This window comes from Rhodopseudomonas sp. BR0M22, assembly GCF_010907035.1.
Lineage (GTDB): Bacteria > Pseudomonadota > Alphaproteobacteria > Rhizobiales > Xanthobacteraceae > Rhodopseudomonas.
Genome location: NZ_QUMK01000011.1, coordinates 1 through 55,831, shown reverse-complemented (window position 1 = coordinate 55,831; position 55,831 = coordinate 1). Strand labels below are relative to the sequence as shown.

The following is a 55,831-nucleotide window of genomic DNA, read 5'->3' as shown; positions in this document are numbered from 1 at the left end:
CGGCCGCGACCGAGCCGGCAACGAGGCCGACCGGCAGGTTGTTGCCGATGTTGCAGGCGATCGCGGTGACGATGCCGGCCATCCAGGACCCGAGCCGTGGCGCGTCCGCCACCGCTTCGCGCAGCAACCCGCCGAGCGCGCCGATCACCCCTGTGCGGCTCAGCGCCTCGACCATCACGAACAGGCCCGCGACCAGCGGCACCACGCTCCACGATACGCCCTTCAGCACCGGAACCGGCGACTGCCGGGCGACCGCCAACACCACCGCGGTGGTAACGAGGCCGCACACGAAGGTCGGCAGCCCGAGCGCGACATCGAGCGCCGAAGCCGTCAGCAGCACGATCGCGATCGCCCCGATGCCGACCGCGGCGAGCTTGCCGCCACGCGACAGATGCGGCGTCTCGACCTGCAGCTCGATCGTCTGCGCGGCCAGCGAACGGCGCAGCGCGAACCGCAGCGTCAGATAGGTGACGACGATCGCCGCCAGCGACGGCAACGTGAATTGCTGCAGCCAACCGCCGAGATGCGGCATGTGCTCGCCGAATACCACGAGATTGGCCGGGTTGGAGATCGGCAGCACGAAGCTCGCCGCATTGGCGATGAAGGCGCAGACGAACAGATACGGCAGCGGCGCAGCGCCCGCCGCGCGTGTCGCCGCATACACCGCCGGCGTCAGCACGATCGCGGTGGCGTCGTTCGAGAGCAGCGCCGTCACGAACACGCCAACGACATACACCAGCAGGAACAGACGCTGCGGCGAACCGCGCGCATGCTCGACAGCGAACGCCGCGAGATAATCGAACAGCCCCTCGCGCTGAGCCAGTTCGGCGATCAGCATCATGCCGATCAGGAACAGATACACGTCGATGCCGTTGCGCACGCCGGCGAGCGCGTCCTGCCACGACAGGAGACCGAGCACCACCAGCGCGACTGCGCCCGCGACCGCCCACACTGCTTCGGGCCAGCGCAGCGGCCGAATGATCACCCCTGCGGTGGCGAGGGCGACAATACTCCAAGTCAGAATAGGATCGTGGGAGAGCATGAAACTCGGCATCGCGAAGTGGAACATCAGGCTGAAGGAAGCGGAACTAACCGATAAGCGATGACGCTGCGATTGTCTCTATCGGTACGGTTGCAGTCCCTGCAGGCAGCGCGCGACAATATAGTCCTTGTATGACGGGGGCAGATGCTATACGGTTTGGTTATTCGATTAGCCGCTGTGCCTTTCTGAATGCGCCCGCGGGCTCCTTCCCAAAGTCATCGATTAGTTGAAACGTCACGTGCCACGTTGGCGCGGACGATGTGCTTTGGAGAATGGAAATGACGACTGGTACCGTAAAGTGGTTCAACGGCCAAAAGGGTTTTGGCTTCATCGCGCCGAACGACGGCGGCAACGACGTGTTCGTGCACATCAGCGCAGTTGAGCGCGCCGGACTGTCGGGCCTCGCCGAAGGCCAGAAGGTCTCGTTCGAAGTCAAGGTCGACAAGATGCGCGGCAAGAGCAGCGCGGAAAATCTCGCGCTGGCTTGATCCAGCGTCTCCGTTTCACGGATGTACTGAAACGGCAGATGGGCCCGTTCGATCCTCGGGATCGAGCGGGTTTTGCCGCGCGTGCCGAAAGGAAGCGGATATGAGCGATACCAAGACGACCACCCCCTCCCCGACCAGCATCGAACGGGCTCGCCGCAAGGCGCTCGAACAGCAGGAAGGCGCGCAGCGGATGGCGGAAATCGAACGCGAGGCGGTCGCTGCGCGAAAGAACATGGCGCGGCTTCGCGAACTGCGACTCGCGCACGAGGCCGAACAGGCCGCCGCGGCTGTGGCCGCCGCTCCAGCAGCGCCGAAGAAGCGAGCCCGCAAGACCTCGACAACTTGAAGCGCGCGGAGCGCTGGCTGCGCGGTCCCGGCTGGAGACGACGATGGCGACCGCCGACGATTTCAAGCTGATCCGCGACATCCATACGACCGGCGGTCGCCGCCAAGTGTTCGGCGCGCGCGAGCAGAAGCCGTTCGAGACTCTCGTCGAACTCGGCTGGCTGAAGCGATCCTCGGTGTATTCCCGAGCGACGCATTATCAGATCACCGACCGCGGCACCGCCGCTGCGCTCAGAAGCTGACACAGCTCGGCCGCACCGAGATCATCACCGCCTGCTGCTTGAAGCGTTGCTTATAGGCTTCGGCGATGGCGCTCAGCGCTGCGCGCTTGGCCGGATCCTCGGCGAACACCAGCGTCACCAGCTTCGCCTTTTCCCGAACGATGGCGCCGCGCTCGCTGTCGCGCCACTGCCCGGCGCCGTCGACCACCGTCAGCCCCTCTGGAAACCGCGGGGTGATTTCCTCGGCGGTGAAGCGCGTGAACTCCGCATCGCTGACGCCGAGCCGGTCGCCGATATTGCGGCCGAATGCCAGCTCGGCAGCCAGCATCGGCTGCGACGGCGGCAAACACGCCGGCCCCGGCAACGCGGCGCAGCCGGCGAGCGTCGCCGCGCTCACACAGGCGATCAGCAGCCGCATCATGTTGCGCTTCCTCACGATCATCCTCGCCGCAGCGTTTTCAAGTAAGCGCACAGCATATCGGCAACCGCGTCCGCATACGCCGTGATCTCAGTCGCCGTGCGCGGGCGGCTGGAGAAGTCTTTGCCGAGCGCGGCGATGGTATGGCCGATCAGCTGGGCCGCCCGCAGGCGAGCGGCATCGGAGCTGTTCGGCGCAGCCTCGCGCAAGAATGCCGCCATCGTTCCGTCCATCGCCTTCCGCGCGGCGCGAGCTTCCGGCGCATCGCGATAAAGCGGCGCGGCATCATCGAGCGCACCGCGGACTTCGGCTTCGTCGCATTCCGACCGGATGAAGACGTGCACCAGCCGGCGGAGCCGCTGCGGCGGCGGATCGCTGCGGTCCTCCAGAATATCGCACAGCATCTGCGACGTCTGCCGCCACTCGTCGCTCTGCAGCCGGAACAGGATCGCGGCCTTGTTGGGGAAGTACTGATACAGCGAGCCGACGCTGACGCCGGCTTTGTCGGCGACCCGCGCGGTGGTGAAGCGCTGCGCGCCCTCCTTCGCCAAAACCTGAACAGCCGCCTCCAGAATGGCCGCAACCAGTTCGGTCGAACGCGCCTGCTGCGGCTGTTTCCGCGAGGAAATTGAACCACTTCGGCGTTCGGCCATCGGCGCCTCGGGGAATGCGATTAGCGAATGCGAATATTTATTCGTATTTCTGAGGACGCGCAACATCGCGCTGATCACTCCCTTTGGAGTTCGCCATGACCACCCTCACCACCTCACCGCTGGCCCCGCTGCTGGCGCGGCTGTTCGACGAAGCCCAGGCCGCACAGCCGCAGCTCGATCAGCTCCCGCCGGGCACACTGCCGATGATGCGGAGCAAGACCGACTACGCGACGCTGTACGGGCGGCTGAAAGACTACGCCCTCGCCGTGTCGCCCGAGACCGGCGTACTGCTCTACATGCTGGCACGAAGCTGCCGCGCCCGGACCATCGTCGAGTTCGGCACCTCATTCGGGATTTCGACGCTGCACCTTGCCGCCGCGCTGCGCGACAATGGCGGCGGCCGGCTGATCACCACCGAGTTCGAGCACGCCAAGCTGGTCCGCGCCGAAGCCAATCTCGAAGCCGGCGATCTCGCCGATCTGGTCGAATTCCGCGAAGGCGATGCGCTGCAGACGCTCAGCAAGGATCTGCCCGACCGCATCGATCTGGTGCTGCTCGACGGCGCCAAGGCGCTGTACGCCGACATTCTCGACCGGCTCGAAAGCCGTCTGTCCCCCGGCGCGCTGATCGTCGCCGACAACGCCGATCACTGCCCGGACTATCTCGCCAGGGTGCGCGATCCGGCGAACGGCTATCTGTCGGTGCCGTTCGCCGGCGATGTCGAGCTGTCGATGCGGCTCGGCTGATACTTCCGACGGGGCGCGCGCCCCGCGGTCTGCCGCCGGCAACGCCGGCCGTAAGCGTTCAACGTCAATCAACGCACGTCCCGATCCATCGCGGTCGGCGTGCGCTGATGACGCCGCCGATCGCGGATCAGCCTGGAGACTCCCATGGCCGTCCGTTCGATCGATGCCTCGCCTGCCCCCGCCCTGTCGCTGCGCCGCCGGCTGGCGCTGCACATCTGCATCGCCTTCACCGCGATCGCGGTGCTGATCCCGCCGCACGCCTCACCGACCCACGCGCCAGTGCTGATCGGCACGCGCCTGCTGCTCGGCGTGATCAACTATGTGAGACGTCGGAGCGCGGCGCGATGCGGCTGCGGCGCGCTCAAGCGTTGCGGTCGCGGGTCGCAAGCACCACCATGCACAGCGCCAGAGCCAGTACCGCGGTGGAGACGTAGCCGTTGACGTGCAGCAGCCCGGCGGCGAACAGTGTGCCGCCGATCGCAGAGCCGACCGCCTGGCCGACATACAGGACCGACGTATTCAACGACACCGTCGCGCCGGCGAGCATCGGATCGGCCGTGACCAAGCGCACCTGCTGCATCGAGTTCGAGGCCGCAAAGCCCAGCCCCCACACCGCCACAGCAGCGGCCATCACGGCGAAATGACCGGCCGCGAACGTCCAGCCGGCGACGCCGGCGAGCATCAGCGAGGTGAACAGCGCCGAGGTGCGATACGCGCCCCAGCCGTCGACAATTCGACTCGCGACGATGTTGCCGACGAAGCCGCAGACGCCGTAGATCGCGAACACCAGCGCGATCTCTCGCGGTCCGGCGCCGGTCAGGCCGGTGAGCAGCGGCCCGAAGAAAGTGAACACCACGAACTGCCCGGAGGTCTGCAGCGACGACACCCCGAGCAGCGTCAGGATGCGGCGGTTGCGCCCCACGGCGGCCCAGGTGCGCAGGCTCACCGGCGCCGCCGTCAGACCGCCCGGCAGTCGCAGCCATAACAGGATGAAGCTGATCAGCCCGATGCCGCCGACGGTGAGATAGGCGCCGCGCCAACCGGCATGATCGGCCGCGAAGGTGACCAGCGGTACGCCGAGTGCCACCGCCAGCGACCAGCCGAGAAACACATAGGCCATGGTGCCGCCGCGGTTCTCCGGCGGCACGATCAGCGCCACCGCGCCGGCGGCCTGCGGCGTGTACAGCGCGCCGACCGACAGCATCGCCAGCCGCAGCACCAGCAGCACGGTATAGTTCGGCGCAAAGGCGGAGGCGAGATTGCCGAGCGCCAGCACCGCCAGCGTCGTCGTCAGCAGCAGCCGGCGGTCGATCCGGCTGGTCAGCCAGGCGGTGAGCGGCGAGCCGATGCACAGCACGATCGCCCCGAAGGTGATCAGCAGCCCGGCATCGCGGATCGTCACCTCGAGCCCAGCCGCCAGATCCGGCAACATGCCGGCCGGCGCCAGAACCGAGGTTCCGGTGACGAAATTGCCGAGCATCAGGGCGGTGGGGGCAAACGAGCGGGACACCACCAGAGGCTAGCAGGCTTTAAATGCAAGTGCATTAAAATTCTGAGCGACCGCGCATCCTCCGCGACACCAGCGGGCGAAATGCGCGCCGCCGCGGGGTCCGGGTTCCTTGAATCGTCCGATTCCCCTGCTATACAGCCCCTTTCCGCTTACCTGCGCTCGTACGCAGGAGTGAGCCAGAGGAGCCTTCCGATGACCGACAAGACTTCGGGCGACAAGCCTTCCGCGTCCACCTCCGGCTTCCAGTACACCCTCTCCAACCTCAAGCCGGTGGCCCCCATGGACCAGATCACCATCACCTTCCCCGACGGCAAGACCCGCGAATATCCGCGCGGCACTACCGGGCTCGATATCGCCAAGGGCATTTCGCCCTCGCTCGCCAAGCGCACCGTCGTGATGGCGCTGAACGGCACGCTGACCGATCTCGCCGATCCGATCGACGACAACGCCGCGATCGATTTCGTGGCCCGTGACGATGCGCGCGCGCTGGAATTGATCCGGCACGATTGCGCCCACGTGCTCGCCGAAGCGGTGCAGAGCCTGTGGCCGGGCACCCAGGTGACCATCGGCCCGACCATCGAGAACGGCTTCTACTACGACTTCTTCCGCAACGAGCCGTTCACCCCGGAAGACTTCGCCGCGATCGAGAAGAAGATGCGCGAGATCATCGCGCGCGACAAACCGTTCACCAAGGAAGTCTGGACCCGCGACGAAGCCAAGAAGGTGTTCGCCGACAACGGCGAAGCGTTCAAGGTCGAGCTGGTCGACGCCATTCCGGAAGACCAGACCATCAAGATCTACAAGCAGGGCGAGTGGTTCGATCTGTGCCGCGGCCCGCACATGACCTCGACCGGCAAGATCGGCACCGCCTTCAAGCTGATGAAGGTGGCCGGCGCCTATTGGCGCGGCGATTCCAACAACCCGATGCTGACCCGCATCTATGGTACCGCCTGGGCCAAGCAGGAAGACCTCGACACCTACCTGCATCAGATCGAGGAAGCCGAGAAGCGCGACCACCGCAAGCTCGGCCGTGAACTCGACCTGTTCCACTTCCAGGAGGAAGGTCCGGGCGTCGTGTTCTGGCACGCCAAGGGCTGGAGCCTGTTCCAGTCACTGGTCGGCTACATGCGCCGGCGCCTGGCCGGCGACTACGACGAGGTCAACGCGCCGCAGATCCTCGACAAGGTACTGTGGGAGACCTCGGGCCATTGGGAGTGGTACCGCGAGAACATGTTCGCGGCGCAGTCCGCCGGCGAGGACGCCGAGGACAAGCGCTGGTTCGCGTTGAAGCCGATGAACTGCCCGGGCCATGTTCAGATCTTCAAGCACGGCCTGAAGAGCTACCGCGACCTGCCGCTGCGGATGGCCGAGTTCGGCGTGGTGCATCGCTACGAGCCGTCGGGCGCGATGCACGGCCTGATGCGGGTGCGCGGCTTCACCCAGGACGACGCGCACGTGTTCTGCACCGAGGCGCAGCTCGCCGACGAGTGCATCAAGATCAACGATCTGATCCTGTCGACCTATTCCGACTTCGGCTTCGAAGGCGAGTTGACGGTAAAGCTGTCGACCCGCCCCGAAAAGCGCGTCGGCACCGACGAGATGTGGGACCACGCCGAGCGCGTGATGGCTACGGTGCTGTCCGAAATCAAGGCCAAGGGCGGCAACCGCATCAAGACCGAGATCAACCCGGGCGAAGGCGCCTTCTACGGGCCGAAGTTCGAATACGTGCTGCGCGACGCGATCGGCCGCGACTGGCAGTGCGGCACCACGCAGGTCGACTTCAACCTGCCGGAGCGGTTCGGCGCATTCTACATCGACGCCGACGGCGCCAAGAAGGCGCCGGTGATGGTGCATCGGGCGATCTGCGGCTCGATGGAGCGCTTCACCGGCATCCTGATCGAGCACTACGCCGGCAACTTCCCGCTGTGGCTGGCGCCGGTGCAGGTCGTCGTCACCACGATCACGTCGGAAGGCGACGACTACGCCAAGAAGGTGCTGGCGGCGCTGCGTAAGGCAGGCCTGCGTGCCGACATCGATCTGCGCAACGAGAAGATCAACTTCAAGGTGCGCGAGCATTCGCTCGCCAAGGTCCCCGCCCTGTTGGTGGTCGGCAAGAAGGAAGCCGAGAGCCACTCGGTCTCCGTCCGCCGCCTCGGCAGCGAGGGCCAGAAGGTGATGCCCACCGACGAAGCCATCGCCGCACTGGTCGACGAGGCGACCCCGCCCGATGTGAAGCGGATGCACGCCTCGCCTGCCGTCGCGGCCGAGTAAGCCGACAGCCTCGAGCGGGGGCGACCTGCCCTCGCTCACCCGACCGGCGGCAGCGGCATTGCAGAAGCAACCCGCGTCCCTGCAAATGCCGCCGCCTGCCGGAGCGGGTCGAAGCGACGGCCGGAGATCATCCGTCGCTTCGACCGTAACGATCATCAATGGGTCGGCGAGCTTGCCGGCGACGGCGTGGTCGCGGACGGGCTAGCCGCCGCGGGCTTGGCGCTCGCCTGGCCGCTGGTGGTCGGCGCGGCCTTCGCGGCCGGAGCCGCGGTGTTGGCCGCCGTGTGCGGCTGCGCCTTGTCCTGGATATCGACCACCGAGTAGCGGACGCCGTTCTCGACCTGCATCAGCGCGCCGTTAGCCTCGTAGTACTTGCCGGCATCGAGCAGCTTGGACGCCTGATCAACCCCCTTCAGGGTGGCGTCGACCGGAGCAACTTCGAGCGAGACCGCGACGTTGACGTCGTTCATCTTCAACGTCTCGAGCGCCTCCTTCTGCTTACCGGCCTTGAGCTGCGAATTCGCGGTCTTCATCGCGGCCACCTTGGCAGGCACGGCCGAGTAGTCTTCCTGCACCGTGATCGTGCCGTTGATCGGCAGCCACTTCACCGGCGTGGTCGAGGCCGTGCTCTGATGATCGGATTGCTGCGACTTGTCGGCGGTCGGCGGGATCAGCTTCATGTCGGCCTCGGCCTTCAGAAACACCGAGTCGTCGGTCTTGCTCTTCTCGAGCGACTCCATCGCCTTGTTGACGTCCTTGCGCGCCGCCTCGGGCTTGCCGTTGAACAGCGCCAGCCGCGCCTCGCGGATGTCCTGGAATGCGTTGAAGCCGTCCTTCGACAGCTTGGAGAAGTCCTGCGCGGCGACGTGATCCGGAGCAGGCTGGTGATCCGCCGCATAGACGGCGCCGCAGAGGGCGGTGGTTGCGAGAGCGGTGGCGATGAGCGTTGTTCTGACACGAAGCATGATCGTTTCTCCTCAAATTAGCTGTCGAACGCGGTCATCGACTTCCGGTGATCGGTCGGCAGAACCCACGATGTCGAGTTCGCCCGGACAACGGCCGGACTACCGGCCGCGTTTCATTAAACTTCTGAAATCCTTGTGCCGCAGGCACTGCCAACCACCGCGCGCGATCCGTGAAACGGCATCGCGACTTGTTGGAAGCTCTCTGAAACGCGCTCCGGCAGTCGATCGGACGCGTGTTCTCTGCTAGAAGGTCCACCGATCATCATGCGACCCGATCGCCGGAGCCACGCCATGTCGGACGTCATTTCCTTCCTCGAAACCCGCCGCTCGGTGAAACCGCGCGAGATGACTGGCCCCGGTCCCTCGCCCGACCAGCTCGAAACGATCCTGACGATCGGCGCACGGGTGCCGGACCACGGCAAGATCGCGCCGTGGCGGTTCATCGTGTTCGAAGGCGATGCCCGCGCCCGCGCCGGCGAGGTGATCGCCGACGTGTTCGCTCGCAAGAACCCTGGCGCAACCGCGGCCGAGATCGCCGCCGAGAAGGCGCGACTGTTGGAAGCTCCGCTGGTGATCGCGGTGGTGTCGTCGCCGAAGCCGCACCCCAAGGTGCCGGTCTGGGAGCAGGAACTGTCCGCCGGCGCGAGCTGCATGAACATCGTCTCGGCCGCCACCGCGCTCGGCTACGGCGCCAACTGGCTGACCGGCTGGATCGCGTTCGATCCCGAAGTGCTGAGCGGCCTCGGCCTGCGCGGCGACGAAAAGCTCGCCGGCTTCATCCACATCGGCACCCGTCCGAAAGACATCGAGGATCGGCCGCGCCCGACGCTGTCGGAGGTGGTGACGAGGTTCTGAGCCTCGACGGCGCCTCTCCCCGCGCGCAGGCAAAGAGAGCGACGGCGTCGGCTGACGGTTTGGTGAGTTCTACGCCGCCTGCGAGGCCCGTCGTCCAAACCGCATCAGCAGCCCGGCGATCTCCGCAGCCGGCCGCGCCGGACTGAACAGGAATCCTTGCACCTCGTGGCAGCCTTCAGCGCGCAGCGCATCGAGCTGCTCGATGGTCTCGACACCTTCGGCGAGCGTGGTGATGTCGAGGCTCCGCCCGAGCCCGGCAATGGCCCGGACGATCGCCAGGCAATCCGGCCGCTCGGTCAGATCCTTCACGAACGAACGGTCGATCTTGATCTTGTCGAACGGGAAACTGCGTAAGTAGCTGAGCGACGAATAGCCGGTGCCGAAATCGTCCATCGATATCCGCACCCCGAGGCTGCGGAGCTGATGCAGGGTCGCAAGGTTCGCCTCGCTGTCGGCGAGAAACAGCGACTCGGTGATCTCCAGCTCGAGCCGGTGCGGCACCAGGCTCGATTGCGCCAGCGCCGAGATCACCACCTGCACCAGGTTGCGGCTGCGGAATTGCACCGGCGACAGATTGACCGCGACCTTGACGTCGGACGGCCACGACGCGGCCTCCAGACACGCCTGCCGCAGCACCCATTCGCCGAGGCCGACGATCAGGCCGATGTCTTCGGCCACCGGGATGAAGTCGGACGGCGAGATCATGCCGCGCTCGGGATGGCGCCAGCGCAGCAGCGTCTCGAAGCCGCCGATGCGGTCTTCGGCCAGGTCGATCAGCGGTTGATAGTGCAGTTCGAACTCGCCGCGCGCGAACGCCTGCCGCAGGTCGAGCTCCATGTCGCGCCGGATCTGCGCCTGGCGGTCCATTTCCTTCTCGAAGAAATGATGGCAGCCGCCGCCCGCGGCCTTGGCCCGGTACAGCGCCATGTCGGCATTGCGCGACAGCGCCTCGCATTCGTCGCCGTCGGACGGCGCCAGCGCGATGCCGACCGATGCGCCGATCACCACTTCGAGCCCGTCCATGTCGTAAGGCGCGCTGAGGATCTCGATCAGTCGCGCCGCGAAACTGCTGGCCTCGTTCGGGGTGGCCAGCGAGGTCAACACGATCGCGAATTCGTCGCCGCCGAGCCGCGCCACCAGATCGCCGTCGCCGACCTGCTGCCGCAGCCGCTCGGCAACGCACCGCAGCAGCCGGTCGCCCATCGGATGGCCGAACGAGTCGTTGACGTTCTTGAACAGATCGAGGTCGACGCACATCACCGCGACCATCGCGCCGCTGCCGCGCGCCTGCGCCAGCGCCTGCTCCAGCCGCTGCTGATACAGCGCGCGGTTCGGCAGATTGGTGAGCCCGTCGTGATGCGCCATGTGGGCGATCTTGGCCTCGGCCTTGCGGCGCTCGGTGACGTCGACCACGGCGACCAGAAAGCCGTCGCGGCCGTCGAACATCACGGGGCGGCCGAAGGTCAGCACATGGATCTCGGAGCCGTCGGCTTTGACGTGACGCCAGTTGCCTTCGGACTGATAGCTGTCGCGCATCTCCAGCAGCGTCTGGCCATGCGCGATCCACTCCTCGCGCGGCCAGATCTCGCGCAGCGACATCCGCAGGAATCGCTCGCGCGGATAGCCGTAATGCGCCACCGCGGCGTCGTTGACGCTGAGGAATTCGAAGGTCTGGGCGTCGAACACCCACATCGGCATCGGGTTGCCGTCGAACAGCAAACGGAACGACTCCTCGCGCTTCTTCAGCGAGGTGACGTCGGAGATCGTCACCGACACCACATCGCCGAACGCGGTGGCGCTGAGGCTGAGATTGCGATCGCCGCTGTCGACCGCGAAGGTGATGCAGGCGTCGGCATCGACCAGATCGATCAGTCGGCCGGCGACGTCTGGAGCGCAGAGCAGATGATGTCCGACCGACAGCCGGCTCCAGCGCAGCTCGGCAACCGTCCGCCGCAGCAATTGCGACGCACCGTGGTTGACGTGCACAATCTGAAAATCGAACGGCCGGCGGTCGGGGCCGCGGATCGCCGTCAGCGCGACGATGCCGTCATCGGTCGAGGAGAAGATCGCATCCAAGAGATTGTAGCGCTGCGCCTCTTCGTTGACATAGACGCCGACCAGCGGGCCGCCCCAGCGCGAGGCGGTCGGCAGCGCGAGCAGCGTGTAGCGCTGCACGATGCCGTCGCGAACGCAATGCGCGGTGCCGAGATGCGGCCGCTTGTTCTGCAGCGCGCCCGAGGCGGCCTGCGCCAGCGCAGTGCCGCAATCCGGCGACAGCGCATCGAGCGGGATGTCCCAGCGCTCGTCGCCGAGCCATTGCTGCGCATAGCGGCCGGTGCGCGAGACTTCGGGTGTCTCGCCGTCGATCTCCAGCAGCACCAGATGATCGGCGAGCCGGCCGAGGCTGCCCAGCATCACCTCTTCGTAGCTCGGCAGCGACTGCCCGGGCTGAATTGCAGCGTGCCACTTGCGCTGCAGCACGGTTAAATCGGCAGCAAGCTGACTGGTCGAATTTTCGGAAAGTTGAGGAACGGCAGCCGACACGAGTAGCGCCCCGCGGATGAATACTGCGGCGCAGTCGAGCTATTCCCGATTAAGACGATGTAAACGTAGCGCCCCGCGATGCGCAAACCGCTGATTATGAAGGTTTTAAGTCGCGGAATGGTTACTTCGCGTTCACTACTGTGGTGCCGCTGCCTTCGCCGGCCGCGAGGCCTCAGCGCGCCAGCACCTCGACTTCGCCGTCGACACCGTTGACGACGTTGAAGCCTCGCTCGAACACCTTGCCCTCGTTCTTGGCGATGGCGCGGTACTCGCCTTCGGACAGCACCACGCGCGGGAAGGCGCCGATCGATTCCTTGATGACGTCGCCGCCCGGCGTCAGCACCGACCACGAGGTATTGGCGAGCGCTTCGCCGCCCTTCTCGCTCACCAGCTTCAAGGTGATCACAGCGGCGCGGTGGGTAATGGTGACGTCGGTGAGCTTGCCGGCCTGGACGCGGATGTCGGAGCGCACCACCGAGTTGGCGTCGCCGTAGTTGGAGACGATGTAATAAGTGCCTTCCGGCACCAGCGCGACATCGCCGGCCGCGACGTTCGGCAGCAGCGGCGCGCGCTGCGCGTTGTCGAACTGGCTGCCCTTGTAGATCGTGAACGAGATCTGGTTGGAGGGAATTCGCGAACCGCCGACCTTGCCTTCGATCCGAAGACCACCGGCGGGAAGCACGAAATTCTCGCGTTCGGTGTCGGCTTTCACCGTCACCGGCCGCACCGCGCTGACCAGTCCGAGCGCGACGTGCACGACATAATTGCCCGGCGGCAGCAGAATGTTCGGGGTGGCGCCATGATCCTCGCGCAACAGCTTGATCGAGCCACTTTCGTCGGGACGATCGGAGTAGACACGCCAGACCAGGCCGCTGTTGATCACCGGCTGGTCCTTGCCGTAGCGCGCGGTCAGCGCCAGCACGCCCTGCGGAGCAGCGGTCACAGGCGGCAGCGGAGACGCCGCCGGCGGTGTGACCGCGGCGACCGGCGGCTGGGTGAGTGGCGCCGGGAGATTCGGCACTGCGGCCGGGCCGCCCTGTGGCGCCAGACTGATCGCTCCACCGGCGGGCGGCTCGGGGACCGAGGCCGGCGGCACCGGTGGCGGCCGTTCGCCGAATAATTGCGCGGCCGCAGGCTGGGTGAGCGCCACCACGCACACGCCGAGCATTCCCCAACGGGCCGCCCCGCGCAGCCGGCTCCCGATGATGTTACCCCTAAAATCCATCGCGATGGTTTTCACCGAAAACGCGGCAAATTCAAGCCGGTCCGGTGCCGGGCCGGGCTGGCGCAGACCCGAGCGGTAAGGGCGTGTTGTTCGTGATTGCGTCACGATTCTCCCCTAGTCCCAGCCGCCCAAGGCATTATTCATGCTTTCAGAACGCCGTGGCACGATGAAGCGGCGCGAGTCGCGAGCTGGGCCCCCGGCCGCAAGGAACGACGAGTTCAGGAGAGAGCCGTGCTGGAAAATCTGATCGGACGCGGGCATGCCAACCCGCCGGCACAGGACAAGGTCGGCCTCGACAGCATCCGCAGGCCGGTGATCGGGCTGGCGCTGGGCGGCGGCGCGGCACGGGGCTTCGCTCATATCGGGATCCTGCGCACCCTGCTGGCCAATGGCATTACGCCCGACGTGGTGGTCGGCACGTCGATCGGCGCAGTGGTCGGTGGCGCCTATGTCGCCGGTCATCTCGACACCCTGGAAGAGTGGGCGCGACGACTGCAGCCCCGCAACATCTTCGGCTATCTCGACATCCGGCTCAATGGCTCCGGGCTGATCGGCGGCAGCAAGCTGGCGGCGCAGCTCGACGCCACGCTCGGTCAGATCCTGATCCAGGATCTCGCGCAGAAATTCGCCAGCGTCGCCACCGAAGTGGCGACCGGTCACGAAATCTGGCTGACGCGCGGCCGAATCGTCGATGCGGTGCGGGCCTCTTACGCCCTGCCCGGCATCTTCTCCCCGGTGCTGATCGGTGACCGCTGGCTGGTCGACGGCGCACTGGTCAATCCGGTGCCGGTGTCGGCCGCTCGCGCACTCGGCGCCGAAATCGTGATCGCCGCCAACGTCTCGAGCGACGTGTTCGGCCACGGCACCACGATCTTTTCGCACGGCAACGCGATGCCGGCACCGCCCGAGCCAGAGCCCGAGGAAGCTGCGCCCAAGCGCGGCTTCACGCGGTTCTTTTCGCCGGAACGCTTCGTGAAGCAGGAATTGTTCGGCAGCCCCGAACGTCCGGGCATCTCCAAGGTGATGACCGACGCATTCAACATCATGCAGGACCGCATCACCCGGGCACGGCTCGCGGGCGATCCGCCGGACCTGTTGATCTCGCCGCGGGTCGGCCGGATCGGCTGGTTCGACTTCCACCGCGCCGACGAGATCATCGCGCACGGCGCCCGCGCCGCCGAGCGGGCGATCGATTCGATCCGCGAGACGATCGAGGAAGCCGTTCCGCAGCCCAAGGCGACGGTGCCGGTGGAAACCTGAGCGGGCGATCAGATCAAAGACCGCTGCTGGGACGGCGCCTGACGACGCACAGCGCGATCGTCACCAGCGGCGTCGCCAGCGCGACCCAGCACAGCAGCCACCACAGGCCGCCCTCGCCGATCAATGCGGTCAGCAATCCGAACACGGTCGAAGCCGCGAGCGCGACAGGCCACAGCCATTGGCGCCGGAATGCGCTCATGATGCGGCGCTCCCGGCGGACTCGGCATCGCCGCGGCGCGGGCGCTTCGCCCACCACAGATACAGGCCGCTGAGCAGGACCACGATGGTGGCGACGTCGAACAGCGCCCAGATGATCTTCAGCGGCAGCCCGCCATAATCGCCGAAATGCAGCGGCTGCGACATGAACAGTGCGGTTGCGTACCACGGCATGTCGCGCACCGAGACCACCTGCCCGGTCGACGCATCGGCGAGCGCCGGCTTGAGGATGCGGCTGGTGATCGGCGTATTGCCGGTGAGGAAGATCGCGATGTGCGACGGCGTCGCGAACGGCGTCCCCGGAAACGCCACCGTCATCACGTTCATGCCGGGCACCGCGGCGCGGACGTCGCGCAGCACGGCATCGGTCGACGCACGTTGTCCCTCGATCTCGGCAGGCTTCGCCTGCGCCGCCATCTCGACGAGCTGATTGGCCTGCCAGGCGAGTTCGATCGGCGCTGCCAGCGTGTTGATGACGCCGGTGAAGCTGACGACACCGAACCAGGCCAGCGTCACGATGCCGAGCAGATTGTGCAGGTCGAGCCAACTGCGCCAGCGGCTGCCGTCGGTCCGGATGACGCCGAACGCAAGACGCCGTGTGAACGGACCGTACAGCACCACGCCGGACACGATCGCGAGGACCAGGAGAAGTCCCATGCAGCCGAGAAACAGCGTGCCCGGCACACCGCCGAACAGGTCGAGATGCAGCCGGGTCATCACATACAGGAAGCCCTCATTGGGCTGCGGGATTGCAATCTGCTGCCCGGTGCGGGTGTCGAACACCTGATAGTGAAATGTCGCCGGATCGGCCGTCATCGAGGCTGCGGTCGGCACCTTCAGAATCGGATGATCCCGATCGTAGAACAGATACGGCACCACCTCACCCGGCCGCGCCGCGAGCGCGCGCGCGACCATCGAGTCCACCGATGCACGGCCCGGCGGCGCCGTCGTCGCCGCGAGCTGCAGGTCGGGACCAAGCTCGTCCTTGAAGATCAGCGGCAGCCCGGTGAGGCAGAGCAGCAGCGCGAACAGCGTGCAGATCAGGCTGCTCCAGCGATGCAGCCAAACCCAGGCCCGAACAGCGCGCCGCGTCATCGGCGGCGCGCCCCTCTGGCGTCGATCCTCACCACCGGTACCTGATCCCCGCCAGAACCGTGCGGCGATTGCCGAACTGGCAGTAGAATCCCGACGAGCAGCTCGAATAGTATTCATTGTCGAACAGGTTGTTGACGTTGAGCGTCAGGGTCGTGCCCTTCAGACTCGGCGCGACGTTCGCGAGGTCGTATTTCAACGCCGCATCCACCACCGTATAGGCCGGCGTGCGCAGCGTGTTGGCATCGTCGCCGTAGCTGGCGCCGACATGGCGGATACCGCCGCCGAAGGTCAGCCCGGTGACCGGGCCTGACCGGAACGTGTAGTTCGCCCACATCGAGCCGAAGAAGTCCGGCACGGCCTGCGGCCGGTTGCCGATGATCGACACAGTCGTGGATTTCGCCACACGGGTATCGAGGAAGGTCAAGGCGCCGATCAGCTCGAGGCTGTCGGTGACGTTGCCGCGGGCTTCGAGTTCAACGCCCTTCGAGCGGATCTCGCCCTGCTGCACATTGAAGCCCGGCACCGATGACGGCGTCAGCACGTTCTGCTGGCGAATGTCGAACACCGACGCGGTGAACAGCATCGGCAGGAAAGTCGGCTGATATTTGATGCCGCCTTCGTATTGCTCGGCGGTTGTCGGGATGAACGGCTGCCCGTCGGCACCGACGCCGGTGACCGGCTCGAACGACGTCGAATAGCTGACATAGGGCGCGACGCCGCTGTCGAATAGATACAGCAGGCCGGCCCGATAGGTGGTCTTGTCGTCCGACTGATTGGAGCGCGATCCGGCAAGACGGCTCTCGGTGCTCTGCTCGGCCCAATCGTGGCGGACACCGAGCGTGGCGCGCCAGCCGCCCAGGCTGATCTGGTCCTGCGCATACAGCCCGGTCTGCGTGAGCTTCTGACCGCTGTCGATCAACGACGCGAGCGGACCGACCGGCTGATTGTACTGCGGATTGACAACGTCGAGCGAAGTCGCGCCACCGAGCTGGTAGGTCCAGTTGCTGAGCGTGTTCTGATAATCGACACCGGTGATGACCTTGTGCTGCAGGGCGCCGGTGGCGAAATCGAACTGGACGCGATTGTCGGTGGAGAGGCCGCCGACGTCCTCGATCGAGCGCAGCGCCCAGCGCGGGATCGTGCCGGTGGCGGTGAGCGGTCCGCTCATCTGCAGCGACTTGAAATCGATGTCGACGTGGGAATAGCGCAGGCTCGACTTGACGCTGACGACCTCGTTGAGCCGTTTGTCGAACTGATAACCGATGCCGTACTGCTCGCGCTCGAACGAGTCGAAGCCGGGATCGCCGACATTGAGCTTGGAGTTCAGGTATGGCCGGTACTGCAGCGGCGCCAGCGAGGTCGGATACAGCGAGTTGAAGTAGCCGCCCTTCGGGTCCTTTTGATAATAGCTCTGGATGGTGAAGCGCGTGTCCATGTCCGGCGCCCAGGTCAGCGCCGGCGCGACGGCGAAACGCTGCTCGTCGACATTGTCGTAGCGCGTGCCAGAGGTTAGGCCGATCGCGCTCAGGCTGTACAGCCAATGCCCATCCTTATCGAGCGCGCCCTGGCTGGTGATGCCGGACTGGAAGCGGCCATAGCTGCCGCCTTCGACGCGAACTTCATTGTACGGGACTGCGCTCGGCATCCGGCTGATCTGATTGACGAGACCGCCCGGGCTGGTCTGCCCATACAGCACCGCCGACGGCCCTTTCAGCACCTCGACGCGGTCGAGCAGGAACGGATCGATCGCGGTGTTGGCGAAGGCCTGGCCGCGCGGCAGCTTCAGCCCGTCGAGGAAGCTGACGTAGTTGGTCGCGGTGCCGAACGCGCCGAAGCCGCGGATGAAGACGCTGTCGTAGCGGGAATTGGTGTCGGCATCCGACAGCACCCCGGCGCTGTAGCGCAGGGCGTTGGCCACTGTCTGAACGTTCTGGTCGTCCATCTGGCGGCGGGTGACGGTCGAGATCGACTGCGGGGTTTCGAGAACCGGCGTGTCGGTCTTGGTGGCGGTCGCCGAGGTCCGGGCGGCATAGCGATCGGACGTGTTGCTCGCGTTGACCGGCCGCGCCGCGGGCGCCGCAGGTTCTCGCGCCGATGTCCGCGCCGACACCGCACGCGGAGCCGCGGGAGTCGGCTGCGCCCGGCGTACCGCGCGACGTTCGGAGGGCTGCACGGTGACCGGCGGCAACGCCACCGACGTCTCCCGGGCGCTCTGCGCCATCGCCTCCGGTCCGCCCGCCAGCGATAGCGCAACTGCGACTCCGGCGACGATCTTGTTTTCGTGTCCCATCCGCTCTCCCCCAGAACCCTCGCCTTCACAGGCGGGCGGGGAAATAAACGGGACGGGACCGTCCTGTCCAGATCGATTGCCAAGCGATTGCAAATCTGGGATTGGAATTGCTCGAAAGACTCGCCGCGTCGCACCGACGATCAAGGACCTCGATGCCGACTTCCACGACCACTTCCAAAGGCGGCCGCCCGCGCAAAAGCGACGTCGAAGCCAAGTCGCTTCACATCCTCGAGACGGCATCGCGGCTGTTCGCGCAGCAGGGTTTCGCCGCAACCTCGGTCGAGCAGGTCGTGGCCGCATGCGGCGTCGGCAAGGACACGGTGTATCGGCGCTTCCCGTCGAAACTGGCGTTGTTCGAAGGCGTGGTCGAGCATGCCCGCGTGCAGACGCTGGCGCATTTCCAGACCGCGATGGCGACACAGACCGGCGACGCGCTGACGCAGCTCCGCGCCGCGGCGCGCTGGCTGCTGGCCGTCAACCTCGATCCGACGCTGATCGCGTTCAAGCGGATCGCGTTCAGCGAGGCACTGGTGGTCGGACAGGCTGTCGCAAACCGGACCGACGATCCGATCATGGACCGGTTGCTGTCGCTGATCGGCGACGCGCAGAAGGCCGGCGCCCTCGCCCGCAGCGACGCGCGCTTTCTCGCAGCACAGCTCATCAACTGCATCGCGGTCGGGCCGATGCTCGACGCCATGCTGGGCGGCACGACCTATGCGTCGTCCCGCGCCCAGAACGCTTATTTCGACAAGGCCTGGACGCTGTTTCTCGACGGCGCGCGCGCCTGAGCCACGGTCAGGCCGATTTGATGTAGTCGTGCAGCGCCCGCTGCTCGTGCTCGTATTCGGTCAGTCGCGATTTGACGATGTCGCCGATCGAGATCAGTCCGACGACGCGGTCTTGCTCCATCACCGGCAGATGCCGGAACTTGCCCGCCGTCATCCGCTCCATGATCTGACCGACGGTGTCGTCCTGGCGGCAGGTCATCACGTCCCGCGTCATCACCACGCCGACCGGCGCATCCAGCATCGCAGCGCCGCGGTCGGCGAGTACGCGAACCACGTCGCGCTCCGACAGTATGCCTTCGAGCCGGGCGCCGTTCATGACCAACACCGCGCCGATCCGGCGCTCGGCCAAAGTTTTCACCGCCACCGCGAGCCGGGCATCGGCCTCGACGGTGTGGATGTAGCGGCCCTTCGATTCCAGAATTGCACGCACGGTCATGGTCGCCTCCCATAGGCCGCCGGACGAGCCGAGCGGCTCTCGTTGTGACACTTGCAGCGGATCAGTCACGGCGATGGGGCGGAATGGGTACTCGACCAGATCGGCGCAACACGACACCGCGCCAATCCCATTCCGAGCCCGGCGCAAAGCGGCGCCGGGTGCAATGACACCGCAAGATTGCGGCGTTTCGGCGATGAATCACAACTCTCGCAACTGCGAGCGATGACCGCAGTGCATCACGATGTGGCGCTATCGGGCGCGCGCGGCACCGGGTCGAACAGCGAGAACAACAACAGCCCGGCGAAGAAGCCGCCAATATGCGCCTGCCATGCGACGCTGGCACCTTCGTTGCCGATCGCGATCGAACCAATGCCGAAGATGATATTGATGCCGAACCAGATGCCGAGAAACGCCAGCACCCGCGGATCGCGCAGCGCGCGGGTCAGCGGCTGCGCCGGCACCCGCGCCGCGGCATCGGCATCCCCACGCCGCAGCGACAGGAAGCTGCCACGGACGAAGGCGAAGCGAATCGCCGCCGCCATCGCGCCCGACACGGAGGCGGAAGCTCCGATCATCGGCGCCATCTCGTGGGCGTGGGTGACAAGATGCGCGAGCGCACCGGCGGCGGCAGTCACCGCCATGAATACGAAGAACCGCACCGCACCGAATCGTCGCGCCAACGCGCTGCCGAACGGCAGCAGCCACAGCACGTTGAACAGGATGTGGCTGAGATTGGCGTGCAGCAGCGAATAGGTGACGAAGGTCCAGATCTTGGCGCCGGTGCCGCCGGGGAATGGCGCCTCCAGCAGCGTCTGATCGTAGCGCATCGGGATGAAGCCGAAGATCTCGATGGTCCAATACTGGAATTCGGTAGACAGCAGCGTGCGGAGATGGATCACCGCCAGCAATGCGATATAGGCGGTGACCGCCCCCGGCAGGGTCAGGATGGGCTCGCGCGGCGGCTGCGACGGCGACAACGGGTTCTGTTCGAGCGGAGCTTCCAAAGCGGACGACCTGATAGGAGACGCGGGACGGAGGCGCCGGTCCCTTAGAGCACTTTTCGCAACTACGGAAAACCGGCACCGCCGCCGAGAAGCCGAGGCTCGATCATCACCCAGCGCTGAGGTGATTGACCAGAATCGACAGCCCGAGGCCGACCAGCGCCAAGCCCCCGGCCCGCTCGGCCCAGCGTCCGAACGATCCGCCGATCAGCTTGCCCGCCAACATCCCGCCGGTCGACATCACGAAGGTGGCACAGCCGATCGCCGCGGCGATCACCAGGATATTCACGTCCAGGAACGCAAGCGACACGCCCACCGCCATCGCGTCGATGCTGGTTCCGACGGCTGTGGCCATCAGCACCCACAGCGAGCCGCCGACCGCCGCGGCCGCGCGCTCCTCCGCCGGCTTGAACGAATGCAACATCATGCGGCCGCCGACGATCGCCAGCAGGCCGAACGCGATCCAGTGATCGACCGCGGCGACATACTGGCTGGCGGCGAAACCTGCAGCCCAGCCGATCAGCGGGGTGATCGCTTCGACGATGCCGAACACCACACCGGTGCGCAGCGCTTCAAGCAATCGCGCCTGTCGCATCGCGGCGCCACGGCCGAGCGACGCCAGCAAGGCGTCGACCGACATGCCCACAGCGAGCACGGCAATAGATACGGGTGACATTGGGGAACCCATCAGCGGACGTCGTGACCGGACGGAACTGGGGCCTTGTCCGGAACAGGCGCCTGCCGTCACGGTCTCGCTGCGCCGGACTTATCCGGCTGATCGTACCACGCGAACCATGCCGCGAGTCTGTTGATACGACCGCGCGCCTGAGCGCGCCGCTACTCCCCGATGCCGAAACGGTAGTTCATCCGCCTGCCCGGGTCAATAATCACGCAATATCATACACTTGAAGATGGGAAGCAATCTCATCAACGAAAAAGGGAGGGCTCTTGGAAAGCCCTCCCTTGGTCCGTGCCGACATCATTCGCACCCAGCGACGTCGCCTCTCAGGTGCGTTGGCCGGCCTGTTTTTCGGCCACCCTGTCATCACCCGCGCCGACGGTCTGGAGTCGTTCGGTGCAGGAATGACGACACCCTAACGGTCGCCCTGCGCGGGGCAATGCCATAGTTAATTTAACCTTAACGACGTAAAGCCGGGCATGACGCCGCCGTTCGCGCTGGCCGGCATGGACGCTGCAACACGCCTCCTGCACAACATTCCAGGAGCGTTGCGCCGGGCGAATTCGGGACAGTCCTGTCTCAAAGTCGTCAGGCCGCGACAGCCGCGAACCAAGGTCGTCCATGAAGCATCCGTCGAGCCAAGCGTTCTTCGCCTATTGGGACAAGCAACGCGATGGTGCCCCCGCCCCGGATCGCAGCGCGGTCGAGCCCGACGCCCTGCGCAGCCTGCTCGGAGACATGTTCGTCGTGTCCTGCGACGCCACCGGCTATCCGTTCCGATTCGCCGGCACCCGGCTGAATGCCCTGCTCGGCCAGGACCTCAAGGGCGAGAAGCTGACGACCCAGTTCGTGCTCGAGCAACGGCTCGCGGTGCAGGAGCTGCTGGATATCGTCGCGGGCGACAGCATCGCCGTGGTGGCCGGGGTCACCGCAACAGCGTCCAACGCCACCCCGGTCGCGTTGGAGCTTCTGCTGCTGCCGTTCGCGCCGCGTGCCCATACCCCGCTGAGCATGACCGGATTGCTGGCACCGCTCGGCAGCCGGGTGATCGGGCCGCTGACCGGCCTGCGGTTGAACTCATGGCGAACCGCCAGCGAGCAGCCGCGCCGCTTCGCGCCGCGCCGATTGCGCAAGCTGCAGGTGGTGCGCGGCCTGACGGTTTACGAAGGCAGCCGCTGAGGCTCGGCGCAATCCGCCCCAATCCGGTGGATCATGACGCTCGATCGACGTTCGACCGGCGAGGCTGCGAACCCGCCGCGATCGGCCCGGTAGCACTCGCAGGAGCGCTGGATCAGTCCATTGACGTCAGTGATCGCCAGTCGGCCACGGCTGTAGCGGATCAGCCCCTGTTGCTGCAGGGCGTGGGCAATCAGCGAGATGGTGTTTCGTTTCACGCCGAGCATCTGCGCCATCAGGTCCTGGCCGAGCTGCATACAGTCGCTGCCGGCGAGATCGCGTGATTGCAGCAGGCGGCGGCACAGCCGCGACTCGGCGGAATGGGCAGCATTGCATCCTGCGATCTGTTCGGCTCTGACCGATCGCACCCAGTGGTAGCGAAGTAACAAATTGCTGAGTGTCGGGCTGAGGTCGACGGCATTCCGGAAATGCGCACAGTCGATTACCGATGCCGTCGCCGGATATCGAACCACCGCCGTGGCCACCGCCACCGTTTCGTTGACCGCCTCGGCGCCGATGACGCCGTCCCGACCGATCGCCGCGACCTCGATGTCCTGCCCCTTGCTCAGGTGAATCATGCTCGACACGATGCCGCCGTGAGGGAAAATCACCCGCTCCAGCGGCGCGCCGGCTTCGACCAGGATCTGACCGAACTTCAGATCGATCGTCCGCAAATGCGGCCGTAGCAGATCCAGGTCCGCGCCCTGCAATGCCGCAAGCAATTCGTTGGCTGGTTGACTGATCGCCATGATCCCCGCCCCCGGGACTACGCACGACACCGCGCGACGCCCTACGCCCCGTTTCCCCGAGTCTGCCGCTGCAATTGCGGCACCCGATGCACCTTAATCGGTTGAGACACGAGCAAAGTCCACTTCGTACAACTACGCGCTGAGTTCCGCCGGGCGCGATCGGCAGCGGAACTGCTCCCGCACTGCATCAATCGCCGACGCGCGACCGGCGCCGAGTCTGCAACCACTGCGGCAGTGAGCTAACGGGCCGTTAACCGTGACGGCCGTAGGCTGCGCGTGACGGCAGCGCGACCGGCTATCGGAATTTCAGTTTTGTTGTTGCAGAAACCAACGGTTCAGCCGGCCTCGCTCGAGCGGCGCCGCTTCCAGCGGGTGAAAGTTCACCTGCTCGGCCGCTACATGCTGCCTGATCGCCGTGAGTTTCCGTGTCAGGTCGTCAACATGTCGCCCGGCGGACTGGCGCTGCTGGCGCCGGGGATCGGCAATATCGGCGACCGGGTGATCGCTTATCTCGACCACATCGGTCGCGTCGAAGGCAAAATCACACGCATCATCGACAACGGCTTCGCGATGACGTTGGCGGCGACCCCGCGCAAACGCGACAAGCTCGCCGCGCAACTGACCTGGCTCGCCAATCGCGACATTCTCAATCTGCCGGAAGACCGCCGTCACGACCGCATCGTGCCGCGCAACCCGATTGCCGTCCTCACGCTCGACGACGGCAGCCGGATGAGCTGCCGCATCATCGACATGTCGCGCTCCGGCGCGGCGATCGCCGCCGAACAACGCCCGGCGCTGAACTCACAAGTCCTGCTCGGCCGTGTCGCCGCTCACGTCGTCCGTCATCTCGACGACGGCTTCGCGCTGGAGTTCACTCACGAGCAGCTCGAGGAAACTCTCGAAGACAACGTTACCGCGCGGTGAACGAAATCACCCGCGGCGAACGCCGTTTCGGCGCTCCAGCAGCGCGATAATTCCCCCTCCACACCATCATCGGACCCGTGTGCGCCCTTAGCGGCAGGGTTAACGCACGCACTTGCGCGTGTGACCAAACCGCGTCCCGCGGCAATTTTCGCGTTAATTCCTCAAATTTGAATCAATTCCCGATCGTTCGAATTTTAGTTAAATTCGATTCAAGTATAAATCGAATTCGCGGCTAGTTTTATGAGTATTCGCCTCGACTTTACTTAGTCGACTTAGCGGCCCTGCAAATCGTCTGTGCAAATCATGGTCCCAACAAGAAAACGGGGGCCACAATGTCGGGCAACAGGGGATTTCGGGGGCTGGCGGTGATCGCCGCCGTCGTCGCGCTGACCGCGACGGCGCAAGCTGAAAACAGAGTTCGCTACGCCAGCGTCGGCGACGAGGCGCGCGCGCCGATCGGTTGGGTCGATTTCTGCGCGGACAATCCTGCGGAATGCCGGGGCGGTCGCAGCCAGGCTCGCGATATCGTTCTCACGCAGACCGCTTGGCAGGATCTGCTGAAGGTCAATCGCTGGGTCAACGACAACGTCAAACCGCTGACCGACATGGACCATTGGGGCGTGATCGAAAAGTGGTCGTTGCCGACCGACGGTTACGGCGATTGCGAAGACTACGTGCTGTTGAAGCGCAAGATGCTGATCGACGCCGGATGGCCGCGCGAAGCGCTGCTGATCACCGTGGTCCGCGACAAGAAGAACGAAGGCCACGCGGTGCTGACAGTGAAGACCGACAAAGGCGAATTCATCCTCGACAACCAGAACGAGGACGTCGTCGCCTGGACCGAGACCGGCTACCGCTTCGTCAAGCGTCAGTCTCAGAGCGATCCGAACACCTGGGTCGCACTCGGCGACGGCCGTCCGGCAGTGGCCACCGCCAGCGCCAGACAGCGCTGACCACGATCGACACATCAGGAGAAACGCGACCCGGTCGAATCCCCACCCCTCCCCGTCCCAGACCGGATCGTGCGTGGCCAGCCTCCCCCAAGGCTGGCCACAACTTTTTGCGGGAACCGAAAAGCGCGAAAGGCTGGCTCAGGACTCGTCGACGACGCGCTGCATCGCCTGCTTGGTGCGGTGCTTCAGCCGCTCGAGCTTGGCTTTGACGTCGTTGAGCGCTTCGGCGTCGAAGTCGCTGAAGATGTATTCGTGCAACGCTTCCCAGCGCGGCGAAAGACGTTCGATCTTGGCCCGCGCCTCACCGGACAGCGACATCAGCACGACGCGGGCATCCGCGGTCGAAGGCACGCGATTGAGCAGCCCGAGCCGTTCCAGGATCTTGGTTTGGGTGGTCACGAAGGTCGAGACCGCGTGGATCTTCTGCGACACCTCCCCGACCGAAACGCCATTGCCCTGATCGAGATCGGCGATCGCCATCAGAATCAGCCATTGCGAGCCGCTGATGCCGAACAGCTTGGCCCACGCCCGTCGCATGTCCTCGAGGTTGTTGCTGATCGAGACGAAATCCCAGATCACCTGGTAGGACAGCCCGAAATCCCGATGCGCGCAGGCCTGCGGAGAGCCCGGCAGCTCGCCGACATCGACCACGGGGGCCGACGATTCCACCGATGTGGTCGGCCCAGCGGGCTCGCTATGATGCGATACCCTGCTCCGATGCGGCATCCCGCGCCCTCCGAATCATGCCCGAACAGTCTTTTGTTGTTTGTCGACTCGGACGAACCCGAAATCGCGGCGCAGCCGGGACCATGCTATGTACGCAATCCTGAGCTGGGACCAAAGGTACCAATTTCCGTTCCTGCCGTACCGTTGTTCGTCACACACGCCCCCTACGGATCTTGCGCTGGCTGAAAACCTTATTGGATTCAAGCCGATCGCTCCATTCGCAGCGGATCCGTCGCGGCGTCGAACAAATCCGACGGACGGAATTCGGTCGTGACAGAATCATGACGCCCTGTTGCTGCAATACCACAGCCTCGGCCGATGACGCGTCGCATCATCGCTCGATCCTTTCGTTAGCTATTTTTGTTATGTATCTAGTTCCCTGACGGAGGGGGGCAACCTCGAAGTCGTCCCGGCTCAACCTGTCCGGCGCCAAGGCAACGGACAGTCGGGTTCACGGGGGAGGCCGTTTCCGGCGCTCAGCACCGGTCGGCAAGCCCTTTAGGCAAACTTGGAGGTTTACGATGAATTTTGCGAAGAGCCTTATGCTCGGTGGTGCGGCGCTTCTCGTCGCCACCGCTGGTGCGCAGGCGGCCGATCTTCCGCTCAAGGCCAAGGCGGTCGAGTATGTGAAGGTCTGCTCGCTGTATGGCGCCGGCTTCTACTACGTCCCGGGCACCGACACCTGCATCAAGCTCGGCGGCTTCATCCGCGCCGAGTACGCGTTCAATGCCGGCGGCATGACCGAGACCCCGTCGTGGAACAGCGCCGCCGGTCAGGGCAACCGGACGGCGAACAACACCATCTATCGTTCGCGCGCCGACTTGAACATCGACACCCGCACCGCCACCGAATACGGTGTGGTTCGCACCTACTTCGACGCCGTGTTCACCTGGACCAGCGGTGCGCCGGTCGCCGGCGGTGACACCCCCGGCGTGTACTTCGCATTCGTGCAGTTCGCCGGCTTCACCTTCGGTAAGGCGGTTTCGCAGTTCTCGACCCCGTGGAACGGCGCCCCCGGCAACATCACCTCGAACCTGCTCGGCGGCGACGACACCTCGACCGGCATCAACCAGATCAGCTACACCGCCGAATTCGGCAACGGCGTGTCGGCCTCGATCAGCCTCGAAGACCAGAGCAGCTATCGCTGGGCGCAGGGCGTTTCCAACGTCATCAACGCCAACGGCGGCACCGCGGCTTCCTGGCTGCAGGGCACCGGCAACGGCACCAGCTACACTGCTGGCACCGACGTTCCGGACATCGTCGGCAAGGTCCGCGTCGATCAGGCCTGGGGCTTGTTCCAGGTGTCGGCCGCGGCTCACCAGGTCCGCGCCAGCTACTACAATCCTGCGCTGGAGACCTCTGGCCATCCGAGCGACAAGTGGGGCTTCGCGGTGCTCGCCGCCCTCTCGCTCAAGAACCTGCCGACCGGCCCTGGCGACTCGATCAACCTCGACGCCACCTATGCTGACGGCGCGACCCGTTACGTGATCGGCGGCACCAGCCCGAACGCGTTCGCGATGTACAGCAGCAGCGGCGTCGGCGCGTATCAGAGCGTCGGCTTCGGCGCTGCTCCGGACGGCGTGTTCGCCGGCACCAACAACCTCAACGGCACCGGCATCTCGACCGTTAAGGCCTGGGGCATCCGCGGTGCCTTCAACCACAACTGGAACCCCTACTGGGCGACCTCGATCTTCGGCGCGTACTCGTCGGTCGACTTCGGTGGCACCGGCGGCGCCCTGTACAACGCGGCTCTGGCTGCGGCTGTTCCGGGCTTCGGCACCACCTACACCGGCAACCCGAACTTCAACATCGCTCAGATCGGTGTCCGCACCGCCTGGACCCCGGTCAAGAACCTGACGTTCTCGGGCGAAGTGATGTGGATGCGCCTCGACCAGAACTACTCGGGCGTGACCGCTGCGGCGATCTCTCCGACCGCGACCAAGCCGACTGCGGTGTACGAGTTCAAGGATCAGGACACTGTGGTGGGCGCGGTTCGCGTCCAGCGCACCTTCTAAGTCCAAAGCAACTTGTAAACCTCCAAGGAACCTCCGGCGATGCCCCGCCGGAGGTTTTCCTTTTTGAGCACCGCTCAGCGCGTCGAGTTCTCTCCGCGCTTCTGAAGGCCGAGCAGGTCTTCCGTGACAGCCCGCCCCGCGTCGCTATTGGAACGTTTATCAAGCTCTGAACTTGACGTCGCGGAGACCACGCGATGCGCAAGCTGATCGGCTTCGACGCCGACACTCTCGACAAGCTGAAGCAGCTCGGCCGCGATCGGATGGCGACGTTACAAGAACTCGCCGACGAAGCCTTCGCCGATCTGCTCAGGAAGCACGGCGTTCCGATCGACCTGAAGGACGCGCTGCGCAAGAGCGCAGCGGACACGCCGCATCGCAAACATTGAGGAGCAGCCGATGTCAGCCGATCCGGATCCGTTCACGCTGGGCGAACGTGCGGCACGCCAGAACATCCCAGCCGAGGCAAATCCATATCACGACGGCAGCGAAGAACACGCGCTGTGGGCGGCCGGCCACGAGCGGATCGCAACCGCGATCGAGGCGAGCGAAGCGGAAGGAACCTGAGCGCGGCGGCCGCGCACATTCACCCGATCTTCTTCAGGCCCTTGGCGTAGCGCTGGCCGTTGACGACGTAAAATCCGGCTCCGGCCAGCATCGCCTGGACCTGTTCCGGCGTCAGCGTGCGCGCGACTTTGGCAGGCGCGCCGAGGATCAGCGAATTCTCCGGGAACGATTTGCCCTCGGTGACCACGGCGCCGGCACCGACCACGCAGCCGCGCGCCAGCTTGGCGCCGTTCATCACGATGGCCCCCATCCCGATCAGCACGCTGTCTTCGATCGTGCAGCCGTGCAGGATGACGTTGTGCCCGATGGTGCAGCCCTTGCCGACTTTGAGTGGAAAGCCGGGATCGGTGTGGCAGGTGGTGCCGTCCTGGACGTTGGAGCCCTCGCCGATCTCGATCCACTCGTTGTCGCCGCGCATCACGGCACCGAACCAGACCGACACCGAAGCGCCGAGCCGGACCTTGCCGATGACCGACGCACTATCGGCAATGAAGTAATTTCCATCCGCCGGAAGCTCGGGCCGCTGCCCGTCGAGTTCGTAGATCGCCATCGCAGTCTCCTGTCTTCGGCTTCGTCATGACAACGCGAAGCCGGCGACGCAATGGTTTTCAGGCGAACACGCCGAGCGACTGCAGCGTCATCAGCACCACCGTTCCGGACATCAGACTCCAGAAGCCGGCGAGCACGGTCGCGAGCATCACGAATTGCGCACGGCGGAGATCGGAGGTGCGCGGACCGGTCAGGGTGTTGCGCATGATGATGAAGGGTGCCGCGAACATCAGAAACGGCAACGCCGCGAAGCTCTGCGGCACCACGCCCTGCTGCAGCAGGCCGAACCCGGCCGGGCGCTGCGCCAGCGCCTGATAGGCGCTGGTCAATGCACCGGCGACAGCAAAGCCGATCAGAAGCGAGAACAGGTTGTTGAGGGCATCGGGCGACATCGGCGGCTTCCGGCTCGATCAGGACGGCCCCAGGTGTCGCAAAATCCAGCGCCGGCCGCCACGACAGCCTTAAGAAAAGGTTAACGCGCGACGGAAGAATTGCTGCCGTGCGCCGCACAATCCCGTTCGGTGCCGAATCGGCGCGTGGCATAGTCGAATCTGATTCGTGTGCCGGACCTCTGCGTCGTCATGACTTTGGTATCTTCGCTTCCGGGCCGCCAGCGCCGACGTCGCGCCCCGCGGACCAGTTCCCGCCTTCCTCTGATGATCGGTGGCGCCATCGGCGCGGCGTCGATCGCGGCCGTCGCATATCTGTTGTGGCCGACCTGGCAGGTGCAAAGCGTCGGCGATCCGGACCGCACCCCGGTGACGATCGGCGACACCCTGTTCAACGTGCCGACCAAGGCATTTCGGGTGAAGTACCAGCGCCGATCCGGACCGCAGGAGCGGGTCGATCTCGTGTTCCTGTATCCTTCACTGACGCCGCCGGAGCGCGCGGTGCACAAGACCGCCGAGGAGATCGCCGAGTTCCAGCCGATGGACCGGATCTTCGTCACGATCGCCGCGCACGAGGACACGCTGGCCCCAGAGACGCGGCTACGGACGATCTATCCACGCTATCTGGCTGAGGTGGCGCCGCAGACGCTGGACGGGCTGACGATGCGGCCGTTCGTCGATGGCTCGCCCTATGCGAGCGAGGATCTGTTCACCGCCGAGCAACCGGAGCTGTCGGCACGCTGCACCCGCGACCGCCAGACACCCGGAATGTGTCTCAGCGAAATGCGGATTGAAGGCGCCGACATCACCTTCCGGTTTCCGCGCCAATGGCTGAACCAGTGGCGCGATGTCGCGAGTGCGATCGCGCGGCTCGCCGCGCAGATCCATGTGCGCGGCTGAGGGCGGCGCTTCTGCTTAGTCGACGTCCGCGAGATCGTCTTCAAGGATCGCCATCTGGAATTGGAACGAGCGATCGTCGTCCTCGTCGTCGACGAACAGAACGCCGATGAACTCCTCGCCGATATAAACTTCGGCGGAGTCTTCCTTCTTCGGCCGCGGCACCACGCGGATCTTCGGATTGCCGAATACCCGCTTGAGATAGGCATCGAGTTTTCTGACTTCCTGAACGTCCACGGTGATCTCCAATTCAACTGAGCGGCAGCACAGCACCGACGACACGTCCATCGCGCGGTCGGCACCGCCGGGGTCGCCGTCAGTACTTTCTCACGGCGCCAGCCGCAACCCCTCGCGGCGAGTTGCGAACCGCAAACGCCGCGACGGTCACGCGGTCGATCAATCCCCGACCGATCAAAGCCCGATCGCGTTGAGCATTTGATCCATGGTACGCGACGGTTCGGCGCAGCCGGCCTCGCCCACCACTTTCGCCGGCACGCCGGCCACCGTCATGTTGTGCGGCACGGCCTTCAGCACCACCGAACCGGCGGCGATCCGGGCGCAATGACCGACTTCGATATTGCCGAGGATCTTGGCGCCGGCGCCGATCATCACGCCATGGCGAATCTTGGGGTGGCGATCCTCGTGTTCCTTGCCGGTGCCGCCGAGGGTGACGCCGTGAAGAATCGAAACGTCGTCCTCGATGACCGCCGTTTCACCGACCACCAGCCCGGTGGCGTGGTCGAGGAAAATGCCGCGACCGATCTTGGCGGCCGGATTGATATCGGTCTGAAATACCGCAGATGCACGGCTCTGCAGATACAGCGCAAAATCCTTGCGGCCCTTTCCGTTGAGCCAATGCGCCAGGCGATGGGTCTGAATGGCGTGGAAGCCCTTGTAGTACAGCAGCGGATCGATGAAACGCGTCGTCGCGGGATCGCGATCGAACACCGCCACCATGTCGGCGCGAAACGCGTTGCCGATGTCCGGCTGGTCGCGCAGCGCGTCCTCGTAGGTCTGGCGGATCAGATCGCCCGACAGCGCCGAATGATCGAGCCGCTCGGCCACCCGATGCACCACCGCGTCTTCGAGACGATCGTGATGCAGCACGCTGGCGAAGATGAAAGACGCCAGTTCCGGCTCGCGCCGCACGATGTCTTCGGCTTCGCTACGGACCCGCTCCCAGATCGGATCGAGCGCCGTAACATTCGCACTCTGCGGATTGATCTGATGCATCACCATGCCGGCTCTCTCGATCGGGTCACTGCAAAACTATAGCACGGCGAACACCGCGCTGTCGCGGCACCCGGCGGGCGTCACGAAAGGCACCGCGGCAGATCCTTAACCTATTGAACCTGGTCGAGATTCCTAAATCCACAAGGTTCGTCGGGTGGTGCAACCTTTCAGATCAAGTTGGGCGCAAGACGGTCGGAATCAAGAGCGCGCCGCAGCGGCGCTCACGGCCGGCGCTCCAGAAACGCGACCACGCCCTCCTTGTAGACCCTGTCTCCGACTGCACGCATGTGATCGCGCCGCGGGATATCGAGCACCTCTGAGCCCGGAATGATCGCGCCGAGTTCGTGTGCCGAGCCCGCGACATCGTCGTCGGTGCCGACCGCAATCAGCACCGGCACCGCGATCTGCGCGGCATCCTCACGGCTCATCAGTCCACGCGACCCGCGCATGCAGGCAGCGAGCGCTTTGCGATCGGAACGGGTCTGATCGGCAAAGGCGCGAAAGGTGCGGCCGACCGGATCGGTGACATCGTCGAGCGCGTCGGCCTCGAGCGCGCCCGCGACGTTTTCACCGGGACGCCCCTCGTTGCTGAGCAGGCCCATGCCGAGACCGCCGAGCACGACAGAGCGAACCCGCAGCGGCTGCCACCGCGCCAGATTGGCGCCGATCCGCGCCCCCATCGAATAGCCCATGACGTCGGCGCGCGAGATGTCCAGATGATCCAGCAGCGCCGCCGCATCGGCCGCCATCGCTTCGAGCGTGTAGTCTTCCGGATCGTACAGCTTGCTGGACTCGCCGTGGCCGCGATTGTCGATCGCGATGACGCGGCGTCCGGCGCGCTTCAATTCCGACAGCCAGGACGGATACACCCAATTGACATTCTTGTTCGAGGCGAAACCGTGAATGAGCAAAATCGGCTCGCCCTCGCCTTCGTCGAGGTAAGCGATGTTGACTCCGGCGTGATCGAAGCTCGGCATCAGATATCCGTCGTTGATGATGGGAATGAGCGTTGAAAGTTACGTCGTCGGGCCCGGACGGCGAGCGCAGCCGAGGCACACGATCCGCCGCGTCGGCGAGCGAGCAAGGCCGCAATCGGCGCAATGGTGACGAACGGGATCGAACTTTATCATTCTTGCACCGCTCGCACTATGCCTCGGCTACGGCGGATGCCGCGCCGACGGACGGCTGCGGACGTGTCGTTTCGGCAAGCGCACGTTTGGCCGCTTTGCGTTTGCGGCGGTCCAGCCAGCGCTGCGTCAGGCGTTCGGTGCCGGCCTTCAGCGAGGTGACGATGCTGAACAGCATCAGCAGTGCGCTGAATATCCACGATGCGAAATTCCACGTCCCGGTTGCGAGCAGCAGCGCGCCGCGGCCGAACAGCTTGATGATCGCGCGGGTCTGACCGCCCTTTGACTCCGCGAGCCGCGCGGCCCGCGCGACATCCTTCGGGTTTTCGGCGACTTTCAACGCATCGAACGCGCCGCGCGTGCCCGCCTTCTCTCCGATCTTGCCGACATCCTTTGCGAACCGCATCAGCCCGCCGGCTTTGTCGGTGCGAACAGCGGCCTTCACGGCCTCCAGCGTCCGCGCCGGACGTAGTAACGAGGCATCCGCGACGGCGCGTTGCAGTGCCGGCGCATCGACGATCTCCCGCGCCGACCGGCCGGCCCATCCGGCGAGGCCGGAGCTGATGCGGCCAACCTTGCGGGCATCCTTCACCAGCGTCAGCCCGACACGCGCCGGCGCAGCGGCGCCGACGCTGACATAGGTCGCCGCGGTCACCGCAATGCCGGCCGCCGCAAGCCCGAGCACCAGATGATCGGCGGCCTCGCCGGTCGCCAGATGCTTGCCCTCGCGGATCACGTCACGAATGTCGCCGAACACGAACAGATCGCCGGCCACCGTACCGGACAGCGCCGCCAGATCATCGCCCTGCCCGGTGACCAATCCGGCCGCGAACCGGCTTGCCACCTGCGCCGGCGCCCGCTCCGATTTCACGGCGTCGTCGACCCGCCGGGTCAGATCTTCGGGCAGTACGACCTGATGGGCGTTCGCCAGCTCGACGAAGCTACGCGCCAGGTCAGGATCGCCGGCGGACAAAGCGAGCTCGGTCTGCCGCGCAATCACGCCGCGATCCTGCCGCAATGCTTCGGCGGTCTGCAGATCGGATAGTTTCGCCGGGTCGTCCTGGGCGGCCATCATCGCTGCGCCGTGATGAGCACGCGGCCACACGGCCACCAGCGCCACCGCGCTGATTGCAAGACCGAGTTTCGCCACGCCGAGTTGCAGCCGCATCAGGTTCCTCGTTGTTCTCCCAAGTAGATGTGGTGCGTCATCACTTCGACACAACCGATCAGACGAAAGAAGGGCTTCTCCCACACCACGGGATTGTGTCGAATTTCAACGGGCAATCTCTGTCCGGCCGGTCTAGGAATCAGGCAGCGGCGCCGGTATGGTGCGCTGCACTGTTAGTTGCCCTCCGCTGTCAGCAAAGGTGAGCTGAATGTCCGACCATGTGGTTCCCCACTTCCAGAACGATGCCGGCGTTGCGACGATCGAAATCGGTTCGCGGGAATTTATGTGCGTGGGCGCCGCTCCTCCGTTCGACCATCCGCATGTGTTTCTCGACCTCGGCAACGACAACGAGATCATCTGCCCGTACTGCTCGACGCTGTACCGCTACGCGCCGGATTTGAAGCCGGGCGAAGCCCGCCCGCCGGAATGCGTGCTGAAGGACAAGGTCGCCTGATCGAACGCTGACCGCGAGGTGGCGGATTCGCATACGATCATCGTCGCCGGAGCCGGCATCGGCGGCCTGACCGCCGCGTTGGCGTTGGCCGCCAAGGGTTTCCGCGTCGTCGTCCTGGAGCGCACCGGACGCCTCGACGAAGTCGGCGCCGGCCTGCAACTGTCTCCCAATGCCTCCCGCGTTCTGGTCGATCTCGGCCTGAGATCCCGGCTCGAAGCCTGTGCCGTGACGCCGGACGCCGTCACGGCGATCAACGCGCGCTCCGGCCGCAGCATTTCGCGGATGCCGATCGGCGATGTCGCGACGCGCACCGGCTCGCCCTATTGGGTGGTGCACCGGGCCGATCTCCAGGCCGCTTTGGCCTTGCAGGTCGCCGCCCACCCCGCGATCGAGTTGCGGCTCGGCTGTGCCCTCGACGACGTGACCCTCCATGCCGATGGTGTCACCGTCTCCGCCGGGGGCGGACTGGAACAGGCACTGGCGCTGATCGGCGCCGACGGGATTTGGTCGGCGGTGCGCGGGCGGGTTTTTCCCAAGATCGAGCCGATGTTCTCGGGGCTGATCGCCTGGCGCGGGACGTTTGCGGCCGAGGCGATGCCCGATGGCGAGAAATTGCGCGGGGTGCAACTCTGGCTTGGACCGGACGCCCATCTGGTGGTCTATCCGATCTCCGGCGGCCGCCGGATCAATCTGGTGGCGGTGGTCGACGGCTCGTGGAACCAGCGCGGCTGGAGCGCGCGCGGCGAACCGACCGAAATCATCGGCCGCTTCGCCCATTGGGCGGGCAACGCCCGGGCATTGATCGGGGCGGTCGAGAGCTGGACGCGCTGGGCGCTGTTCGCGATGCCGGACGGCGGAGCCTGGAACCAGGGCCCGGTCGCCCTCCTGGGCGACGCCTCGCACGGCATGCTGCCGTTCGCCGCACAGGGCGCCGGCATGGCGATCGAGGATGCCGCGGTGCTTGCCGCCAGCCTCGGCGCCAGCCATGGCGAAGGCCGCGGCACCGCCGCCGAGGTCGCGGCGACACTGCAGCGCTATGCGGCGCTGCGCCGCCACCGGGTCAAGCGGGTCCAGCGGCTCGCCCGGCAGAACGGCATGATCTACCACCTGCCCGGCGCCGCGGCGCTGGCTCGCGACATCGCGATGCGGACGCTCGGGCCCGACCGGCTGCTGGCGCGGCAGAACTGGATTTACGACTGGCGCCCGTGAGGCACCCAACGGCTGCTTGCCTCGACGGACTGCGGCGGGATCAGCGCGACCCGCGCCTTGCCCGCTTGGCGGCGGCCGGCTCGGCAGCCGGCGGCGGCTCCGGCGTCGCGGTGCAGCGATTGTCGCGCCAGGTCTGTTCGGCGAGCCGCGATTGCGCTTTCAGGTTGATGTAGTCGTTGCGGTAAGCGACCTCGGCCACCACCGGCCCGGCGACGCCGGTCTGCGCCTTGCGCATCAGGCCGTCCAGCTTGGCGAGTTGGGTGTCGAGCGACTTGCGCTCCGCTTCGAGCTGCTTGCAGTCGTACAGCTCGTATCTGGCCGGATCGACGAACGCCTGCGAGAACGCGCTGTCGCCCATTCCGGCACAGCCGGACAGGCCAAGCGCGGCGGCGATCAAAGCGGCGGCGGCAGCAGCGCGGGCTGCGGCGGAATCGGACTGGCGTTGCGATGTCATGGTGACCGGCTGTGTGAACCAGGTTGAGGTTTGGGTCAAATCAGGCTGTGATGACCGCAGTGTGGCCGGCAGTACGCCCCCACCAGCAGGACGCCACCGATGCAGAAGATCCTTCTCCCCTATGACGGCTCCGCCAATGCCGGCCGCGCGCTGGACTGGGTGATCGGTCTGGTCAACGACAACGTCCCGATCGAACTGGTACTGGTGTACGCCCATCCCGAGCCGGCGCTGTACGGCGAGATCGCGGTCTACGTCTCCAAGGACAAGATGGAGGAGCTGCAGCGCGAGCATGGCGACGACATCCTGCAACCGGCGATCACCAAGCTGAACGCCGCCAACATCCGATTCACTTCCGAAGTCCTGACCGGCGACACCGCCCAGCGCATCGTCAAACGCGCCGAAGAGCTGAATTGCAACGGCATCGTGATGGGCACCCGCGGCCGTAGCGCGATCGGCAATCTGGTGCTCGGCTCGGTCGCCAACAAGGTGGTCCACCTCACCAAACTACCCGTGACGCTGGTGAAGTAACCGCGCGTTCCGCGGCGCATCGCTCGCCTTGCCAAATCCGCAGGTTTGGAACAGGGTCGCGCCGCAATCGATCTGACTTTCCAAGGAGCGACCCGTGTCGGGATTGAAGCAAATGCTGCGTGCCCCCTGGGTGTGGCGGGCGCGAGCGCGCGACCGCATCGTCGCGCAGCGCAATGTGCCGACGCTGGCCGTGGTGGCGATCTTCCGCGAAGAGGCACCGTTCCTCGACGAGTGGCTGCGCTTCCACGAGGCGGTCGGCGTCGGCCATTTCTATCTCTACAACAATTTCAGCACCGATCACTTCCGCGACGTGCTGGCGCCGTGGATCGCGCGCGGGCTGGTGACGCTCACCGACTGGCCGGTCGAAGTCGGTCAGTTGCCGGCGTATCGCCACTGCATCAAGCATCACATGCTGGACGCGAAGTGGATGGCGTTCATCGACATCGACGAATTTCTGTTCTCGCCGGTCGCCGACAAGGTCACCGACGTGCTCGGCCGGTTCGAGGGCGCGCCGGCGGTCGGCGTGTTCTCGCCGTATTTCGGCTCGGCCGGCCACGAGCAGCGGCCGCCGGTGCCGATCAGCCGCGCCTTCACCAAGCGCTCGCCGCTGTCGAAGATCTCGGCCAAGACCATCGCCAACCCGCGCTGGATCCGCGCCATCCGCAACGTGCATCTCTACAAATACTGGCAGGGCGAAACCATCGACACCATGGGCCGGCCGTTCCAGGGCGACCGCCCGGTGCTCGACCTGCTCAGGCTCAATCACTACTGGTCGCGCTCGCTGTCGGACCTGCAGACCAAGATCCAGCGCGGCGACGCCTCGACCCCGGTGCCGCGCGACAGCGACTGGCATTTCGCTGCCGAGAAAGACATGAACGCCGAAGACGACGCCTCGATCCTGCCGGTGCTCGATCGCGTGTTCGGCAAGGCGAAGGACGCAGCCACGGCTGGCTGACGCTCTGCGAAACGAAAGGCATCGCATGGCCGAATTGATCCGGCGTGGCACCCCCTCCGACGTCGCGGCAATCACCGACCTGACGATGCGCGCCTACGCCAAATGGCTGGCGCTGATCGGCTACGAACCGTTGCCGATGCTCGCCGACTACGCGGTCGCGATCCGCGAGCATCGCTTCGACCTGCTGGAAGCGGACGGCACCCTCGCCGCGCTGATCGAAACCGAACTCCGCGACGACGACCTGCTGATTGTCAACGTCGCAGTCTCGCCCGACGCCCAGAAACGCGGCCACGGCCGCCGGCTGATGGACCTCGCCGAACAAATCGCCCGCGATGTCGGCCGCAATACGCTGCGGCTCTACACCAATGAGCGCTTCGAAGAAAACATCCGCCTTTACGCCTCGCTCGGCTACGCGCAGGAACGGCTGGAGACGCGGACCAACGGCGCGCGGGTGGTGCATATGGTGAAGCGGATCGGATAGTTGTTGCCGCGCGGCAGTCGGTATGAGCAACGCCGCGCGCGCCTTGCCTGTTGTCAGCAGTGTCGTCTTTAAAGCCAAGACGATCGCATCACAAATCTGTCGGGACTGCAGGTGGCATGGATGGTGCGGGCGGCCGGGGTCGAACCGGCACAGCTCTTTCGAGCCGAGGGATTTTAAGTCCTAATGGGTATACTCTAACAATCTGATTTATTTAGTATTTTTTGGACTACAAAACGCAGCGTGCTAATGGACGTGCTAAAAAACATCAAAATCGGCCCGTTCGGCCTAGTCGAACGTGCTGAATGTCAGACAAATCAGGTTTTGTGGGAGATTCAGGGGTTTATACCTGCCCTAAACGGTAGCCCGCAGACCGTTAACGAATCCTTTCCGCCCGCTTCACACGGAGCCTGGCGACCGGTCTGTGGCGCCCTCTCGGCGCGACACTCTGCTCATGCTCTTTGGGCGATCCGATCACCCAGGGCCGATCGAACCCGGTCAGCCGAAGCACCCACCCGAAGTGTTGCCTGCCGCCAACACGCCCCAGACTTGCTTTAATACCTAACCAGGCCTCATGGAACTTAAAAATACACAATATCACAAATGGTTAGAAAGAATTTGGTGGCTGAGCGCATCACGCCTTCATGCCCGATGAGGCATAGAGTGCCTTGCTATAACTCATTTTCCTTCCAATACTGGGCTATAGAAAGGAGTTCTATAGCTCATGCCTTGGAATTGGGAGGACCCAAACTGGCCCGTATTTTCTTACGAAACCAAAGGGTTCGAGAAATTTGAAAGCGATTTTCTCTTGCGCTCCGGTGAGTTCATCGGAGCCTTCAAGCATGTCAGCCAAGATGAACAGACCAATCTCCGCATCGAGTTGATCAGTGAGGAAGCCCTCAAGACCTCAGAAATCGAGGGGGAGATCCTGAACCGCGATAGCGTGCAGTCCTCACTTCGCTATCAGTTTGGCCTCGCGAAGGATCGGCCTGGCGTGCCAGCGGCCGAACGCGGCATCGCTCAAATGATGGCCGACCTCTATCGCAGGTTTGATGAGCCTCTCACCCATGAGACGCTGTTCGAGTGGCACCAGATGCTCATGGCGGGAACGAAGTCGATTCAGACGGTGGGGGCCTATCGGACTCACGCCGACCCCATGCAGGTCGTGTCAGGCCCAATCGCACACCGCAAAGTCCACTTCGAAGCACCACCGTCAGAGCGCGTGACGGAGGAAATGACGGCTTTCATCAACTGGTTTAACGAAACCGCTCCCGGCGGCCCGCAAGCGCTCCCCGCGCTCACACGCGCCGGGCTTGCTCACCTCTACTTTGTCAGCATTCACCCATTTGAAGATGGCAACGGGCGGATCGCGCGTGCCTTGGCTGAAAAATCACTGGCACAAAACCTCAACCAGCCCACTCTCATCGCCCTCGCCTACACCATACAACACAAACGGAAAGCCTACTACGACGCCTTGGAACTCAATAACAAGTCGACAGAGGTCACCGACTGGCTCGTCTATTTCGGGAAGACGGTCCTTGAAGCTCAGGACAACACCAACAAGCGGGTCGAGTTCTCCCTTGCCAAGACCCGATTCTACGAGCGCCTGCGTGGCCAATTGAATGAAAGGCAAGAGAAGGCCATCGCGCGCATGTTCGAGGAAGGGATCGAAGGCTTCAAAGGCGGCCTGAGCGCAGAGAACTACATCACCATCACCAAGGCGACCCGCTCCACCGCCACGCGCGATCTACAAGACCTTGTTGCAAAGGACGCTCTGACCCGAACAGGTGAATTGCGCTATACTCGCTATCACCTGAAGTTGGACTAATCGCTCCCTCCGGAGCATCCAGCCCTGTTGTTGATGTGAATGATCGATATCCAAGCCAACCTGGTAGCTTTATCCACTGCATCGAACAAGATAGTCTTTATGTAATCCCCTTTGAACCCGGCGAACCGAAATGCCGCATCGAAATCTGATGTGAAGAAGAAACGAGTGCCGGCCACCTCCCCAAAAGGCAACTGGCGGCTGCTGTGCGAAGCCCTGCTCTGCCGCGAGATGATCTCGCGCGGCAAAGCTCCCGAACTGGCAGCTTATCAGGAACGCCAAGCACGAACGGTGCTCAATCCCCTTATTGAACAAAGCCTCTTGGTGTCGCTCACCTGTGCAACTCGGCTTCCCGCTCGCGGTCTTGGACCGATGGTTTCCGCGTCTGTATGTGGGGCCAAGACTCGCGGCTAGCAAGACTTGTTGAGATCCACTTAGCGCTCCGACAGTCTCTTTTCTATTTTGGGCCCACCGAAAACGCTCCAAGAAAGAGACTCTCGGAAAGCTTATGCGTCTCCAGTGCCTCTTTGATCCGCATTTCATTGCTCAGCACACTATCAATCGATATCGCCTTTACAAAACTCACGAGTGCATGCCTCAACGCTTCAAGCTTGCTCTTGCTAATCACCCTGAGACCTTTTGGAGCGCTCGCCTGCGGACCAAGGTAATTCAACGGATGGATGATTACTGGGATACGTTCTTCGTTCCCGTATCGCTCATTAAACCACGTATCTGCCTGCTCCAGCTGCCCTAGCTCAGTCTTCGAAATCCCGTTTGTCGAGGTCGATCCATTCTTACATTCAACGACCAAGAATCGACCATCTCTAAATCTCCAAAGGTTATCGGGGCCCTCTCCCAATTGCTTCTCCGGTCTCTGCGAGGTAATCCCAATTGCCAACCCCAAATCAAGTACGGCTTGCTCGAACTTGTCTGCCGCATCTGGCTCAAACACTAGGGCATCGCTAAGACTCTGCGCGAAAAGAATTCTCTCAGGAGTTTCAAGAAAGCGATCCCGAAAGAAGGCTTGAACTGCAATAGCCTGCGCGCCCTTTTGCGCCTTGAGTTTCTCATAGGAGACGCCCTCGACCGGCCGCATTGCATTTCGATTCAACCGGTATGCGGATTGCAGAATACGCTGAGCTTCCGCCCTGTCGAAAAAATTCGTCATTTCGGCAGTACGAACCTTAAGCCAAGCCTTGTATGGTTCATCATCTGTGCCGTTAGCGACATCTGCCAATGTCGCGGCTGCCTTGGTATGCTCGTTATATCTCGCTTCGTCGAATGCCCGCTTGAGTGCTATCTGCCCACTATCAAGGTTCAGACCAGGCTGCTTTACAGCCTTCAGGAGAGCCTTCTTACTCGCCGCAATCCACCCCTTATCACGCTCAAGACACTTCTTAATAACGACCTCTATGTCACCAATGGTGGCCCCACCGATTTGCTTTGCCAACTGCCTGGAAAGCGCCAATTGAGCCTGTGTGGCAGGAGTGAGCATTTCACGACCATCCTTCGAAAGGAGCCTTTCTGTTAGCTTTGCTCCGAAAAGCACAACTGCGCAGTGATCATCAGTCGATCTTACTCCACGCCCCATTCCTTGTTCGATTCTTTGAATTTGTCGGCGCAACCCGATCGCCGAACTCCCAAGAATGCTCGTGTCAACCCTATCCAGTAAAGACGCAGCCTCAGGCAGATCGACTATGGCAAGAAGGCGACAGGCCTCCTTCGGCAAATCTATTCCATCGTAACGATTTACAAGCACAGTCAAGCCGACATGCTTTTCCTTCAATTTCGCCACACCTTGTGAAACTGCGTCCCCCACAAGAGTTTGATTTGCCACATCTGCCCACTCGTCGGCCACCTTCTTAGACGGCACAATAACAACGACATTGTAATTCTTAGCTACCTTCGCCAACATACCTTTGACATCTGGTAATGTGATGTCGGGATTGATCTCCTGAGGCATTATGATCATGCGCTCACCCATCGCCTGGGATGAGGCGGCCGTGATTGCGCCAGTGAGCTTATCGGCTTGGGCGCCGAAATGGGTTACCAGGATGCTGTCATCAGACAACGTAGCGGTCATATAGATTCGCCGCTTTGCATTTCGAAACGAATTCACCAGATCCGTGGGCGGGCACATTGGCGTTATCTCTACTTCCCGCCCACTGATGACAATACGCGACAGAGGGAGCACATCCGCTATAAAGGGGAACGTAAATTTTAGTTCTTCGGTCTCGCGGCTGTCATGCATTACTTTGAGAAGAGCATCGGCCTGTTCTTGGACATTCCAAAAGGGAATCTCTTGATAGTATTGTGGATCTCCCGAAACGATTGATAAGTGGGTGTACGAACTTTGGCGCTTCATCGCAGGCCCAAAATTCTTGAGAATCCAATCGTACACTGGATGCGTATTAGGGAGTCGCACCCTAAACTGCTCTATGACCGACTGGAGGCACGCATGCGCATCGTCGATAACTAGAGCGCCGATTTCGATGCGCTCTCCTAGGGGGCCAACTCCGAAAACAGACTTTCCATTGAAGAGTTTGTATATATTTGTGACAAGAATCTTGCCTCCAGAGCGGAACGCAATGTCGTGGACGTCAGTCGTCGCATCTATGCCGAGGCGCTCGGCCTCAGCAATAACTTGTTCGACAAGGAAATTGTCGGGGCAAATGAATACGGCCGGACCCACACACGCATTGAGAGAACTCTTAAGGACGAGCAGCCCAACAAGTGTTTTGCCAGAGCCAACGTTTAGCTTTATGACCGCGTCGCGCCTATCCGGATCCTCGTACCACGAGTCCAATACATCAGCTTGAATATCGCGAAGGAATGAAAATTCCGGGCTTTTGTCGAGCGTCAGGAAAATATCGCGCGGATTTGTCGGCAAGCTCTCATCATCACCAATCAGTTTGTCGAAATCTATTTCCACTTTATAGCTCCTCATTGGTCTTCTTAACTCTATCATCAGCCGGCAAATAAAATCACTCTGGTGCCAGCGAAGGAGACTCCGGGATAGGATGCCACTCACAAGGCATTCTAGCCACCACGACTATCTTCGCCGCTTAGGGCGGCACGAAAATATTCACGCATTATCGTCTCCGATGTATATACTACCACATCGATTGAATGGTTATTCGACGAACACAGGGGCCGCAGCAACTGCCCCTGTTGCTTTATTGGCTGATACGCTGGGCAAACTTTACCGTTCAATGTCCCTGTCTTTTCCCCGATCCGCTTTGAGCCGGTCGAGGGCTGCCTTATCCTTCGAAGACGTCATTTGTTGATCTGCCAGCTTTTGTTTGAAGCTCTTTCCCGCGCGGGGCGCTGCCTCTCTGGTTTCCGGTTTGTCAGGCTGCTGTTTCTCCGCAGACAGCATATCGCCGCCTGCGGCTCGCTCGGCGTATTTCAGCCGCTCCTCCGCCCTGATCTTCTCAAGGGTCGCTTCAGGCAGATACTGCCGGGCAATATGAGAGCCTTCCCTGCGTTCACCTGCACCGGGAGCGTAGCCGTCCCGCGACGCAATGCTGCCTGGCCGACGGCCAAACGCCGTCTTGCGCGCATTGTCGGCCAATTTTTCTTGAAGAGCCTTGTCGCCGTGCTTTGCGCGATAGACCTCCATCTTCCGTTCGGCTGATTCCGGATCGAGGTAAGACCGTTCCATCAGGCTATGGTATTTGGCTCGTGCTCGCTCCGCGCTCGCCTTCGCATTGGCAAGCTCGGCCCTGCGCCGATTGGTTAGCTTCATCATCAGACCTTGAAAGGCCCTTCTCAGCTTTCCCCTGATGATTCATCATTAATCACACTATGCCGCTGACAATGGTTCGATTTCTGCCGGGACTCATTTTCAGACTTGAGTGCTGGTGCGGGCGGCCGGGGTCGAACCGGCACAGCTCTTTCGAGCCGAGGGATTTTAAGTCCCTTGCGTCTACCAATTTCGCCACGCCCGCATCCCGGACCGCGAAGGCCGCCGTTGAGGTGGCAGCTGCGGCGGTGGCCATCCGGCTCGGCGGCCGTGACGGTGCCGGTTTCCGCGCCAGTGCGCCGCATTCATAATCGACCCGGCGGCGCAACGCAAAGCGGGGTTGCAGCGATGCTGCGGCTTCGCCGGCCGCGCGCTTTGACATCGCCCCGCATTCTCGGCTGGAATGCGCTCGGCGCCTGCGGCGTCGGGCGCGGCGATCTCTCTCGAGCCGATGCCGATTCCGCGTCTCTCACCTGCCCTGCCCCGCTGTTGCCCGTTCCTTGCATGCAGGCCGCCCGAAACGTCTCACTGAGCCCGCCCACAGCCGAGGTGATCCGCGCATGCCGACTATCGACCGTATCGAAGCCTTCGCCGACGAGATGACGGCGATCCGCCGCGATCTGCACGCCCATCCCGAGATCGGCTTCGAGGAGGTTCGCACCTCCAACATCGTCGCCGAGAAGCTCGATCAATGGGGGATCGAAGTGCATCGCGGGCTCGGCGGCACCGGTGTCGTCGGCGTGCTGAAGGGCAAGGGCAACGGCGGGCGGCGCATCGGACTGCGCGCCGACATGGACGCGCTGCCGATGGAGGAGCACACCAAACTGGCGTGGCGCTCCACGATCCCCGGCCGCTTCCACGGCTGCGGCCATGACGGCCACACCACGATGTTGCTCGGCACCGCCCGCTATCTCGCCGAGACCCGCAATTTCGACGGCACCGTTCACTTCATCTTCCAGCCGGCCGAAGAAGGCCTCGGCGGCGCGCGCGCGATGTTGAAGGACGGGCTGTTTCAGAAATTCCCGTGCGACGAGCTGTACGGTCTGCACAACGCCCCCGACCTCGCCCATGGCGAAATCGCCGTGCTGCCGGGACCGGCGATGGCCGGCGCCGACTTCTTCGACATCACCATCTCCGGCTACGGCGCCCACGGCGCGATGCCCGAGCGCTCCAAGGACCCCGTGGTGATCGCGATGACGCTCGGCCAGGCGCTGCAGACCATCGTCAGCCGCAACGTCGATCCGCTGCACTCGGCGGTGCTGTCGATCACACAGATCCATTCCGGCTCGGCCTACAACGTGATCCCCGGCGAAGCCCGGCTCGCCGGCACGGTGCGCTGCTTCTCCGACGACATCCGCAAGCTGGTGCGGACGCGGATGCGGGCGCTCGCGGCCGGCATCGCGGCGGCGTTTGACGTCGAAATCCACGTCGACATCCGCGACATCTTCAGCGTGCTGGTGAATCAGCAGGAGCAGAGCGACGTCGTCGTGGAGGTGGCACGCGGTGTGGTCGGCGACGCAGGCGTCAAGCTGCGCGAACAGCCGAAAATGGGCAGCGAGGATTTCGCCGACATGCTGCAGGCGATCCCCGGCGCGTATTTCTGGGTCGGCCATGACGGCGACGTGCCGGTGCACAATCCCGGCTATGTGCTCGACGACAAGATCCTGCCGATCGGCGCCAGCATGTTCGCGCGGATCGTCGAAACCCGTCTGCCGCTGGCCGCCGAGGCGACCGCCCATGTCTGACGGCATCACCACCAAAGCGACCGCGCTGCACGATCTCTCCGCCACCGAGCTGCTCGCCGGTTACTACGGCAAGCAGTTCTCGCCCGCCGAAGTGATGGACGAGGTGATCGCCCAGGCCGAGCGCTGGGAGCCGCATTTGAATGCGCTGTACGCGTTCGATCCCGACGGCGCGCGCCGCGCCGCGCGGGCCTCGACCGAGCGCTGGGCGAAGGGCGAGCCGCAAGGCCTGCTCGACGGCGTGCCGGTGACCGTCAAGGAAAACGTGGCGACGCAAGGCACGCCGGTGCCGCTCGGCGTACCGATCACGCCGCTGACGCCCGCAGCAGCCGATGCACCGCCCGCAGCGCGGCTGCGCGAGGCCGGCGGCATTCTCTGGACCAAAACGACGATGCCGGATTTCGGCATGCTGTCGTCGGGTCTCTCCAGCTTTCACGGCGTCACCCGCAATCCGTGGGACGTGTCGCAGAACACCGGCGGCTCGTCCGCCGGTGCGGGCGCCGCGGGCGCGGCCGGCTACGGCCCTTTGCATCTCGGCACCGACATCGGCGGCTCGGTGCGACTGCCGGCGAACTGGTGCGGCATCTTCGCGCTGAAACCCTCGCTCGGCCGCATACCGATCGACCCTCCCTATGTCGGCCGCTGTGCCGGACCGATGACCCGCACCGTCGATGACGCAGCGCTGATGATGAGTGTGCTGTCGCAGCCCGACGGCCGCGACGGCATGAGCCTGCCGCCGCACGATTTCGACTGGAGCGAGCTCGACACCGAACTCCGCGGCAAGAAAATCGGCCTGCTGACCGATCTCGGCTTCGGCATGGCGCTGGAGGACGACGTCCGCCGCGTCGTCACCGACGCTGCGCGGCTGCTGGCGGCTCAGGGCGCGATCGTCGAACAGGTCGAACTCGGCTTCACCCGCGAGATGATGGACGGGCTCGACGCGTTCTGGCGAGCCCGGATGTGGGACGACGTCAGCAAGCTCAGCGAAGCTCAGCGCGCGCAGGTGCTGCCCTACATCGTGCGCTGGGCCGAAGGCGGCGCGAATCTGTCCGGCGTCGAGGTGGTGCGCGGCTTCAACCAGACCATGGCGGTGCGCGCGATGGGCGCCAAGCTGTTCGCCAACATCGACTACCTGATCTCGCCGGTGGCGCCGGTGGTGAGCTTCGCCGCCGACGTCGCATCGCCGCTCGACGATCCGGATATTCCGTTCGACCACATCCTCTATACCGTGCCCTGGAATATGGCAGAAAATCCCGCGGCCTCGATCAACGCCGGCTACAGCGCCAAGGGCTTTCCGATCGGCGTGCAGATCGTCGGCAAGCGCTTCGACGATCTCGGCGTGCTGCGCATGGCGAAGGCGTTCGAGGGACTGCGCGGCGAACAGAAGCCGTGGCCGGTGGCGCCGCGGTGACGAACGCGTAGGATGGGTTGGGCGCAGCGAAACCCATCAGCCACACGTCCGACCTCGCGATGGGTTTCGCTGCGCTCAACCCATCCTACAAGGTGTCATGCGCGGGCTCGACCCGCGCATCCATCTCCTTCATAAGGAGGGATGCGCGGGTCGAGCCCACGCATGACGTCGTACAAACAAAAAACACGCTGGAGGAAACCAGATGCCGTTCGAGACCATCAAATACGAGGTCGCCGATCAAATCCTCACCATCACGCTGAACCGGCCGGACAAGCTGAACTCGTTCACGCCGACGATGCAGCGCGAGCTGATCGAGGCGTTCGACAAGGCCGATGCCGACGACAACGTGCGCGCCATCATCGTCACCGGCGAAGGCCGTGCGTTCTGCGCCGGCGCCGATCTGTCCTCCGGCGCCGACACCTTCGACCGCGACGCCCGCCGCGGCCCGGTGCGCCGCAATGCCGACGGCTCGACCGACTACAGCGACCCGCAGGTGCGCGACGGCGGCGGCCAGGTGACGCTGCGCATCTTCAAGTGCCTGAAGCCGGTGATCGCGGCGGTGAACGGCCCGGCGGTCGGCATCGGCGTCACCATGCAGCTCGCCATGGATATCCGCATCGCATCCGAAGCCGCGCGGTTCGGCTTCGTGTTCTCGCAGCGCGGCATCGTGCCGGAAGCGGCGTCGAGCTGGTTCCTGCCGCGCATCGTCGGCATCGCCCAGGCCCTGGAGTGGTGCTACACCGGCCGCGTCTTCCCGGCGCAGGAGGCGCTCGAAGGCAAGCTGGTCAGCAAGGTGGTGCCGGCTGATCAATTGCTGGAAACCGCCCGCACGCTCGCCAAGGAAATCGCCGCCAAGACCGCACCGGTGTCGGTTGCGCTGATCCGGCAGATGATGTGGCGGATGATGGGCGCCGACGATCCGATGGAAGCCCACAAGATCGACAGCCGCGGCATCTACGAGCGCGGCCGCTCCGACGACGTCAAGGAAGGCGTCTCGTCGTTCCTGGAAAAGCGCCCGGCGCAGTTCAAGAACAAGATCACCACCGACATGCCGCCCTACTTCCCGTGGTGGGACGAACGCGACTACAAGTAAGCGCTGTCGCCAAAGCACGTCATTCCGGGGCGCGAACGAACGTTCGCGAACCCGGAATCCCGAGGTTGTTGCAAAGAGAGATTCCGGGTTCGCGCTGCGCGCGCCCCGGAATGACCAACGAGAGGACAGTGCACACCGTCCCGGCACGGCTCGTAGGATGGGTTGAGCCGGAGGCGAAACCCATCGCCGCACGCAGCCGACGCCAATGGGGTTCGCTGCGCTCAACCCATCCTACGGTCGACGGACGCCCGGGAATGACCTGTGGGGGCGCTGCGCCCTCACCCCTCCTTTGCCGGCGCGGCTTTCAGCTCCGGGAAGTCCTCTTCCGAGAAAGCAAGCCCGCGCAGACTATCGGCCTGATCGTTGTCGTGCTCGATACGGCGGAGCTGGACGCGGCGGATCTTGCCGGAGATCGTCTTCGGCAATTCGCTGACGATCTCCAGCTTGCGGATGCGCTTGAACGGCGCCAGCCGGCCCTGCATGTGCTTGAAGATCGACAGCGCGGTGTCGCGGGTTCGTTCCGCGTTCGCGGTCAGCAGCACATAGGCTTTCGGAATCGCCAGCTTGATCGGATCCGGGCTCGGCACCACCGCGGCCTCCGCGACGAGGTCGTGCTCGAGCAGCACGCTCTCCAGTTCAAACGGCGAGATCCGGTAGTCCGACGACTTGAACACATCGTCGGTGCGGCCGACGAAGGTGAGATAGCCGTCCTCGTCCGCGAACGCGACGTCGCCGGAGCGATACACCTTGCCGTCGGCGCCCGAAAGCTTGCCGCCCTCGCCCTGATAGCCCTGCATCAGCCCGGCGGGGCGCGCATCGCCGAGCGCCAGCGTGATCTCGCCTTCCTTGGCCGGATGACCGTCGGCATCGGTGATCTTGACCATGTAGCCCGGCAGCGGCCGGCCCATCGAGCCGATCTTGACCGTCTGACCCGGCGAATTGCCGACCATCGCGGTGGTCTCGGTCTGGCCGTAACCGTCGCGGATGGTGAGGCCCCACGCGGCCTTGACCTGATCGATCACTTCCGGATTGAGCGGCTCGCCGGCGCCGCAGACTTCGCGCAAGGCGACCTGATAGTCCGCCAGCTTCTCCTGGATGAACATCCGCCACACCGTCGGCGGCGCACACAGCGTGGTGACGCCGCAGCGGCCAATCGTCGCCAGGAGGCTCTTGGCGTCAAACCGCGGCTGGTTGACCACGAACACGGTGGCACCCGCGTTCCACGGCGCGAACAAGCAACTCCAGGCGTGCTTGGCCCAGCCCGGCGAGGAGATGTTGAGATGCACGTCGCCCGGCTGCAGCCCGAGCCAGAACATCGTCGACAGTGCCCCGACCGGATAGGAGCGCTGGCTGTGCCGCACCAGCTTCGGCTTCGCGGTGGTGCCGGAGGTGAAATACAGCAGCATCGGATCATCGGCCTGGGTCGGCCCGTCCGGGGTGAAGACGTCAGACTGCAGCGCGGTCCCGTCGTAATTGAGCCAGCCGTCCTGGGCGTCGCCGACCACGACGCGCAGCAGATCGTCGCCGCCGAGGCCCTTGAATTTGGCGATCTGGTCGGGCGCAGCCACCACCGCCTTGGCGCGGCCGCGGTCGAGCCGGTCGCATAATTCCTCCGGCGTCAGCAGCGTGGTGGCCGGGATGGTGACGAGGCCGAGCTTGATCGCGGCCAGCATCACCTCCCACAACGGCACGACGTTGCCGAGCAGCAGCAGCAAATGATCGCCGCGCTTCAGGCCCTTGGCGCGCAGATAGTTGGCGACCTGGTTGGAGCGCTTCGACAGATGCGCGAAGCTCGGCTTCTCCTCCCGGCCGGTGGTGCCGTCGACGATCCACAGCGCGGGACGGTTTCGGCTGTCCGGATTGCTTGCCAGCTCGGCGTCGAACCAGTCGAGCGCCCAGTTGAACGGCACGGGATCAGGCCAGCGGAAGCCGGTGACCGCGGCTGCGTAGTCGGTGCGGTGTTGAAGCAGGAACGAACGGGCTTGCTGGAACGTGGTCATGAAGCACCTCGCTTACGAGGCACAGCGGCCACCGCCAGTTCACCCGTCATTGCCGGGCTCGACCCGGCAATCCATCGGATTGCGAAGAGCGATGGATGCGCGGGTCAAGCCCGCGCATGACGGCGATTACGGAGGTGTCGCCGTGCGAAACATCAAACGCTTACTTCCGCCCCTGCTCGCGCAGGTAGTTGATGATTCCGGAAAAATCCGTGCCGCCGTGGCCGGCCTGTTCGAACGCGGCGTAGATCTCGGCGGCGTGCTGGCCGAGCGGCGTCGCGGCGCCTGCCGCCTTGGCGGCTTCCTGCGACAGCTTCAGGTCCTTCAGCATCAGCGCGGCGGCGAAGCCCGGCTTGTAGCTGTTGTTGGCGGGCGACGCCGGCACCGGGCCGGGCACCGGGCAATAGCTGGTGAGCGACCAGCACTGCCCCGACGACGTCGAGGCGACATCGAACAGCGCCTGATGCGACAGGCCGAGCTTCTCGGCCAGCGTGAACGCCTCAGACACGCCGATCATCGAAATGCCGAGGATCATGTTGTTGCAGATTTTCGCCGCCTGCCCTGCGCCGGCACCGCCGCAATGCACGATCTTCTTGCCCATCTTTTCGAGCACCGGCTTGGCCGCCGCGAAGGCCGCCTCGCTGCCGCCGGCCATGAAGGTCAGCGTCGCGCCCTTGGCACCGCCGGTGCCGCCGGAAACCGGCGCATCGACAGACGCGATGTCGTGCTTGGCGGCGAGCGCATGCGCCTGCACGGCGCTCTCGACGTCGATGGTCGAGCAATCGATGATCAGCGCGCCTTTGGCGGCGTGCGGCAGGATCTCGTTCCACACCGCCAGCACGTGCTTGCCGGCCGGCAGCATGGTGACGATGACACTCGCGCCCTTCACCGCATCGATCGCGGTCGGCGCGATGCTGACGCCCTCGGCCTTCGCCGCCTCGCACGAGGCCGCCACCAGATCGAAGCCGGCGACCTTGTGGCCGGCCTTGGCGAGATTGCCGGCCATCGGCCCGCCCATATTGCCGAGACCGATGAATGCGATATCCGTCATGTCCCCTTCCTCCCCTTGCCTGTCCCCGGTGCTTCAGCCCGGAAATTTCAGTTCGTCGTCGCCGCGATCTTCAAAGTAGCGCGCCACGATCTCCGGCGTCACCTCTGCGATCGTCGCAGGCCGCCATTTCGGCTGGCGGTCCTTGTCGATCACCGCGGCACGAACGCCCTCGACGAAATCGTCGCTGACGAACACCTGCAGCGCGGCGCGATATTCATGCACCAGACACTCTTCGAGCGTCGCCCTGTGCCGCGCGGCGCGCAGCAGCTTCAGCGTCACCTTCAGGCTGGTCGGCGATTTGATGCGCAGCGTCTTCAGCGCGGCTTGCGCAAACTCAGACGCATCGCTCTCCAGCGCGGCGAAGATCTGTTCGATCGTCTCGTGCCCGAACCAGCGGTCGATCTCGGCCTGATGCAGCTCGGCGGGGCCCTTGGCCGGCCGCTCGGAAAAGCGCGCGATGATTCCGCTGACCTGCTCGGCCGATGCGCCGCTCGGTGCTTCGGTGAGCGCCTGACGCAGCGCTGCCCAATTCGCGGTCGGCACATAGGCGTCGGCGAATTGCGCGTGGATCGCGTCGGCGCCGTTCATGATATCGCCGGTCAGCCCGAAATACGTCCCGATCTCGCCGGGCGAGCGCGTCAGCAGCCAGGTGCCGCCGACATCAGGGAAAAAGCCGATGCCGACTTCCGGCATCGCGATCTTGGTCTTGTCGGTGACGATGCGGTGACTGCCGTGGCCGGCGATGCCGACGCCGCCGCCCATCACCAAGCCGTCCATGAACGCCACATAGGGCTTCGGATACTTAGCGATCTTCGCGTTGGTGATGTATTCCTCGCGCCAGAACACCTTGCCGAGATCGCCGCCCTCGCGCGCGCTGTTGTAGAGCCCGACGATGTCGCCACCGGCGCACAGCCCGCGCTCACCGGCGCCCTCGACCAGGATCAGCGCGACCTGCGGATCGGCGGCGAAGGCGTCGAGCGCGTTATCGAGGTCACGCGCCATCTCCAGCGTCAGCGCATTGATGGCCTTCGGCCGGTTGAGACGGATCACACCGGCGGAGCCTTCGCGCCGGACGATCAGATCGGGTTCGGTCACGGCACCATTCATCGATTGGCCTCGAGCAGCTTGCGCGACACGATCAGCCGCATGATTTCGTTGGTGCCTTCGAGGATCTGGTGGACGCGCAGGTCACGCACCAGTTTCTCGATGCCGTATTCGGCGAGATAGCCGTAGCCGCCATGCAGCTGCAACGCCTCGTTGGCGACCGCAAAGCCGGCATCGGTGGCGAAGCGCTTGGCCATCGCGCACAGCTTGGTGGCGTCCGCATCCTTGCGGTCGAGCGCCGCGGCGGCGCGCCACAGCAGCGTGCGCGCAGCCTCCAATTCGGTCGCCATGTCGGCAAGCCGGAATTGCAGCGCCTGGAATTCGTCGAGCCGTTTGCCGAACGCCTTACGCTCTTTCATGTAAGCGAGCGTCTTATCGAGCGCGGCTTGCGCGCCGCCGAGCGAACAGGCGCCGATGTTGAGCCGGCCGCCGTCGAGACCGGCCATCGCGATCTTGAAGCCGATGCCTTCGTCGCCGAGTCGGTTGGCGACCGGCACCCGCGCGTTCTCGAAAATCACGGTGCGGGTCGGCTGCGCGTTCCAGCCCATCTTGCGCTCGTTGGCGCCGAACGACAGGCCGGGCGTGTCCTTCTCGACCACCAGCGTCGAGATGCCGCCGGGGCCATCGCCGCCGGTGCGCACCATTACGACGTACAGATCATTGGCGCCGGCGCCGGAGATGAACTGCTTCTGGCCATCAAGGATGTAGTGATCGCCGTCGCGCACCGCGCGGGTGCGCAGCGCCGCGGCATCCGAGCCGGAGCCGGGTTCGGTCAGGCAGTAGCTGGCGACCTGCTCCATGCTGCACAGCTTCGGCAGCCAGCGCTGACGCTGCGCGTCGGAGCCGTAGCTGTCGATCATCCACGCCGCCATGTTGTGGATGGAAATGAACGCCGACACCGACGGACAGCCGGTCGCAAGCGCCTCAAAGATCAGCGCCGCGTCGAACCGGGTCATCGCGCTACCGCCGACATCGTCGCGGATGTAGATGCCGCCGATGCCGAGCGCCGCCGCTTCGCGGATCACGTCCAGCGGCAGGTGCTTGTCTTCATCCCATTTCAGCGCATGCGGCGCGATCTTCTCGGCCGCGAAGTCGCGCGCCATGTCACGAATGGCGCGCTGGTCTTCGTTGAGGGAAAACTGGTCAATGGCTGTCAAGGCATGTCCATCTTGGCGAGGTCATGAATGGTCAGCGTCGGAATCTGTCGAGTCTTCCTGGTCAATCGGGTGTCGGCCGTGACCAGCGGGAAGCCCAGATCGAGCGCCGCTTGCAGATAGATGCAATCGTAAACAGGATGGTCGAGTTTGATCGCAAGCGCGAGGACTTTGCCCACATCGGCATCGGCAACGATCTGATCGAAAAATCCGGGAAGCTGATGCATTCGGCTGATCGCATCGTCCGGCTGCAGCAACCCGAGCCTGCATTTCTTCCAGAGAACGTTAGCCACCTCGTCGAAGATAAATCGCGGCGCCAGCAAGTCGGCATCGGAATCGAGCAGCGCATGGGCCCGCTCGCTGTCCTCCTCGGTGACGAGCCACTTCACCGCCACGCTGGCGTCGACGAGATAGGCCAATTCACATCAGCCCTTCGCGTCGTTCCTCGGCGGTCAGCGCCGGCTGAACGTCCGGATACTCGGACAGGAACCGTCGTGACAGCGCCGCCCGCTCTGCTCGCGAGAACGGGCGGTGGCGCTCGAGGAGGTCGCGCAACTCTTCCTCGAGCGAGCGACCGTGAAGCCGCGCCCGCTCCCGGTAGATGGCAATCGTCTCCTCGGCGACATCAGGAATGACTACTTCAGCCATCGTTCCCTCCATCATGCTGACGGCACGACAATCCTCTCCGAAACCTAGCTTACTTCATCAGCGGGATCGAGAACTCCGCGCCTTCCTTGACGCCCGACGGCCAGCGCGAGGTGACGGTCTTGGTCTTGGTGTAGAACCGGATCGAATCCGGGCCATGCTGATTGAGGTCGCCGAAGCCGGACTTCTTCCAGCCGCCGAAGGTGTAGTAGGCGATCGGCACCGGGATCGGCACGTTGATGCCGACCATGCCGACGTTCACTTTCGCCGCAAAGTCGCGGGCGGCGTCGCCGTCGCGGGTGAAGATCGCGACGCCGTTGCCGTAGTCGTGGTCGGACGGCAGCGACAGCGCTTCGGCATAATCATGGGCGCGGACGACGCTTAGGACGGGGCCGAAGATCTCTTCCTTGTAGATCCGCATGTCCTTGGTGACGTTGTCGAACAGACAGCCGCCCATGTAGAAGCCTTTCTCGTAGCCCTGCATCTTGAAGCCGCGGCCGTCGACCGCGAGCGTCGCGCCTTCCTTGACGCCGATGTCGACGTAGTTCTTGACGCGCTCCAGCGCTTCCTTGGTCACCAGCGGGCCGTAATCGGCGGTCGGATCGGTCGACGGACCGATCTTCAGTGCTTCGACGCGCGGGATCAGCTTGTCCATCAACGCATCCGCAGTGGCCTTGCCGACCGGCACCGCGACCGAGATCGCCATGCAGCGTTCGCCCGCCGAGCCGTAGCCGGCGCCGATCAGCGCGTCGACGGTCTGGTCGATGTCGGCATCCGGCATGATGATGGCGTGGTTCTTGGCGCCGCCGAAGCACTGCGCGCGCTTGCCGGTCTGCGCCGCGCGCTCATAAATGTACTGCGCGATCGGCGAGGAGCCGACGAAGCCCACCGCCTTGATGTCCGGATCATCGAGGATGGCGTCGACCGCTTCCTTGTCGCCGTTGACGACGTTGAGGATGCCCGGCGGCAGGCCGGCCTCGAGCATCAGCGCCGCCAGCGCCATCGGCACGCCGGGGTCACGCTCCGACGGCTTCAGGATGAAGGCGTTGCCGCAGGCGATTGCGGGCGCGAACTTCCACATCGGGATCATCGCCGGGAAGTTGAACGGCGTGATGCCGGCGACGACGCCGAGCGGCTGGCGCATCGAATAGATGTCGATGCCGGGGCCGGCGCCCTCGGTGTATTCGCCCTTCATCAGATGCGGAATGCCGCAGGCGAACTCGGCGACTTCGAGGCCGCGCTGGATGTCGCCCTTGGCGTCGGGGATGGTCTTGCCATGTTCGCGCGCGAGCAGCTCAGCGAGCTTGTCGTAATCGCGCTGCACCAATTCGAGGAACTTCATCAACACGCGGGCGCGGCGCTGCGGGTTGGTGGCGCCCCATTCCGGCTGCGCGGCCTTGGCGTTTTCAACCGCTGCGCGGAGCTCGGCTTTGGTGGCGAGGGCGACTTTGGCCTTCACCTCGCCGGTCATCGGCTCGAACACGTCGGCGAAACGCCCCGACTTGCCCTCGACCTCTTTGCCGCCGATGAAATGCCCGACCGTGCGCATGGACTTCCTCCTGAAAGGCTGTGTTCTATTCCCCTTGAACAGAATTTTTTCAGGTTTGGGAAGGCCCTGCACGCGCGACACCTGTGCCGAAATGGAGAGGCCACCGCTCTGCGGCATGCGGCCACCGCTCGCGGCGCCGCCACGCGCTGCAAGCTGGCTTCAGTCGCGCGTGGTTGACCGGGCCGCGGCCTTGGCGGCGGTCTTTTTCGGCTTGGCCGTGATCACCCGCGCCGGCTTCTTCGGCGCAGCAGCGCCGGCCTCGGCCAGCGCGGCCTCGCGGCCCGCGGCGAGGATTTCGTCGGACAATTCGCCGCTGCCGGCGATCCGCGCCAGCACCAACGTTCCCATCATGGTCGCCAACGTCGCCATCGCCTGCTTACGCGCGGCCTTCGGCGGAGCATCGACATATTGCGCCGCGATCATCGCGATCATCTCGTCGAGTTTGGCGGCGAACGCCTTGCGGGCCTTCGGGCTTTCGCGCGCGATCTCGGCGCCGAGTGCCGGCACCGCGCAGCCGCGGCCGAGATCGTCGCGGTGGTCGGCGCTGAGATAGCCGTCGACCAGCGCGGCGAGCCGCTGCTCTGGGGGCAGATCCTCCGCCAGCTTGCGCCAGCGCTCGGTCGAGCGGTCCATCGCGTAGCTGAACGCCTCGATCACCAGCGCCTCGCGCGAAGCGAAATGCGCGTAGAACCCGCCATGGGTGAGGCCCGCATCCTTCATCAGATCGGCGACGCCGATGCCGTGGGCCCCCTTTTCGCGCAGCTTCACCGACGCCCGCCGGACGATGCGGTCGTGGGTTTCCTGCTTATGTTCCTTCGAATAGCGCATCGGCGATCCATGCCATGTTCAGGATCATATTATGACACCGAACGCGGACGTTTGCCTCAAGTTTCGCATCGCCTCAGGAATCGTGCGGATG

Annotated in this window: 57 protein-coding genes and 1 tRNA gene (1 of these 58 cut by a window edge); 24 read left to right on the top strand and 34 right to left on the bottom strand. The window is 64.4% G+C overall.

Going from position 1 to position 55,831, the window contains the following annotated elements; all coding sequences use genetic code 11:
• On the bottom strand, positions 1–1,042 hold the 5' portion of the coding sequence (locus DY468_RS05400) for an arsenic transporter (protein WP_164603113.1). It extends 212 nt beyond the left edge of the window; only the first 1,042 of its 1,254 coding nucleotides appear in the window; its start codon is at positions 1,040–1,042; the stop codon falls past the left edge of the window.
• A 278-nt stretch (positions 1,043–1,320) separates the two neighbouring features.
• Between DY468_RS05400 and DY468_RS05395 the strand changes: the two genes are divergently transcribed.
• The 3 genes from DY468_RS05395 to DY468_RS05385 all read left to right on the top strand — a co-directional run bounded on the left by DY468_RS05395 (position 1,321) and on the right by DY468_RS05385 (position 2,117).
• The gene (locus DY468_RS05395; RefSeq protein WP_164603111.1) at positions 1,321–1,530 is read left to right on the top strand and encodes a cold-shock protein; all 210 of its coding nucleotides are present in this window, start codon (positions 1,321–1,323) and stop codon (positions 1,528–1,530) included.
• 100 nt (positions 1,531–1,630) lie between these two features.
• Positions 1,631–1,876, top strand: coding sequence for a transcriptional regulator (locus DY468_RS05390; protein ID WP_164603109.1), 246 nt, complete (start codon positions 1,631–1,633; stop codon positions 1,874–1,876).
• Positions 1,877–1,919: 43 nt separating this feature from the next.
• On the top strand, positions 1,920–2,117 hold the full coding sequence (locus DY468_RS05385) for a TenA/THI-4 family protein (RefSeq protein ID WP_164603107.1): 198 nt from the start codon (positions 1,920–1,922) through the stop codon (positions 2,115–2,117).
• On the opposite strand, the gene DY468_RS05380 is transcribed toward DY468_RS05385, so the two are convergent.
• Both DY468_RS05380 and DY468_RS05375 read right to left on the bottom strand, forming a co-directional pair.
• Positions 2,107–2,532: a DUF3574 domain-containing protein gene (locus DY468_RS05380; RefSeq protein ID WP_349644249.1), complete on the bottom strand. Its 426-nt coding sequence runs from the start codon at positions 2,530–2,532 to the stop codon at positions 2,107–2,109. The two genes, DY468_RS05385 and DY468_RS05380, sit on opposite strands and share 11 nt — an antisense overlap.
• A 2-nt stretch (positions 2,533–2,534) precedes the next feature.
• Entirely contained in the window at positions 2,535–3,167 is a 633-nt protein-coding gene (locus tag DY468_RS05375) for a TetR/AcrR family transcriptional regulator (RefSeq protein WP_164603105.1), read from the bottom strand.
• Between the two features lie 95 nt (positions 3,168–3,262).
• Between DY468_RS05375 and DY468_RS05370 the strand changes: the two genes are divergently transcribed.
• On the top strand, positions 3,263–3,913 hold the full coding sequence (locus DY468_RS05370) for an O-methyltransferase (protein WP_164603103.1): 651 nt from the start codon (positions 3,263–3,265) through the stop codon (positions 3,911–3,913).
• A 68-nt stretch (positions 3,914–3,981) separates the two neighbouring features.
• On the opposite strand, the gene DY468_RS05365 is transcribed toward DY468_RS05370, so the two are convergent.
• The gene (locus tag DY468_RS05365) at positions 3,982–4,206 is read right to left on the bottom strand and encodes a hypothetical protein (RefSeq protein WP_164603101.1); all 225 of its coding nucleotides are present in this window, start codon (positions 4,204–4,206) and stop codon (positions 3,982–3,984) included.
• Between the two features lie 68 nt (positions 4,207–4,274).
• Positions 4,275–5,393 (bottom strand): MFS transporter, encoded by a 1,119-nt coding sequence (locus tag DY468_RS05360; RefSeq protein WP_205512035.1) that lies wholly within the window; start codon positions 5,391–5,393, stop codon positions 4,275–4,277.
• Positions 5,394–5,615: 222 nt separating this feature from the next.
• Between DY468_RS05360 and thrS the strand changes: the two genes are divergently transcribed.
• On the top strand, positions 5,616–7,694 hold the full coding sequence (thrS, locus tag DY468_RS05355) for a threonine--tRNA ligase (RefSeq protein ID WP_164603099.1): 2,079 nt from the start codon (positions 5,616–5,618) through the stop codon (positions 7,692–7,694).
• Positions 7,695–7,849: 155 nt separating this feature from the next.
• On the opposite strand, the gene DY468_RS05350 is transcribed toward thrS, so the two are convergent.
• Positions 7,850–8,659 (bottom strand): YfdX family protein, encoded by an 810-nt coding sequence (locus tag DY468_RS05350; RefSeq protein WP_164603097.1) that lies wholly within the window; start codon positions 8,657–8,659, stop codon positions 7,850–7,852.
• Between the two features lie 291 nt (positions 8,660–8,950).
• Between DY468_RS05350 and DY468_RS05345 the strand changes: the two genes are divergently transcribed.
• Positions 8,951–9,514, top strand: coding sequence for a nitroreductase family protein (locus tag DY468_RS05345; protein WP_164603095.1), 564 nt, complete (start codon positions 8,951–8,953; stop codon positions 9,512–9,514).
• A gap of 69 nt (positions 9,515–9,583) precedes the next feature.
• Here the strand turns inward: DY468_RS05345 and DY468_RS05340 are convergent, their stop codons facing one another.
• Entirely contained in the window at positions 9,584–12,058 is a 2,475-nt protein-coding gene (locus DY468_RS05340; protein ID WP_164603094.1) for a putative bifunctional diguanylate cyclase/phosphodiesterase, read from the bottom strand.
• 172 nt (positions 12,059–12,230) lie between these two features.
• A complete protein-coding gene (locus DY468_RS05335) occupies positions 12,231–13,226 on the bottom strand; it encodes an RgsD C-terminal domain-containing protein (protein ID WP_246700893.1) in 996 nt (331 codons plus the stop codon).
• A 288-nt stretch (positions 13,227–13,514) separates the two neighbouring features.
• On the opposite strand from DY468_RS05335, the gene DY468_RS05330 reads away from it, so the two are divergent.
• Positions 13,515–14,543, top strand: coding sequence for a patatin-like phospholipase family protein (locus DY468_RS05330; RefSeq protein WP_164603089.1), 1,029 nt, complete (start codon positions 13,515–13,517; stop codon positions 14,541–14,543).
• Positions 14,544–14,556: 13 nt separating this feature from the next.
• On the opposite strand, the gene DY468_RS05325 is transcribed toward DY468_RS05330, so the two are convergent.
• The 3 genes from DY468_RS05325 to DY468_RS05315 are packed head-to-tail and all read right to left on the bottom strand — an operon-like array spanning position 14,557 to position 18,144.
• Positions 14,557–14,742 carry a hypothetical protein gene (locus DY468_RS05325; protein WP_164603087.1) on the bottom strand — a complete coding sequence of 62 codons (186 nt, stop codon included), beginning with the start codon at positions 14,740–14,742 and terminating at the stop codon, positions 14,557–14,559.
• Positions 14,739–15,854: a PepSY-associated TM helix domain-containing protein gene (locus DY468_RS05320; protein WP_164603085.1), complete on the bottom strand. Its 1,116-nt coding sequence runs from the start codon at positions 15,852–15,854 to the stop codon at positions 14,739–14,741. The genes DY468_RS05325 and DY468_RS05320 overlap by 4 nt, the downstream gene beginning before the upstream one ends.
• A gap of 28 nt (positions 15,855–15,882) precedes the next feature.
• Complete coding sequence (locus DY468_RS05315) at positions 15,883–18,144, bottom strand: TonB-dependent siderophore receptor (RefSeq protein WP_164603083.1); 2,262 nt, start codon at positions 18,142–18,144, stop codon at positions 15,883–15,885.
• A gap of 152 nt (positions 18,145–18,296) precedes the next feature.
• Here DY468_RS05315 and DY468_RS05310 point away from each other — a divergent pair, with 152 nt between their 5' ends.
• Positions 18,297–18,932, top strand: coding sequence for a TetR/AcrR family transcriptional regulator (locus DY468_RS05310; protein ID WP_164603081.1), 636 nt, complete (start codon positions 18,297–18,299; stop codon positions 18,930–18,932).
• A 7-nt stretch (positions 18,933–18,939) separates the two neighbouring features.
• Here DY468_RS05310 and DY468_RS05305 read toward each other — a convergent pair whose 3' ends face one another.
• The 3 genes from DY468_RS05305 to DY468_RS05295 form a co-directional block, all read right to left on the bottom strand.
• A complete protein-coding gene (locus tag DY468_RS05305; RefSeq protein WP_164603079.1) occupies positions 18,940–19,368 on the bottom strand; it encodes a CBS domain-containing protein in 429 nt (142 codons plus the stop codon).
• Positions 19,369–19,604: 236 nt separating this feature from the next.
• Positions 19,605–20,372, bottom strand: coding sequence for a rhomboid family intramembrane serine protease (locus tag DY468_RS05300; protein WP_164603077.1), 768 nt, complete (start codon positions 20,370–20,372; stop codon positions 19,605–19,607).
• Positions 20,373–20,478: 106 nt separating this feature from the next.
• Complete coding sequence (locus DY468_RS05295; protein ID WP_164603075.1) at positions 20,479–21,045, bottom strand: manganese efflux pump MntP; 567 nt, start codon at positions 21,043–21,045, stop codon at positions 20,479–20,481.
• A 624-nt stretch (positions 21,046–21,669) separates the two neighbouring features.
• On the opposite strand from DY468_RS05295, the gene DY468_RS05290 reads away from it, so the two are divergent.
• A complete protein-coding gene (locus tag DY468_RS05290) occupies positions 21,670–22,227 on the top strand; it encodes a PAS domain-containing protein (protein ID WP_164603073.1) in 558 nt (185 codons plus the stop codon).
• Here the strand turns inward: DY468_RS05290 and DY468_RS05285 are convergent.
• Positions 22,209–22,973 carry a Crp/Fnr family transcriptional regulator gene (locus tag DY468_RS05285; protein WP_164603071.1) on the bottom strand — a complete coding sequence of 255 codons (765 nt, stop codon included), beginning with the start codon at positions 22,971–22,973 and terminating at the stop codon, positions 22,209–22,211. The two genes, DY468_RS05290 and DY468_RS05285, sit on opposite strands and share 19 nt — an antisense overlap.
• 312 nt (positions 22,974–23,285) lie before the next feature.
• Between DY468_RS05285 and DY468_RS05280 the strand changes: the two genes are divergently transcribed.
• Both DY468_RS05280 and DY468_RS05275 read left to right on the top strand, forming a co-directional pair.
• A complete protein-coding gene (locus DY468_RS05280; RefSeq protein ID WP_164603069.1) occupies positions 23,286–23,897 on the top strand; it encodes a PilZ domain-containing protein in 612 nt (203 codons plus the stop codon).
• A 332-nt stretch (positions 23,898–24,229) separates the two neighbouring features.
• Entirely contained in the window at positions 24,230–24,850 is a 621-nt protein-coding gene (locus DY468_RS05275; protein WP_164603067.1) for a transglutaminase-like cysteine peptidase, read from the top strand.
• Positions 24,851–24,988: 138 nt separating this feature from the next.
• Here DY468_RS05275 and DY468_RS05270 read toward each other — a convergent pair whose 3' ends face one another.
• Entirely contained in the window at positions 24,989–25,519 is a 531-nt protein-coding gene (locus DY468_RS05270) for a MarR family winged helix-turn-helix transcriptional regulator (RefSeq protein WP_502706210.1), read from the bottom strand.
• A 578-nt stretch (positions 25,520–26,097) separates the two neighbouring features.
• On the opposite strand from DY468_RS05270, the gene DY468_RS05265 reads away from it, so the two are divergent.
• The 3 genes from DY468_RS05265 to DY468_RS24590 all read left to right on the top strand — a co-directional run bounded on the left by DY468_RS05265 (position 26,098) and on the right by DY468_RS24590 (position 28,155).
• Positions 26,098–27,591 (top strand): porin, encoded by a 1,494-nt coding sequence (locus tag DY468_RS05265; protein WP_164603063.1) that lies wholly within the window; start codon positions 26,098–26,100, stop codon positions 27,589–27,591.
• Positions 27,592–27,785: 194 nt separating this feature from the next.
• Positions 27,786–27,977: a hypothetical protein gene (locus tag DY468_RS05260; RefSeq protein WP_164603061.1), complete on the top strand. Its 192-nt coding sequence runs from the start codon at positions 27,786–27,788 to the stop codon at positions 27,975–27,977.
• 10 nt (positions 27,978–27,987) lie between these two features.
• Positions 27,988–28,155 (top strand): hypothetical protein, encoded by a 168-nt coding sequence (locus tag DY468_RS24590; protein WP_205512009.1) that lies wholly within the window; start codon positions 27,988–27,990, stop codon positions 28,153–28,155.
• Positions 28,156–28,174: 19 nt separating this feature from the next.
• Here the strand turns inward: DY468_RS24590 and DY468_RS05255 are convergent, their stop codons facing one another.
• Positions 28,175–28,705, bottom strand: coding sequence for a gamma carbonic anhydrase family protein (locus tag DY468_RS05255; RefSeq protein WP_164603059.1), 531 nt, complete (start codon positions 28,703–28,705; stop codon positions 28,175–28,177).
• A gap of 58 nt (positions 28,706–28,763) precedes the next feature.
• A complete protein-coding gene (locus DY468_RS05250; protein ID WP_164603057.1) occupies positions 28,764–29,096 on the bottom strand; it encodes a DUF6949 family protein in 333 nt (110 codons plus the stop codon).
• A gap of 189 nt (positions 29,097–29,285) precedes the next feature.
• On the opposite strand from DY468_RS05250, the gene DY468_RS05245 reads away from it, so the two are divergent.
• Positions 29,286–29,993: a hypothetical protein gene (locus DY468_RS05245; RefSeq protein WP_164603055.1), complete on the top strand. Its 708-nt coding sequence runs from the start codon at positions 29,286–29,288 to the stop codon at positions 29,991–29,993.
• Positions 29,994–30,008: 15 nt separating this feature from the next.
• Here the strand turns inward: DY468_RS05245 and DY468_RS05240 are convergent, their stop codons facing one another.
• The 4 genes from DY468_RS05240 to DY468_RS05225 form a co-directional block, all read right to left on the bottom strand.
• Positions 30,009–30,227, bottom strand: coding sequence for a DUF3126 family protein (locus DY468_RS05240; RefSeq protein WP_013501704.1), 219 nt, complete (start codon positions 30,225–30,227; stop codon positions 30,009–30,011).
• Between the two features lie 174 nt (positions 30,228–30,401).
• The gene (cysE, locus tag DY468_RS05235) at positions 30,402–31,229 is read right to left on the bottom strand and encodes a serine O-acetyltransferase (RefSeq protein ID WP_164603053.1); all 828 of its coding nucleotides are present in this window, start codon (positions 31,227–31,229) and stop codon (positions 30,402–30,404) included.
• A 215-nt stretch (positions 31,230–31,444) separates the two neighbouring features.
• The gene (locus DY468_RS05230) at positions 31,445–32,200 is read right to left on the bottom strand and encodes an alpha/beta fold hydrolase (protein ID WP_164603051.1); all 756 of its coding nucleotides are present in this window, start codon (positions 32,198–32,200) and stop codon (positions 31,445–31,447) included.
• 169 nt (positions 32,201–32,369) lie between these two features.
• Positions 32,370–33,518, bottom strand: coding sequence for a hypothetical protein (locus DY468_RS05225; RefSeq protein WP_164603049.1), 1,149 nt, complete (start codon positions 33,516–33,518; stop codon positions 32,370–32,372).
• A 208-nt stretch (positions 33,519–33,726) separates the two neighbouring features.
• Between DY468_RS05225 and DY468_RS05220 the strand changes: the two genes are divergently transcribed.
• Both DY468_RS05220 and DY468_RS05215 read left to right on the top strand, forming a co-directional pair.
• Positions 33,727–33,972 carry a zinc-finger domain-containing protein gene (locus DY468_RS05220; protein WP_013501700.1) on the top strand — a complete coding sequence of 82 codons (246 nt, stop codon included), beginning with the start codon at positions 33,727–33,729 and terminating at the stop codon, positions 33,970–33,972.
• Positions 33,973–33,990: 18 nt separating this feature from the next.
• The gene (locus DY468_RS05215; RefSeq protein ID WP_164603047.1) at positions 33,991–35,181 is read left to right on the top strand and encodes an FAD-dependent monooxygenase; all 1,191 of its coding nucleotides are present in this window, start codon (positions 33,991–33,993) and stop codon (positions 35,179–35,181) included.
• A 40-nt stretch (positions 35,182–35,221) separates the two neighbouring features.
• On the opposite strand, the gene DY468_RS05210 is transcribed toward DY468_RS05215, so the two are convergent.
• Entirely contained in the window at positions 35,222–35,635 is a 414-nt protein-coding gene (locus DY468_RS05210) for a twin-arginine translocation pathway signal (RefSeq protein ID WP_164603045.1), read from the bottom strand.
• A gap of 99 nt (positions 35,636–35,734) precedes the next feature.
• Here DY468_RS05210 and DY468_RS05205 point away from each other — a divergent pair, with 99 nt between their 5' ends.
• The 4 genes from DY468_RS05205 (at position 35,735) to DY468_RS05190 (ending at position 39,424) form a co-directional block, all read left to right on the top strand.
• On the top strand, positions 35,735–36,163 hold the full coding sequence (locus DY468_RS05205) for a universal stress protein (RefSeq protein ID WP_164603043.1): 429 nt from the start codon (positions 35,735–35,737) through the stop codon (positions 36,161–36,163).
• Positions 36,164–36,275: 112 nt separating this feature from the next.
• Positions 36,276–37,118 (top strand): glycosyltransferase family 92 protein, encoded by an 843-nt coding sequence (locus DY468_RS05200; RefSeq protein ID WP_205512003.1) that lies wholly within the window; start codon positions 36,276–36,278, stop codon positions 37,116–37,118.
• Positions 37,119–37,143: 25 nt separating this feature from the next.
• A complete protein-coding gene (locus DY468_RS05195) occupies positions 37,144–37,599 on the top strand; it encodes a GNAT family N-acetyltransferase (protein WP_164603039.1) in 456 nt (151 codons plus the stop codon).
• A 721-nt stretch (positions 37,600–38,320) separates the two neighbouring features.
• The gene (locus tag DY468_RS05190) at positions 38,321–39,424 is read left to right on the top strand and encodes a Fic family protein (protein WP_164603037.1); all 1,104 of its coding nucleotides are present in this window, start codon (positions 38,321–38,323) and stop codon (positions 39,422–39,424) included.
• A gap of 454 nt (positions 39,425–39,878) precedes the next feature.
• On the opposite strand, the gene DY468_RS05185 is transcribed toward DY468_RS05190, so the two are convergent.
• The 3 genes from DY468_RS05185 to DY468_RS05175 form a co-directional block, all read right to left on the bottom strand.
• Positions 39,879–42,353 (bottom strand): DEAD/DEAH box helicase family protein, encoded by a 2,475-nt coding sequence (locus DY468_RS05185; RefSeq protein WP_349644248.1) that lies wholly within the window; start codon positions 42,351–42,353, stop codon positions 39,879–39,881.
• 270 nt (positions 42,354–42,623) lie between these two features.
• Positions 42,624–43,172 (bottom strand): hypothetical protein, encoded by a 549-nt coding sequence (locus DY468_RS05180; RefSeq protein ID WP_205512000.1) that lies wholly within the window; start codon positions 43,170–43,172, stop codon positions 42,624–42,626.
• A 110-nt stretch (positions 43,173–43,282) separates the two neighbouring features.
• Positions 43,283–43,371: transfer RNA gene (locus DY468_RS05175), tRNA-Leu, on the bottom strand.
• A 355-nt stretch (positions 43,372–43,726) separates the two neighbouring features.
• Here DY468_RS05175 and DY468_RS05170 point away from each other — a divergent pair.
• The 3 genes from DY468_RS05170 (at position 43,727) to DY468_RS05160 (ending at position 47,412) form a co-directional block, all read left to right on the top strand.
• Positions 43,727–44,911 (top strand): M20 aminoacylase family protein, encoded by a 1,185-nt coding sequence (locus tag DY468_RS05170; RefSeq protein WP_164603031.1) that lies wholly within the window; start codon positions 43,727–43,729, stop codon positions 44,909–44,911.
• Positions 44,904–46,319 carry an amidase gene (locus DY468_RS05165; RefSeq protein WP_164603029.1) on the top strand — a complete coding sequence of 472 codons (1,416 nt, stop codon included), beginning with the start codon at positions 44,904–44,906 and terminating at the stop codon, positions 46,317–46,319. Before DY468_RS05170 ends, DY468_RS05165 begins: the two co-directional genes overlap by 8 nt.
• A gap of 202 nt (positions 46,320–46,521) precedes the next feature.
• The gene (locus DY468_RS05160; RefSeq protein ID WP_164603027.1) at positions 46,522–47,412 is read left to right on the top strand and encodes a crotonase/enoyl-CoA hydratase family protein; all 891 of its coding nucleotides are present in this window, start codon (positions 46,522–46,524) and stop codon (positions 47,410–47,412) included.
• 278 nt (positions 47,413–47,690) lie between these two features.
• Here the strand turns inward: DY468_RS05160 and DY468_RS05155 are convergent, their stop codons facing one another.
• The 8 genes from DY468_RS05155 to DY468_RS05120 form a co-directional block, all read right to left on the bottom strand.
• Entirely contained in the window at positions 47,691–49,412 is a 1,722-nt protein-coding gene (locus DY468_RS05155; protein WP_164603025.1) for an AMP-binding protein, read from the bottom strand.
• 160 nt (positions 49,413–49,572) lie between these two features.
• Positions 49,573–50,460: a 3-hydroxyisobutyrate dehydrogenase gene (gene mmsB / locus DY468_RS05150; RefSeq protein WP_164603024.1), complete on the bottom strand. Its 888-nt coding sequence runs from the start codon at positions 50,458–50,460 to the stop codon at positions 49,573–49,575.
• Positions 50,461–50,493: 33 nt separating this feature from the next.
• On the bottom strand, positions 50,494–51,567 hold the full coding sequence (locus tag DY468_RS05145) for an enoyl-CoA hydratase/isomerase family protein (RefSeq protein ID WP_164603022.1): 1,074 nt from the start codon (positions 51,565–51,567) through the stop codon (positions 50,494–50,496).
• Positions 51,564–52,721, bottom strand: coding sequence for an isobutyryl-CoA dehydrogenase (locus DY468_RS05140; RefSeq protein ID WP_164603020.1), 1,158 nt, complete (start codon positions 52,719–52,721; stop codon positions 51,564–51,566). Before DY468_RS05140 ends, DY468_RS05145 begins: the two co-directional genes overlap by 4 nt.
• Positions 52,718–53,137, bottom strand: a complete 420-nt coding sequence (locus DY468_RS05135) for a type II toxin-antitoxin system VapC family toxin (protein ID WP_164603018.1) — start codon at positions 53,135–53,137, stop codon at positions 52,718–52,720. Before DY468_RS05135 ends, DY468_RS05140 begins: the two co-directional genes overlap by 4 nt.
• A 1-nt stretch (position 53,138) precedes the next feature.
• Entirely contained in the window at positions 53,139–53,366 is a 228-nt protein-coding gene (locus DY468_RS05130; protein ID WP_142883058.1) for a FitA-like ribbon-helix-helix domain-containing protein, read from the bottom strand.
• A 49-nt stretch (positions 53,367–53,415) separates the two neighbouring features.
• Entirely contained in the window at positions 53,416–54,912 is a 1,497-nt protein-coding gene (locus tag DY468_RS05125) for a CoA-acylating methylmalonate-semialdehyde dehydrogenase (protein WP_164603016.1), read from the bottom strand.
• Positions 54,913–55,071: 159 nt separating this feature from the next.
• Positions 55,072–55,740 (bottom strand): TetR/AcrR family transcriptional regulator, encoded by a 669-nt coding sequence (locus DY468_RS05120; protein ID WP_164603014.1) that lies wholly within the window; start codon positions 55,738–55,740, stop codon positions 55,072–55,074.
• Positions 55,741–55,831: the final 91 nt, after the last annotated feature.

Excerpts from the sequence above, each read along its gene's own strand:
- DY468_RS05395 (WP_164603111.1), top strand. The coding sequence starts at position 1,321 with ATGACGACTGGTACCGTAAAGTGGTTCAACGGCCAAAAGGGTTTTGGC.
- DY468_RS05390 (WP_164603109.1), top strand. The coding sequence starts at position 1,631 with ATGAGCGATACCAAGACGACCACCCCCTCCCCGACCAGCATCGAACGG.
- DY468_RS05385 (WP_164603107.1), top strand. The coding sequence starts at position 1,920 with ATGGCGACCGCCGACGATTTCAAGCTGATCCGCGACATCCATACGACC.
- DY468_RS05375 (WP_164603105.1), bottom strand. The coding sequence starts at position 3,167 with ATGGCCGAACGCCGAAGTGGTTCAATTTCCTCGCGGAAACAGCCGCAG.
- DY468_RS05370 (WP_164603103.1), top strand. The coding sequence starts at position 3,263 with ATGACCACCCTCACCACCTCACCGCTGGCCCCGCTGCTGGCGCGGCTG.
- DY468_RS05360 (WP_205512035.1), bottom strand. The coding sequence starts at position 5,393 with ATGCTCGGCAATTTCGTCACCGGAACCTCGGTTCTGGCGCCGGCCGGC.
- thrS (WP_164603099.1), top strand. The coding sequence starts at position 5,616 with ATGACCGACAAGACTTCGGGCGACAAGCCTTCCGCGTCCACCTCCGGC.
- DY468_RS05350 (WP_164603097.1), bottom strand. The coding sequence starts at position 8,659 with ATGCTTCGTGTCAGAACAACGCTCATCGCCACCGCTCTCGCAACCACC.
- DY468_RS05345 (WP_164603095.1), top strand. The coding sequence starts at position 8,951 with ATGTCGGACGTCATTTCCTTCCTCGAAACCCGCCGCTCGGTGAAACCG.
- DY468_RS05335 (WP_246700893.1), bottom strand. The coding sequence starts at position 13,226 with ATGCTCGGCGTGTGCGTGGTGGCGCTCACCCAGCCTGCGGCCGCGCAA.
- DY468_RS05325 (WP_164603087.1), bottom strand. The coding sequence starts at position 14,742 with ATGAGCGCATTCCGGCGCCAATGGCTGTGGCCTGTCGCGCTCGCGGCT.
- DY468_RS05320 (WP_164603085.1), bottom strand. The coding sequence starts at position 15,854 with ATGACGCGGCGCGCTGTTCGGGCCTGGGTTTGGCTGCATCGCTGGAGC.
- DY468_RS05315 (WP_164603083.1), bottom strand. The coding sequence starts at position 18,144 with ATGGGACACGAAAACAAGATCGTCGCCGGAGTCGCAGTTGCGCTATCG.
- DY468_RS05310 (WP_164603081.1), top strand. The coding sequence starts at position 18,297 with ATGCCGACTTCCACGACCACTTCCAAAGGCGGCCGCCCGCGCAAAAGC.
- DY468_RS05305 (WP_164603079.1), bottom strand. The coding sequence starts at position 19,368 with ATGACCGTGCGTGCAATTCTGGAATCGAAGGGCCGCTACATCCACACC.
- DY468_RS05295 (WP_164603075.1), bottom strand. The coding sequence starts at position 21,045 with ATGTCACCCGTATCTATTGCCGTGCTCGCTGTGGGCATGTCGGTCGAC.
- DY468_RS05290 (WP_164603073.1), top strand. The coding sequence starts at position 21,670 with ATGAAGCATCCGTCGAGCCAAGCGTTCTTCGCCTATTGGGACAAGCAA.
- DY468_RS05285 (WP_164603071.1), bottom strand. The coding sequence starts at position 22,973 with ATGGCGATCAGTCAACCAGCCAACGAATTGCTTGCGGCATTGCAGGGC.
- DY468_RS05275 (WP_164603067.1), top strand. The coding sequence starts at position 24,230 with ATGTCGGGCAACAGGGGATTTCGGGGGCTGGCGGTGATCGCCGCCGTC.
- DY468_RS05265 (WP_164603063.1), top strand. The coding sequence starts at position 26,098 with ATGAATTTTGCGAAGAGCCTTATGCTCGGTGGTGCGGCGCTTCTCGTC.
- DY468_RS05260 (WP_164603061.1), top strand. The coding sequence starts at position 27,786 with ATGCGCAAGCTGATCGGCTTCGACGCCGACACTCTCGACAAGCTGAAG.
- DY468_RS24590 (WP_205512009.1), top strand. The coding sequence starts at position 27,988 with ATGTCAGCCGATCCGGATCCGTTCACGCTGGGCGAACGTGCGGCACGC.
- DY468_RS05255 (WP_164603059.1), bottom strand. The coding sequence starts at position 28,705 with ATGGCGATCTACGAACTCGACGGGCAGCGGCCCGAGCTTCCGGCGGAT.
- DY468_RS05250 (WP_164603057.1), bottom strand. The coding sequence starts at position 29,096 with ATGTCGCCCGATGCCCTCAACAACCTGTTCTCGCTTCTGATCGGCTTT.
- DY468_RS05245 (WP_164603055.1), top strand. The coding sequence starts at position 29,286 with ATGACTTTGGTATCTTCGCTTCCGGGCCGCCAGCGCCGACGTCGCGCC.
- cysE (WP_164603053.1), bottom strand. The coding sequence starts at position 31,229 with ATGGTGATGCATCAGATCAATCCGCAGAGTGCGAATGTTACGGCGCTC.
- DY468_RS05230 (WP_164603051.1), bottom strand. The coding sequence starts at position 32,200 with ATGCCGAGCTTCGATCACGCCGGAGTCAACATCGCTTACCTCGACGAA.
- DY468_RS05225 (WP_164603049.1), bottom strand. The coding sequence starts at position 33,518 with ATGCGGCTGCAACTCGGCGTGGCGAAACTCGGTCTTGCAATCAGCGCG.
- DY468_RS05220 (WP_013501700.1), top strand. The coding sequence starts at position 33,727 with ATGTCCGACCATGTGGTTCCCCACTTCCAGAACGATGCCGGCGTTGCG.
- DY468_RS05210 (WP_164603045.1), bottom strand. The coding sequence starts at position 35,635 with ATGACATCGCAACGCCAGTCCGATTCCGCCGCAGCCCGCGCTGCTGCC.
- DY468_RS05205 (WP_164603043.1), top strand. The coding sequence starts at position 35,735 with ATGCAGAAGATCCTTCTCCCCTATGACGGCTCCGCCAATGCCGGCCGC.
- DY468_RS05200 (WP_205512003.1), top strand. The coding sequence starts at position 36,276 with ATGCTGCGTGCCCCCTGGGTGTGGCGGGCGCGAGCGCGCGACCGCATC.
- DY468_RS05195 (WP_164603039.1), top strand. The coding sequence starts at position 37,144 with ATGGCCGAATTGATCCGGCGTGGCACCCCCTCCGACGTCGCGGCAATC.
- DY468_RS05190 (WP_164603037.1), top strand. The coding sequence starts at position 38,321 with ATGCCTTGGAATTGGGAGGACCCAAACTGGCCCGTATTTTCTTACGAA.
- DY468_RS05180 (WP_205512000.1), bottom strand. The coding sequence starts at position 43,172 with ATGATGAAGCTAACCAATCGGCGCAGGGCCGAGCTTGCCAATGCGAAG.
- DY468_RS05170 (WP_164603031.1), top strand. The coding sequence starts at position 43,727 with ATGCCGACTATCGACCGTATCGAAGCCTTCGCCGACGAGATGACGGCG.
- DY468_RS05165 (WP_164603029.1), top strand. The coding sequence starts at position 44,904 with ATGTCTGACGGCATCACCACCAAAGCGACCGCGCTGCACGATCTCTCC.
- DY468_RS05160 (WP_164603027.1), top strand. The coding sequence starts at position 46,522 with ATGCCGTTCGAGACCATCAAATACGAGGTCGCCGATCAAATCCTCACC.
- DY468_RS05155 (WP_164603025.1), bottom strand. The coding sequence starts at position 49,412 with ATGACCACGTTCCAGCAAGCCCGTTCGTTCCTGCTTCAACACCGCACC.
- mmsB (WP_164603024.1), bottom strand. The coding sequence starts at position 50,460 with ATGACGGATATCGCATTCATCGGTCTCGGCAATATGGGCGGGCCGATG.
- DY468_RS05145 (WP_164603022.1), bottom strand. The coding sequence starts at position 51,567 with ATGAATGGTGCCGTGACCGAACCCGATCTGATCGTCCGGCGCGAAGGC.
- DY468_RS05130 (WP_142883058.1), bottom strand. The coding sequence starts at position 53,366 with ATGGCTGAAGTAGTCATTCCTGATGTCGCCGAGGAGACGATTGCCATC.
- DY468_RS05125 (WP_164603016.1), bottom strand. The coding sequence starts at position 54,912 with ATGCGCACGGTCGGGCATTTCATCGGCGGCAAAGAGGTCGAGGGCAAG.
- DY468_RS05120 (WP_164603014.1), bottom strand. The coding sequence starts at position 55,740 with ATGCGCTATTCGAAGGAACATAAGCAGGAAACCCACGACCGCATCGTC.